Source organism: Tessaracoccus sp. MC1679, assembly GCF_014164775.1.
Taxonomy (GTDB): domain Bacteria; phylum Actinomycetota; class Actinomycetes; order Propionibacteriales; family Propionibacteriaceae; genus Arachnia.
The window spans coordinates 1-53,630 of sequence record NZ_JACJGB010000013.1 but is presented as its reverse complement, the minus strand read 5'-3'; the positions used below and the strand labels follow the sequence as shown (position 1 = coordinate 53,630).

Sequence of the window (53,630 nt, the reverse complement as noted above, 5' to 3'; positions counted from 1 at the left end):
CTCGCGCGTGGACGCCGTGACATACCGAGCCGCCCACGAGCTCGACCGGCTCGTCGCCGCCCACGATCCCCAGCCCGGCTCCCGACCGGTCAGGGGCGGCGAGGTCGGCCAGCGGGTTGCTGGCGCGGAGGGTGACGGCCGCGGGGTGACGTCGAGGGTTAGCGTCACCGGAACCCCGGGGGCGTGCTTGCGTGCGTTGCACCGGATGGCACCGAGACTGCGACATCCGGATCTGCCGCGAGGCGCAGCAGCACTGGGCACTCTTCTACCGCGCGCTCATGGCGGAGAGCGGCGGGGACCTTCCGCGGCCGCGCCGCGTGGGCGCGTAGTGGTCCCGCGCTGGCCCGGCGATCGTTGACTGGTGGGGCTTCCAGGGCCACTGTGGGCCTGTGTGTTGGATCGATTGACTGTTGCGGAAGCATGGGGGTGAGCGGGGTGGCCGAGGTGGATCCGATGGATGACACGATCTGGCGATGGGTCATTCATCACTACCGCTTCGACCCGGAGAGGCGGCAGCGTCGAGACGTCGTGGTGGCTGCCTTCGACACCGCGGCTGAGTTGGAGGCGGCGGTGAACCAGTACCACCTGGAGATCCAGGTCGGCATTGACGGCGGTGTCCGTGACGACCGTGAGCGTGTCACTGGCGTGGTGTGGCACCCGGGCTATCACAGTGAGCGGGCGCGGGAGCGGACCCTGAGTCAGGCTGCGGCGCATGGGGGTCCGCGAAGTGTGCCGCTGGATGGTCCGCTGCCTTCGAACATCGTCTTCTTCGGCTTGGACTCGGACGGTACTGCTTGGTCGCTCGGGGGCGGCGAACCGCCGTCTCCGCCCCGAGTTGATCCAGGACGCCCGAAGGACCTGTCCCCTCTTGGTGCCGTGCGTGCGTGCCTTCGAAGGCTCGCGTCCTGAGTCCGGCAGGGGTTGAGGGGGCGTCGGGGGACGGCTGGCGGAACTACGACGAGTCACGGGGATTGCCTGGGTCTTGCCTGCCACCAGGTCGGGGGCATATCGTTTTGCGATACATAGGTATTGAATCTCAATGGGGGGTTGTGGTGGTGCGGGAGGTGATGACGGCGCTTCGGGCGCTGTTGGTGGTGATCGTGGCGGGTGGCCTGGTGGCGCAGGCGTGGTTCTTCCCGGCGCTCGCGGGGGAGCTGGCGGAGGCCTATCCCGAGTTGGCGTGGCTCCGGTGGCCGATCCTGGGAGCGGTGGTGGTGATCATTGTGGGGGTCCAGGTCGCCGTGGTTGCCCTGTGGCGACTGTTGTCGATGGTCGACAGCGACAGCGTGTTCTCCCCGGATGCCTTCAAGTGGGTGAACGTGGTGATCGGTGCTGCGATCCTGGATACGGCGCTGGTGCTGGGGATCTGGGCGTTGTTGTCGTTCGGGGCGCGGGCGAACCCGCCGGGGCTGATGCTCGCCGAACTCGCTCTGGTGGTGTGTGGGGCGGTCTTCGCGCTGCTGATGGCCGTGATGAAGGGGCTGTTGCGGAAGGCGTCGATGCTGACCGTCGAGCTGAGTGAGGTGATCTAGTGGCCATCGTGGTGAGCCTCGACCTCGAATTAGTGCGTCGAAGGATGACGCTGACCGAGCTGGCCGAGCGGGTCGGGATCACGCCGGTGAATCTGTCGATCCTGAAGAACAATCGTGCGAAGGCGATCCGGTTCTCCACCCTGGACGCGATCTGTCGTGAGTTGGCCTGCCAACCTGCCGACATCTTGTCCTATGTCCCGGACCCCACCGACGGGGCCCCGGCACCTGACACCGAGGCTGGCTGACCTCCCATGCACACGGGCGGTGGGCACCCGATGAAGAGCGGGCGACCGTGGGTCCGGCTCGTGGCCCTGACCGTCGCGACCGTGCTGGCAGCCGGCGGATGGCTGGCCACCTGCTGGCTGGCACGAATAGACCAGCTGCCCGGCGTCATCATCGTCGCGGGACACACCAGCCTCTGGTGGGCCGTCTGGTGTCTCCTGCTCACCTCTGCGGTCAGCCTGGTCGCCGCCGGGTTGCTGATCAGCGTCGCGATGACCCCGATACGCAAGCCTCTCCTGCGGGCAGCGGTCGGTGTGATCGGTTCGCTCGCCTGGGCGGTTGGCGCCTTCGCGCTCTTGGTCATCTGCTGGTTCAGCCTGTTCTGCCTCGGGCTCGAGGGCAGTCAGACCTTCGTCACCGCCGACGACGGGACAGCCGTGATGATCACCCAGGACGGGTTCGACGGCGACATGGTCGACTTCTACGACCCTGGCCCGGGACGGTGGTGGATCAGGCGAGACGATACGGCCCGGATCGATCCTCGTGACGGCCACTGCACCCTCACCACCACCAGCGCAACGCTCACCGTCACATGCGGCCACAGAAGGCAGACGATTCCCCGGAACTGACATCGCCGAGCGCCACTCGGGTTCGTCTCCGGCGGTCAACCGCAGTTGGCCGAAGACTTCCACTAAGGGCGGTGTGCGGGGGCGCCTTGGCTTCGGTTCTCAGACCCTGCCGTCCACCTCGGCCGCTAAGAGGCGCCTGCCTGGAGTCCGTTCGTGGCGCTGCCACGCAGTGGATGCTGGAAAAGGCGGCGTCGAGTGAGGCCGGGGAACCACCCCGAAAGCCGACTACTCAGTGAGGCGCAGTCGCTTGGGACGACAACCTTGTCTACGCCATGAGCGTCGCCGAGTGGCGGACACGTCCCGCTTGGGTGTGACAGCCTCGAGTCCCAACGCGCGCTTCTGCCGCCGATCGAGCGGACGTTTCGCACGTTTGCTTGTCCAGCGTCGCTCCGCCTTGAGAAGTCTGATTCGGTCGGGTTCGCGCGATCGTGATCCTGGGCCTGAGTCGGCGGGTCTTCGGCGACGGCGAGCTCGTGGGCCTGCGATTGATGCTGCGTCTACGCCGTGGCGATAAGTGTCGCGATTCCGAGCGCGATGATCGCAACCACCAACACAATGATGATCAGCCAACGCAGGCGCTGGGTCCGCGTGGCCAGCGTCTCTCCAGCGGTGGAGCCGGGGGTGGGTGGCCTGTCGTGCTCGGAGAGTTCAGGCGGGATCTCGCCGACGACGGTCACGGGAGCGTCGCCGGCTGGGTCAACCCAGGTCCGGGCGGGATCGGGAAGTGGAGCGTTGATCCACCGCCCGGTGATCGGGTCGAACCGCTCTTCCGCGGGCGCCAGTACGCGTTCCATGGACCCAGTCTGACAGCGGGCCAGCCCTCTCGGACCCTTGCAGCTGGGAACACCCCGCCCGTCGGAGTGGATCCATGCCGCGAAACCAGATCGGGCTCAGGAGCCAAACGACCCGATGTCTGCCGAAACCGCTTCCCACGCGGTGAGGCTCGGACCTGAGGAACTGAGTGCGCTCATGGCCCGACGGAGGGCTGTAAAGCCAAGTACGCCAACCACCCAGTGACAGCGACCAGCGAAACCAGACCTGGGGCCACCGTGGGCCACAGTCGCTTGGCGCCATGATCCCGAAGCCAGGCGAGCACGGGCAGCAGGGTGATGATCGCGCCGATGCCCACGGCGATCCCCGTCCCGAGGGCTGCGACGCTGAACTCTTGGCCGACGGTAGACATCGCGAGGAGGAACGCTGTGAAAACAATGAGCACCAGCCCCCACAGCCCGACCAATGCCACCAGGATCACCTGCCAACCTGGGCGGCGGGCTTGATGCATGACTGCACGCTATCGCAGGTCCCCCTGGCAGACTCACGCACAGAACTGCCGCGTCTGGAGCGGATGGCTCCTCCGCGGTGGCGCGTGCTCACTCCAGGCCGAAGTAGCCGGGGTCGGCGAGGAACCGGCGGTACAGCGCCACGGTCATCAGGTCCTTCCAAGCACGGGTGTGGAGTCCGTCGTCGTCCAGTTCGACGATCCGGGCACCTGGGGTGGCGGTGAGGATCGGGGAGTGAGTGGCCATCAGCACCTGGATGCCGTCGTCGCGCAGTTCCGCCAGGAGGTTGGCCAGTTTGATCTGGGTCATGAACGAGAGCCCGGCCTCGGGCTCGTCGAGCACCAGGAACCCGCCCCTGCGGGACAGGTGTACCAGCTTGGTGTCGAGGAGCTCGGTGAAGGCCTGGCCGTGCGAGCGCTCGTGGTAGCGACCGTCGGCTCCCGGGTTCTGCTCGAGGAAAGTGAGCAGTCCGTGCATGGTCTCGGCGCGCAGGAAGTATCCCCAGCGGGAACGGGACAGGCCGCGCACCAGTCGGATCCGTTCGTGCAGCGGCGACTCGGTGGGGCGCGCCGAGGGCCTTAGGTGTGTGCTGCCGCCCTCGGGGCTCAGGCCGTATGCCATGGCGATTGCTTCGATGATGGTTGACTTCCCGACCCCGTTCTCGCCGACCAGGATCGTCAGCTCGGACAGCTCCAGTCCGTCGCGCAGCAGTTGCCTGACTGCGCCCATGGTGAATGGCCAGCCGTGATCATCCTCCCCGGGGTCACCGACCACCTCGCGGACGGGCAATGAACTGAAAGCGGTCACAGTCTCAGGCTAGAGCGCGACCGTGACACCTCTGCGAAGGGGTAATACCGACATCCGGATTGGCCGCTAGCGGAGAGATTGATTACGGCCATGACGAGGGTGAGGGCCACCCCGACGGCGAGCCCTCACAAAGTGTTCGTTAGCCTTGATGTAAGGCTCGCCTCACCGGCAAATGAGATCGCCCGCTGGGTTGATCGTGTCGTCAAAGCCGACTTCGCAGTCCAGCACGTCCGCGGCGTCCCGAACCTCCTCGGGAACCGTGTCGACCACTAGGCGCTCGTAGGTGACCTTGCGCTCACTCTGCACGCCCTGGAAGCCGACCAGCTGCCCGGCTTCCGGGTCGATCATCAGCATCTCAGTGACTTCACCGCCTTCAAGGGTGAACAGAGCGACCTCGCGACCGTCGACGACCATTTCGTCGGCAACCGAAATGCCTGGCACGTCCTTGAGTACCTCGAACATGGCGGAGCGAAGGTCGGCCGGGGGGGCTCCGTAGGTCAGCGCGTAGTCAATCAGGACGAACACGCCGGCGTCGGTGGAGGACGCCGCTACCCCCTCTGCGTCTGCGTAGAGCCGCGAGCGCAGTTGCTCTACGTCGCGCGGGAGCGAAGCGAGAAACGCGGGGCTCGGCCAACGCCAGCTGTCGACCATGGCGTTGGGGCTCTTGGGCAGGGTCCACATCCGGTCCTCGCCCAGCGGCGGGCAGCCAGGTGCGGTGTCGTAGCTCTCGACATACCAGCTAGGCCGGTTCCCATCCACCGCGAGGTAGCGCGTTTCGGTGAAGCTCTCACCGCACACCTCTCCGGTGCCATAGTCGCCCGTCCCGGTCATCTTCCAGTATTGGTCCGCCGTCGCTGGCGGGTCGACTGCGTTGATGGCAGCCTCGGTCAGGATCTGATCCGCGCGCGCCGTGGCGCCGGTTCCGACCAAGTTGCTCACGCCGACGGCGGTCACCATCACCATGGCCGAAGCCACCGCGCCGATCCGCCACCCCGCATGCCGCTTGGGCGGCGTCGTGGGCGCGATCGCCCTGACCAGGATGTGGCGGCACTCGGCGTCGCTGTAGTCAGGGACACCGGCAGCAGGGTCAGCAGCCCTCAGCAGGGTGTCAATGTCGGTCATGACGGTTCTCCTTGAAGGTGGGGGGTGACGACGGCGAGTCTGAGAGCTGGATCGGAGTCATTGAGCAGTTGCTGGGCGCGCTGCCTCGCACGCTTGAGTCGAGTACGAGCGGCTGCATCGCTGAGGTCGAGAACCACGGCGATCTCTCTTGGAGTCAGCCCCTCCCAGGCCGTCAGCCGGAGGATTTCGGCATCTGTCGAGGAGAGCTCGCTGAGCACACTGTCTGCCAGGACCCGGCTGGAGGCGTCGGCTCCAGCCTTGGGCGTGTCTGGCAGCGCCCCCGCGATTGCGTCTCGGAGATTGAGGCGCCGAGCCAGTCCCCGGCGTTCGTGGGACACGACGTGATGGGCAGTGCGCAGCAGCCAGGGAAGAGCCGGCTCGGGGACATTGGGGCGACGCTTCCAGGCGATGCCGAACACCTCCGAGACCACATCGTCGGCCGCATCCGGGCCCACGCGTCGGATCGCAAAGGCCCTGACTCGTTTCGAGTAAAGCTTGAATAGGCTCTCAAGCCATTCCAGATCTTGCGGCAGGGGAAGCTGTCTCATGCTCAGTAGTTCCCGCTCCTCGCTGCATCGTGACAGCTCATTCTGCCGACTGTCCTGGACACCGCCGAACACGGGAGCGTCGTGTGGCCCTCGTTATGGCCCTCCCGCCCCAACGGTGAAGTGCATTTCACACTCGAGTCCGCCCGAGAGGGGACACTGCTGCGCTCCGGCTGATGTTCCCTGATCGGGCCCCGAATGCCAGCAAGACAGGCCACCTGAGGCGGCGCCTCAAACACCTACACTTCGCCGACCTGCGATTCCCATACGTCCAATAGGCGGCGCCAGACATGCGCCCTCAATTGCCGCATTGGGTGCTCGCCGGTGGCGACGGCGCTGCCTCCATGACCCGCACGTCTCTTGATCCTTTGATCAGGGTCAGCTCCTCCAGCACTGCAGGTTCACCTGGGGCCTGACCCCCAAGGCCTCTAGGGTTCTGTCATGGAGTCGCGGTCGAAGTCGATGGTTGCCGAGCAAGCCAAGACGGTGGTTTCTCCGCGCAACTTGGGCGTGGTGGCCGCCTCTTGTGGCGTTGCGGCGATCGCCACATGGGCGGCCAGGACTCTGCTTCAGGGTGGACCCGGCTGGGCTCTGACGGACGCCGTCCTACACGCCGTCTTCTGGATCTTGCTCGCGGGTGCGGCGGTGTTCAGCGCCGGCGCCCTGGGGTTCTGGCCAGGACCCGTGGCCAGAGCACATCGTCGTGGCCTTGTTCTGGGTGGGCTGTTGGGGTTCTTCGCTGTGATCGGGACCGCCGTCCCGTCCTGGTTCGTCTTCACCACGGCCCCCACACTGTCGCAGCCGTTGCAGTTCCTGTCGTTGGTCTGGGGCGGGACTCTCGACTTCATTGCTCTGGTGGGCTCTTTTCTGATCGCTGTGTCGGTCATCGGGCTACTGACCCGCGGCGGTTCAGCTCCAGGCGATCACTGACCTCCTGGGTCACCAGCTCACGCTCCGACGCCGCCCGCTTGACCCTTCCCGAAGGCTTGCTGGCGCCGCCATCCAGCTGCGCGCCGAGCGCGATAACGGCGGCCGCCATGCCAGTGCAGAGTTGCTCAGGCGAACGCACTGATGTCTGCCGCGATGGGTGGTGCTCGCGTGTTCAAGGTGTTCGTCGGCGTGCCCCCCATCGCCAAGATGCGAGTAGGACCGCTGCTGTAGCGAGCAGCGACCAGAGTTCGTCCATCCCAGGTTGGTCGGCCCAGGGGCCGAGGTAGAACATCGTGGCCATGACGGCCGCGGTGACGATCGCCGCGACGGAGAGTCCGGTGAGTAGTTCGAGGATGAATCGCACCACTCCTGGCCTCCCTCGCCTGCGCGCCGTGCGCAGTCAGGGTACCTGCGCAGCAGCCTTCGTTCAGCGCCGACTGTTGTGGCATCGGGTTCCTCGTCACCATGTCTCTTGCTGATGCCATGTGTGTCGTTGTTGCGGGTTCACCTCGCTGCTGCTGATGTCCACGGGGAGCTCTGTGCGCTGGGCCCTTGGCGCGCGGGAGGTGCCGTGGTCGTCTCCCATGTCGTTCTTCCCGGGGGCCGGTACCCCTCTTCTGTGGGGTGTGCTGCCGGTCCACTTGGAGCGTCGCGGAAGTATTTTGGTGTGCACAGTCATATCGGGTGGGTGAGGAACGTATACAGGATGTGAATGCTCCAGGGGACGAGGTTTTCCGGCGGTTGTATGACGGCACCTCGCGTCGTGTCTACGCGTATCTGCGGCGGCATGCCGATCCGGATGTGGCCGAGTCGGTGTTGGCTGAGGTCTACGTCCAGGCGTGGCGTCACTTGGCGTCTCTTGACGCCGACCCGATGGGTTGGCTGATTGTCACGGCCAAGCGGATGCTGGTGGACCAGCATCGCGGGCAGCAGCGCCGTGACCGGCTCGCCGACGAGCTGTTTGCTGGATCTCGTGGCAGGAGTCACGAGTCCATGGCCAGCCTGGTGGTGAACCGGCAGGTCCTCCTCGATGCTCTGCGTCGCCTCAGCGACGAGGAGCGCGAGGCGCTCCTCCTGGTCGGCTGGGACGGTTTGGACCACACCCGTGCCGCCGTGGTGGCGGGATGTTCAACGCCGGCGTTCACGAAGAGGCTCTCACGGGCCCGCCAACGGCTCACCGAGCTGATGGAACCATCCACGGCCGCCGCACCCGTGCTGCGGCCTGTCCCGGGAAAGGTATGACTGACATGCGAGACGTTGAGTCCATTCGGCCCACCGATGAGGCCATCGATGCCGAGTTCGATGCCCAGCGGCGGGAATCGGTGTTCCAACAGGTGCAGGCCCGCACACGTGTGGTGCCGATCCGCCGCAGCCGGCGCCGCTGGCCCTCGGCGGTCGCCGCCGCGGTAGCGGGCCTGGCTGTCCTGGGGCTTGCGACCCAAGCGCTGGTGACCCTCAACGAGCAATCCGTTGCCGACCCGCCAGTGGCTGGGGTGACTGCCGCCAGTTCCGCAGCGCCGGCCTCACCACCCGACGAGCCGTCACCTCGATACGTCTCGGCCGTTGCCATGCTGGGACCGGTGGCGGTCGCGGCCGCGGCTGCGCCCGTGGGAGAGCCTGACGCGTTCCTGCACGTGGTCAGGGTGGAGGAGCAACACAGCGTCGCCGGCCAGGGCTCATCACAGGAGCCGATGCCAGTCGACTCGGGCGTCACCTACTTCGATGACTACATCGACCGTGACGGCTGGCTGTGGAGCCGGAGCACCGGTGACCAGCAGTTCTGGTTGCTCACCGGACAAGACCAATCAACGATCACGTCCCTGCCCACGGACCCGGACGCCCTGGATGCCGCACTCAGATCAGGCACCGGCAACAACAGCGCAGATGAGCGGGTATTCAAGGGGATCCACGAGATCCTCCTCACAGAGACCGCGCCCCCGCAGCTGCGTGCAGCCGCGATCACCGTCCTGCAGCGCATCGCGGAACACCCCCAGGCCGCAGAGACCACCAAGGACGGACAGACAGCCACCCCCACCATGACCGTGACCGAGGTCGACCTTGATGGCGTCACCGGCTACCGGGCCGCGATGACCGATCCGACGTCTCGTCCAGGCGTGGAACGCTGGCTGGTCCTCGACGCCACCGGCCAGATCATGGAGTCGGGAACCCTCACCCCGGAATTCTCCTTCAGCAGCACGATCACCACCCGGGAATGGGCCGATGCACTCCCCTCCGACTTCGTCGAGGTCCTGGGAACCGATCACGTCGAACGCGACATCAACGGCTGAAGCCCGAGGATCAGGGACCTGATCACATCGGAGACAGTCACCCCGGCGTCTCCCTGCCCCAGCGGCGAACGGTAGATGGTCGCTCTGCCCGGTGGTCAACGGTTCAACGGGTCGGGTTCAGGGTATTCGAGGTCGAGACATTCGAAGCCCTTCGCGACGGCGGCGTGGAGGCGCTCGTGGCCGGCAGCGTCCCACTTCACGTGGGGGAAGTACTGCCAGTAGAAGGAGTCGTTGGAGGCCATGCCTTCGCCGGTGGAGGCCTGCCAGCCGGATGCGATCAGCCATTCCGCGTCCGCAGGGTCATCCAGGCTGTCGGCGTTGGTGAGCCGGGCGCGGCCCGTGACGCCGTCGGGGGTTGCCACGACGACCCACCAGTTGATTCCCGCGGTCAGTCCTTCACCCACTGCGATCTGCACGGCCTCGTCCCAGTCCACAGGCCCCCACCGTGATTCATGGCTCAGACGCGTCGCGCGGGTGATCGGCTCGCATACCATCTGAGCAGCCAGCGCCGCGTCGGGAACAGGCTCGGACCGACCGGGCTCAGCGGTCGCTCCGGATGACTCAGTTGGCTCCACCGGGACAACGACGATGGGCGTGTCTTCGGGGCTTGTCTCGGCCGGGGTGGCCGACTGCGGTGAGCTCGCTGCGACTGAGGCCGATGACGTGGCGCCCCCAGGCTCGTCCACTGTGCAGGCGCTCAACACCAGCACACTCACCGCACCCACCCAGGCCAGCTGCTTCACCAGCCATCGACCAGAGGACGCGGACGCGTGCGGCGCCTGCGGGTCACCATCGAACCGATCGCGAGAGGGACCCGCCGACGGGCGGACGTGCGGCAGCTGGTGTCTCAATGGTGCTTCCCCCCGGTCAGCGGTGCTTGTGTTCGTGTCGAGCACAACTGTCCCACGGGTGCCGGTTCACGCCGACGGTCGACGTCCCGTGTCCTTCCATGCCGTCAAGGGCTCGGTGTCTCAGGGGGAGGAGCCGACTCGCGGAGCCGGCTCCGTGAACATCCGCAGGCTCGCCACGGACGACGCCCCGAACATCCGGATCTGCCGCCCTCAGTGCGCTGCGATTGGATTCGCACTGTAGGTAGGGGGCTTGGCGGCGCAGAATCTGGCCATGACCAGTCCTGACCCTGTGCTGTTTCCTGTGCTCATCGACGCGCCACTGATCCGCTCGTCAGGGCGGTGGCCGCGTACTTGGCTCGGTACCGTGGGCAGACCCGAGTCCATACTGAGTCGGACCTTCGCGCGTATCTGGTGTGGTGCTGCGAGCGGGGCCTGGAGCCGTTGGAGGCTAGTCGGGCGCAGATCGAGTTGTATGTGCGCTGGATGCAGGAAGTGCGACACTTCCAGCCCTCGACCGTGAGCCGTCGGGTCACGGTGATGGCAGGCTTCTCTATCGCACCTGCGTTATCGACCAAGTCCTCGCGGCCTCGCCCGCTGACTACGTCAGGCGCCCCAACGTGCCGCCGGAGTCCCCGACTCTGGGCCTTTCGCACCTTCAGTTCGAGGCCATGCTCAGCGCCTCACGGCTGTCGGCTAACGTCAACGATTTCGCCTTGGTGGTGATGCTGGGACTGCTCGGACTCCGGATCTTCGAAGCATGCGGTGCCAACATCCAAGACCTCGGTGAGGAGCATGGTCACCGCGTACTGAAGGTTCACGGCAAGGGTGGCAAGGTTCGTCGCGGGACGAGCGGAGGGGCCGATTCTGCTCAACCGTCGCGGCTCTCAGATCGCCGCCCGACACGCAGACCCCAGAACCACCATGCGCTACGACCGCGCCCGCAAGAACCTCGACAGGCATCCCAACTACATCCTCGCCGCCTACATGGCCTCCGGCACCTGACATGCCACGAACCCGGTTCGTACTACATTGTCCGACGCAAGGTACACTGGGCGACGTGGGAGAGGAACTCAACTGGGACGACGAGTCCGCGGCGTACATCCGAAATCGCGGCGACCGTTACCCCGGCGGGGGTGGCGTCGAACCGAACTGGGCGCAGGAGGTGATGGATGACCCCGACCTCGCGGCGTTCGAACCGGACCCGAAGTCACGGATGGGTGCTTCTCGATTCATCGGCTACTCCACGGTTGCCGGCAGAGTGCTGGTGGTCATCGCGTTCCGAGACGCTGATGGAGATCTGCACGGGATCAATGCGTGGCCGGCAACCGGTGCCGATCTGAGGTTCTATCGAGAGGGAACGAGACATGGCAAAGACAATTGATCCTGCGCTGGCGGCTCGGCTGCGAGATGACTCTGAGAGAACCCGCGAGAACGACTACCCGGAGGGTGCGCGACCGTCCCGCCCGAACCGGACGAAGGTGTACTCGATCCGGCTCAGCGAAGACGAGCAGGCCCGGGTGCAGCAGGCCGCCGATGCCCAGCACCTTCCACCGTCGACCCTGGTGCGTTCCTGGATCCTCGACCGACTCAACCAGGACAAGACCGCCTGAAGCCATCCGGATCTGCCGCAGCCAGCGCGTTCGATCCTGCCGAGATGAGCTAGTTGTTCTCCTGCTTATGTCTTCGGCCCGGCCAAGCACCTCAGCAGCGTCCCTGTTGCGGGCGTTCACCTGCTCAGCTAGCGCTGTAGTAGTCGCACTGAGCGGTGAGAGGGCAGTCGCCGCACCTGGGGGTGCGCGCGACGCAGACCTTCATGCCGTGCTGGATCAGCCACTCGTGGGCATGCTGGCGGTAGCACACGGGGGTGGCCTCGGTGAGTGGGTCGACGGTCTGCTCCGCGGACAAGCTGGCGTCGACGAGGCCGAGGCGTTGCACGAGGCGCTTGACGTGGGTGTCGACGGCGATGGTGGGTGCGGCATGCAGGGTGTTCATCAGAATGTCGGTGCACTTGCGGCCGATGCCGGGAAGCGCCATCAGCTCCTCGCGGGTCGCGGGGACCTCACCGCCGTGTTCGTCGAGGATCTGTCGGGCCATCGCCTTCAAAGTCTTGGTCTTGCGGTTGTAGTGCGCGACCGAGCGGATCGTCTCGCGCAGGTCGTCGTCGTCCATCGCGGCCAGCCCGGCGAACGAGTCAACCTTCTTGTAAAGGGCGACGGCGGCCTTGATGCAGCGCGGCGAGCTGGTCATGGTCGACAGCGACCGACACGGTGCTGCGGAACGAGTTGTCGGACAGCCCGTTCGTCATCCACTCGTCGTCGGACTCGGCGTAGGTGGGATAGGTCCCGGACAAGATCTCGTAGATCTTCTCGACGGTGCCGGGCTGTTTCACGAGGGCCTCCAAGCTGGAAGAGGTTGGGATGCCCGCTCGAGGCAAAACACGGGAGCCGTATCGAGGGATGTCGACACCGCTTTTTGGTGTGCCTCTGGACACTACCCGGCTGGGGCAGGGCTCCACCAGCCGGCTCGCGTGCGAGGCCGGGCGTGGAGAAGCACTGGATCCCAGGGTCCGCGGAGGCGGGACGCCAGTGCCGCCTCCCACGCTCAGGAGGCAGACCAGTGGGTGCCACTGTGGGCACGGTTCCGCGCCCTCGGCTTCGGCACCTGGCGGTGGCGTGTGGCCCTGTCCGCGGAGGCGTGCCCCGATGCTCGGATGTTCCGCGAAGGCGCGACGCCCTGGTTGTTAGGTGCGTCCATGGCAGTCGGCGGCGACTATTCGGCAGGTCTGATGTCGCAGTCGGTACCAGACCTACCGCTTGGTCCCTTCGCCGGTGAGACCAGGGGCCGTCCCGCTTGCTGAGGTGCCGCGGAGCGCGGCCCGGAAGCCCCAGGAACGTGACATCGTCAATTCGCGTTTCCGAGGCTCGTGTCTGCGCTCCTCGACCTCAGGCAACGGAAAGTGGCCTGGGTCAGGCGATCCTGCGCCTCACAGCCAGCGAGCCGTTCGAGCTAGCATGCCGGGCATGCCTGGAAAGTAGATCTTCGCTCGACAGCTCACACCTCGACGTGCATGGCAACGGTGTGACGGCCGCCCGCCGGGATCGACACCGCGTCTCCCTGCACGCAGCCGTACTCAACGCAGACGAACTCGGACCACTGGTCGCCGGAGACCTGCGAGCCGCCGGGGCCTGGGTTCCAGACGATCACGTTGGACGCTCCGTCGGCTGAGAGCCGCATGCTGCCCGCCGGGTCACTGAGCGTCACCGCCGGCGCGCCGGCATACACGCGATCCACGTGCCGCCCCAGCGCGATCGGCGCATGTTCTGAGGTGGGCCTGGCGTCGGCCGCGAAGTCCCGGAACGGCACCCCCTCCAGCCCTTCAACCGAGGCGCGCCGGGCGTCGACGGCGAAGTACGGGTGCAGTGCCACATCCACCACCACGTCGCGCGTCGGGCTGGAGACCTCCAGGGCGGCTGTGAGCCTGTGGCGGTCCATGTGGACGTCCAGCCGGTAGCCGAGGTCCGGAGGATAGAGCTCCGCGCCCGGCAGGTGCTCGATCGCCGCGGGCTCCACCGTGAGGACAGCGCGGGCGCCGTCGTCGCTCTGCTCCAGCAGATCCAGCACCCAAGGCGCGCGGGCGACGAGCCCATGCGGGTAGGGCACGGGGAACTCGCCCCGGCCGGTGCCGAACCACGGCGCGCACACAGGGATGCCGCCGTGCCACATCCACCCGATCCGTGGCTGCGCCTCCTCTGCCATCCACAGCACCTCGCCTCGGCCCGACGGTGCCCACGACAGCACGCAGCCGCCCACCGTTGTGAGGCTCCCGCGTCCCCACGCCCCGTGCACCTGGTGGATGGTCATGCCGGCCACGCTACCCTCGCGGGACCCGCCCGTGAGCCCATACGATGTGGCTCATGCCGACGATCCGTCCCGCCCAGCCCCGAGACCTGCCGGCCATCACCGACATCTACAACGAGGCCGGCGTCGGGACCACCGCCTCCTACGCACTCGATCCCGTCAGCCTCGACGACCGCCGCGCCTGGTGGGAGCGCCTGACCGCCTCCGGATATCCGGTGTTGGTCCTGGAGGACGGCGACGAGGTGTTCGGGTATGCCAGCTATGCGCAGTTCCGCCCGCTGGCCGGCTACGCCCACACGGTCGAGCACAGCGTCTACATCCGTTCGGGCCGTCGCGCCGCGGGGGCCGGCCGGATGCTGATGCTGGCCCTGATCGACTACGCCCGTGGGCGGGGGGTGCACGTCATGGTGGGCGTGGTCGATGGCGCCAATGAGGAGTCCCTCACGTTCCACCGCAAGCTCGGGTTCACCGAGTCGGGGCGACTGCCGCAGGTGGGCCGCAAGTTCGACCGCTGGCTGGACGTGGTCTTCGTCACCTTGGTGCTCGGCGAGGCGCACCCCTGAGCCTCCCGTGGATGCGCAGGGGCCCCGTTAGCATGGACGCCATGGCCTACCACGCAGACGCGACCAACCTCGCCCACAAGGAGATCCTCACCTGGGAGGGCTTCGGCGCCGCCCAGCGTGAGCTCGCCGGCATGGTGGCCGACTCCGGGTTCCAGCCCTCGATCATCGTGGCCGTGGCGCGTGGGGGCATGCCGGTGGCCGGCGGCCTCACCTACGCACTCGGCGTGAAGCTCACCGACGTGATCAACGTGGAGTTCTATACCGACGTGGACCAGACACTCCCTGACCCCATCCTGCTGGCGCCCATGCTGGACACCGCCTCGATCGCGGGCAAGCGGATCCTTGTGGTCGACGACGTGGCGGACTCCGGCCGCACGCTCGGCCTGGTCATCAAGCTGCTGCGCGGCTTCGGGGCGGACGTGCGCAGCGCGGTGCTGTACGCGAAGTCCGGGACACTCCTCGAGCCGGACCACGTGTGGAAGCACACCGACGAGTGGATCGTGTTCCCCTGGTCCGCCGAGCCGCCGGTCATCGGCGAGGGCCCGCGCTGAGCATCTGCCCAACCTTTCCTGCGCGCCACGGCAACAGGTGGGAACCCTGGCAGCCCGCGCGACCGCGCAGGATAGTCTGGTCACGCACATTCGCGCGGCGCCTTGCTCGGTCGTCGCAGATCAGTTAGGAACCGAAAAACGTGACTCTTGAGTGGACCGAACAGGACACACGGGCCGTCGACACCGCCCGCATCCTCGCAGCCGACGCCGTAGAGAAGGTCGGCAACGGACACCCCGGCACCCCGATCTCGCTGGCACCGGTGGCCTACCTGCTCTACCAGAAGGTCATGAACACGGACCCCTCCGACGACCTGTGGCTCGGCCGCGACCGTTTCGTCCTGTCCGCCGGGCACGCGTCGCTGACGCAGTACACGCAGCTGTACCTGGGCGGCCTCGGCCTCGAGCTCGAGGACCTCAAGTCCCTGCGCACCTGGGGCTCCAAGACCCCCGGCCACCCGGAGTACCACCACACCAAGTTCGTCGAGTGCACCACCGGCCCCCTCGGCGCCGGTATCTCCAACGCCGTCGGGATGGCCATGGCCGCCCGCCGCGAGCGAGGTCTCTTCGATCCGGAGGCGCCCCAGGGTGAGTCCGTGTTCGACCGCCAGATCTACGTCATCGCCGGCGACGGCTGCCTCCAGGAGGGCCTCTCGTCCGAGGCTTCGTCCCTGGCCGGCACCCAGAACCTGGGCAACCTCACCCTCATCTACGACGACAACCGGATCACCATCGAGGGTGAGACCGACATCTCGTTCACCGAGGACGTCAACGCCCGCTACGAGGCGTACGGCTGGCACGTGCAGAGCGTGGACTGGACCAACGGCGGCACCGAGTACGTCGAGGACATGGACGCCCTGTATGCGGCCATCGAGGCGGCCAAGGCCGTCACCGACAAGCCGAGCTTCATCAAGCTGACCACCGTCATCGGATGGCCGCTGCCCAACAAGCAGGGCATGCACGCCGTGCACGGCTCGAAGATCGGCGGCGACGAGATCGCAGCCCTGAAGGACGCGCTGAAGTTCGAGCAGGAGCCGTTCGCGGTCGACCAGTCGATCGTGGACTACGCCCGCGCCAACGCAGCCGAGCGGGGCCGTGCGGCCCGCGCTGCCTGGGACGAGAAGTTCGCGGCCTGGTCCGCGGCCAACCCGGAGCGCGTGGCGCTGCTGGAGCGCGCCGCTGCCCGCAAGCTGCCGGAGGACCTGAGCCTTCCGGTGTTCGAGGAGGGCAAGAAATCCACCCGCGCCGCCTCCGGCGAGGTGCTCTCGGCCCTGGCGCCCCAGCTGCCCGAGCTGTGGGGCGGCTCCGCCGACCTCGCGGGCTCGAACAACACGACGATGAAGGGCGAGCCCAGCTTCCTGCCCGAGGAGCGCGCCACGCACGACTGGCCCGGCCACAAGTACGGCCGGACGCTTCACTTCGGCATCCGCGAGCACGCCATGGGCGGCATCCTCAACGGCATCAACCTCTCGGGCCTCACCCGCGCCTACGGCGGCACCTTCCTGGTGTTCGCGGACTACATGCGGCCGGCCGTGCGTCTCGCCGCCATCATGCAGGTCCCGACGATCTTCGTCTGGAGCCACGATTCGGTCGGGGTCGGCGAAGACGGCCCCACCCACCAGCCCATCGAGCACCTCGCCTCGCTGCGCGCCATCCCCGGTCTCGACGTCGTTCGTCCCTCGGACGCCAACGAGACCGCCGTTGCGTGGGGCGAGGTGCTGCGCCGCGCCGACCGCCCTGCCGGCATCATCCTGTCCCGCCAGGACCTCCGCACCATCCCGCGCGGCGAGAAGTTCGCCTCCGCGGAGGGCGTCGCCAACGGCGCCTACGTGGTGAGCGAAGCCGACGGGGAGGCAGCCGTCATCCTGCTGGCCTCCGGCTCCGAGGTGGAACTGGCGCTGGCCTCGCAGGACGCGCTGCAGGCTGAAGGCATCGCCACCCGCGTGGTGTCCGTGCCCTGCCAGGAATGGTTCGACGAGCAGACGCCCGAGTACAAGGAGTCCGTCCTGCCCGCCGCCGTCACCGCGCGGGTCAGCATCGAGGCCGGCATCGCCATGGGGTGGTCGAAGTACCTGGGCGCCAAGGGCGCCTCGGTCAGCATCGAGCACTTCGGGGCCTCGGCCTCGGGCAGCAAGTGCTTCGAGGAGTTCGGCTTCACCGTCGCCAACGTGGTAGCCACCGCCAAGTCGGTCCTCTGACGAGGACACCTGCACCTCCCGCCGGCGGCGCTCCCTCACCCGAGGGGGCGCCGCCGGCGGCGTCTATGCTGGGCGGCATGGGCATCAAGGACGTTGTGGGCAAGGTCATCGGCGACAAGACGATCGTGCTGGAACTCGACATGGCCCGCGGCGTGTTGGTGACCAGGCCCACCAACCCGATGCAGGCCATCCAACTCATCAACAGCGCCACGCTCGGGGCGCTGCGCCAACACCTCGCGGACGCTGCTGAGGACCCCCGGGTCGTGGGCCTCATCGTCCATGCGGTCCCCTCCCAGACCCTCCTCGCCCACGTCGAGGAGATCGCGGGCCTGGTGGAGGCCTTCGGCGAGAAGAAGCCGACGGTGGCCTGGGCCGAGTCCTTCGGCGAACTCAGCGGCGGCCTCGCCGCCTACCGGCTCGCCGTCGCCGCCGACGAGATCTGGGTGCAGCCCACCGGCATGCTCAGCATCCACGGCGTGGAGCTCACCATCACGCTCATGCGCGGGTTGTTGGAGAAAGTGGGCGTGGAGCCGCAGTTCGGGCAGCGCCACGAGTACAAGACCGCCGCGGACAGCTACGCGGCAGACCACGTCACCGAGGCCAACCGCGAGATGGTGCAGCGGCTCGGGCAGTCGCTGGTCGACGAGATCGTCGCCGCGGTGGCCCGCCGTCGCGGGCTGAGCGCTGAACAGGTCTGGGAGGGCGTCAACGGAGCCCCAGTGACGCCGGAACGGGCCCTCGAGCTCGGCCTCATCGATCGGATCGGCTACCGGGACGAGGCCTACGCAGCGACGCTGGGCGCCTGGGGAGCGGAGCCGGAGCACCTCCTGTTCGCCCACCGCTACACCTCGAAGGCGGCGCTCAAGCGGAAGCTCCGGATGGGCCAGCCCAAGGTGGCGGTGGTCACCCTCCGCGGCGCCATCGTGACCGGCCGCGGCCAGCGCAGCCCCCTGGGCGGCGAGCAGGCCGGGGCGGACGTGATCGACGAGCACCTCCGTGCCGCCCTGCGCGACGATGACGTCAAGGCGGTGATCTTCGACGTCGAATCGCCCGGCGGTTCGGCGGTGGCGTCTGACTTCATCCGGCGGTCAGTCCTCCGGCTCCGTGAGGCGGGCAAGCCGGTGGTGGCCCAGATGGGCCACTTCGCCGCCTCCGGGGGGTACTACGTGTCGATGCCCGCCGACGAGATCGTCGCGCACGCCTCAACACTGACCGGCTCCATCGGCGTCCTGGGCGGCAAGATGGTGACTCAAGGCCTTTACGACAAGCTCGGATTGATCCGGGAGGCGCTCCCGATCGGCGAAAGCGCCGGCTTCCTCTCAGGCGCCTCCCGCTTCTCCGACGCGGACTGGGAGCGCCTCAACGCCTGGCTCGACCGCGTCTACCTGGACTTCACCACCTTCGCGGCGCAGGACCGGGGCATGGAGTATGCCCAGCTCGAGTCGCTCGCCCGCGGGCGGGTCTGGACCGGGGCAGACGCCAAGGAGCGGGGCCTGGTGGACCACATCGGCGGTAGGGCGCTCGCGGTGGAGCGGGCCTGCGCGTTGGCGGGCCTCGATCGCGACGGGATCAAGCTCACGCACCTGGGGGAGTCCGGGGTGCTCGCGCTGATCAAGCCGGCCACCTCCAGCGAGGCCGCGGCCGGCGGTATGGGTCTTCCTGACGCGGAGGGCATCCTCGCCGGGCTGGCCGCGCAGGCCGGTCTGCACGGTCACGGGGCACTCAGCCTCCCCTGGGCCCTGCGCGTGCGGTAGCGGCATTTGGGGCTGCCGTCGGCGGTTTCGTACCATGGTGTACTGCGCGGCGTTTATGCCGCCACTGAGGGGTGGATGTGAAGAGAGCGACAAAGATCGCCATCGGTGTCGGGACCGGGGCCGTGGTGGTGTTGGGTGGCGTCTACGTCGCGTCCTACTTCGTCGCGGGAAACCAGGTGCCCGTCAGGGCGTCGGTGGAGGGCGTGGCCATCGGCGGCATGTCTCCGGAGCAGGCGGCCGAGACGCTCCGCAGCGAGCTCGGCCCGGCGGTCGAGGCGCCCATAGCGCTCACCGCCGGCGACGTGTCAGTCCCCCTGGAGCCGGCCTCGATCGGGCTCTCGGCAGATTTCGAGGCCACCGTCCGCGAGGCGGGCGGCGGGTTCAGCTGGAACCCGGCCGAGATCCTGGCCACCCTGGCCGGCGGTGAAGAGATCGCGCTGGTGCGTGTCGTCGATGAGGAGGCGCTGACCGACGGTGTCGCTGCGGTCGCCGACCGCTTCGCCGTCGACGGTGTGGACGCCACACTCGCCTTCGCGGACGGCGAAGTGGCGCGCACCGAGGCGGTCGAGGGGCAGCAACTCGACGTGGACGCCACGGCCGACGCCGTCGAGGGCGCCTTCCTGGCCAGCCAGGACACCGCCGAGGCGGCCACCGCCGCACAGCCCCCGGCCGTCACCGACGCCATGGTCGACGAGGCCGTCACCGCCTACGCCGAGCCCATCCTCAGTGGGCCCGTCACGGTGACCCACAAGACCGCTTCGATGGAGATCGCGCCCGCCGCAATCGCCGGCGTGACCACGTTCACCGTCACGGACGGAAAACTGGTGCCGGTGATCGACGGCGAGGCCCTCTCTGCTGTGGCGGAGGGCGCGGAGAAGGCGCTGGGCCTGAACACAGCCAAGGACGCCGGGTACCGGTTCACCACCGGCGCGCCAGTCGTGGTGCCCGCGGTGACGGGGGAGACCCTGGAGTTGGACGCGTTCGTCGAGGCCGTCAAGACGGCGGCCACGGCAACCGGGGAGGCCCGCACCTTCGCGGCCACCGTCACCGTCGAAGAGCCCGAGTTCACCACCGCCGAGGCGGAGGCTTTGGCGCCGACGGAGGTGATCGGCGAATACTCCACCCGGTTCCCCTACGCGGAATACCGCAACACCAACCTCAGCCAGGCCGCAAACTCCGTCAACGGCACTGTGGTTCTCCCCGGCGAGATCTTCTCGCTCAACGACACGCTCGGACCGCGCACCGCGGCCAACGGCTACGTCGATGGCTACGTCATCAACGGTGGGCGGCTGGTCAAGGAGGCCGGCGGCGGCATCTCGCAGGCCGCCACCACCTTGTACAACGCCGGCTTCTTCGCCGGGTACGAGGATGTGGAGCACAAGCCCCACAGCCTCTACTTCGACCGGTACCCGGCAGGCCGTGAGGCCACCATCTACTACGGCGTCCTGGACATGAGGTTCCGGAACGACACCAAGTACCCGGCAATCATCCAGGGCAGCGTGACGAAGGCGAGCTCGGGAAGCCGTGGCACCATCACCTTCAGAATCTGGTCCCAGCGCACCTACACCAAGGTGGAGTCCACCGAACTGGTGAAGTCCGGCTTCTACACCGGCGCCGAGCGAGTGGTCACCGAGACCCCGTGTGAGCCGCAGGCCCCGATTCAGGGCTTCACCGTCACCTGGCAGCGCCTGTTCTACCAGGGCTCAGAGGTGGTCAAGCGGGAGAACTACTCGTGGAAGTACAGCGCCGGGGACCGGATCACCTGCGGCTGAGGGATCGGTACGAGCCATCCGCCCCCCGGCGCGGCACGCTAAGCTGTCCACGTCCGCCCTTGAAGGAGTGAAACGTGACGTACATCATCGGTCTGCCCTGTGTCGATCTGAAGGACCGCGCCTGCGTTGAGGAGTGCCCGGTGGACTGTATCTACGAGGGCAATCGCATGCTCTACATCCACCCTGAAGAGTGCGTGGACTGCGGCGCCTGCGAGCCTGTATGCCCAGTCGAGGCCATCTACTACGAGGACGACGTGCCGGAGGATCAGGCGCAGTTCTACGACGTCAACGTGCAGTTCTTCGACGAGATCGGCTCGCCTGGCGGCGCCGCCAAGCTCGGCGTGATCCCCAAGGACCACCCCATCGTCGAGGCGCTCCCGCACCAGGGCGAGTGATGGCCCTCGGGGCCCGGCTTCCGGACTTCCCCTGGGACACGCTGAGTGACGCCAAACGGGCCGCATCTGCGCACCCCGACGGCCTCGTCGACCTGTCCGTCGGCACCCCCGTGGACCCCACGCCCCACCTGGCGCGGGAGGCCTTGGCGAGTGCGTCTGACGCGCCGGGCTACCCCGCCGTGTGGGGCGCGCCGGCCACACGCCGAGCCATCCTTGACTACCTGGAGCGCCGTTGGGCGGCCGTCGCGCTGCCCGTTGAGGGCGTGTTGCCCGTCATCGGCACGAAGGAGCTGGTGGGGTGGCTTCCGACGCTGCTGGACCTCGGCCCATCCCACGCGGTGGTGTTCCCCGAATGCGCCTACCCCACCTACGAGGTGGGCGCGTTGACCGCAGGGTCGCGGGCGGTGCCGCTGGACGACCCCTCGCGCATCCCCGAGGACTCCAGGCTGATCTGGATCAACTCCCCAGCCAACCCCACTGGCCGCATCCTGTCGCTCGACGAGATGCGGGCCTTCGTGGCGGCTGCGCGGGAGCGCGGCGCGGTGCTCGCCAGCGACGAGTGCTACGGCGAGTTCGCGTGGGACGCGGAGCCGTTCTCGGTGCTGGACCCGCGCGTCAACGACGGCGATGTCACCGGCCTGCTCGCGGTGGGCTCGCTGTCCAAGCGGTCCAACGCCGCCGGCTACCGCGCGGGCTTCGTCGCGGGTGACCCCGCTGTGGTGCAGCAACTGGTGGCCGCCCGCAAGCACCTCGGGATGATCGTTCCCGCGCCCATCCAGGCCGCGATGGTCGCCATGCTGGGGGACCAGGCCCACGTCGAGGAGCAGCGCGCCCGCTATCTGGCCCGCCGCGCGGCGCTCAAGCCGGCGCTGGAGGCGGCCGGTTTCCGGATCGAGCACTCCGAGGGATCCCTGTACCTGTGGGCGACCCGGGACGAGGACTCCCGCGCGAGCGTGGCCTGGCTCGCCGAGCGGGGCATCCTGGTTGCGCCAGGAGACTTTTACGGCGTCGCGGCGGCCAGGCATGTGCGCGTCGCTCTGACGGGAACGGACGAGAGGGTCGCGGCGGCAGCCGCGCGCCTGGGGGCCTCTCGGGATTGACACGGACGGGCGATGTCCTTACTGTTTCCCTGTTGTCGACACGGAGGAGGTGCTGCAGATGTTGATCCACTCTGCGGTTCTCGGTCGGCCGCGCGCGTACTTCGCCCGCTGACCTGACCCCGCCGGGGCACAAGCCCCTCGTGACGCACTGGCGTCCCCACCTCCATCCAACAACCTTGCCGCGTCGTTGATCGACGCACGTCAGGACCCCCTTCATGCATGCATCGCCGCGCGGGCGCTTCGATTTTCCGCCCGCCATCCCTGCCGACCCGCGCCCGGACGTGCGCTCTCCCAGTCGGTTCCTGTTCTGGCTGATCCGCTCTTACGGCTGGGTGGTGCCTGCCATGACGTTGGCCGCATCGTCGTGGATGGTGCCGGCGGCACTGACCCCCTGGCTGCTGGGCCGTGCCATCGACGCCGGCGTGGTCGGCGGCGACAGCTCCGCCACCCTCGGCTGGGTCGCGTTGCTGCTGGGCGTCATCGCGGTCGGCGTCGTCGGTGGCATCATGTTCCACACCTTCGCCGTGCGGATGTGGTTGCTCGGCATCTACGGCATCCAGCGTCGAGTGTCGCGGCAGTCCGTGCACCTCGGGCACGTCCTCAACCGCCGCGTCCCGACCGGAGAGGTGCTGAGCGTGGCCTCCTCGGACAGCGACCAGTTCGGCGCCACCATCGACTCCTTCGGGCATGTTATCGCGGCGGCGGTCAGTTTCCTGCTGGCCTCAGCGCTCATGCTGACGACCTCTCCGACGCTGGGAGCCGTCGTGCTCGTCGCCACCCCGGTGCTTCTGCTCGCCTCGACCCCGGTGCTGCGCCCCCTCACCAGGGCCCAGAGCGCCGAGCGGACCGAGAGCTCGTCGCTGACCACGATGGCCACGGACATCGCCACAGGCCTGCGGATCCTCCGCGGGATCGGCGGGGAGCGCACCTTCGCCCGCAACTACGAGCGCCAGTCCCAGAAGGTGCGTGCGCTGGGGGTCCGGCTCGGCACGTGGCAGGCGGTTGTCGAGGCGATCAGCATCCTGCTCTCGGGCCTCCTCCTGGTGGCGCTGGTCTACCTGGGCTCACGCCAGATGCTGGAGGGGGCGCTCAGCGTCGGTCAGCTGATCAGCTTCTTCGGGTACGCACTCTTCCTCACCTCTCCCATGCAGACCTTCTTCGATTTTGCGCAAAAGTGGGCTCAAGGCCTGGTCGCCGCGCAGAAGACGTTGTCGTTCCTGGGGGCCGATGTGCCTTGGCGCGCCTCGGGTCAGGAGCTGACCGGTATCCCGGTGCTCCGGGACGAGGAATCCGGTGTGGTCGTGCATCCCGGGCGGATGCTCGGGGTGGTCTCGGCCGACCCGGACGCCTCCGCCGCGCTCGCGGACCGGCTCGGCCGCTACCTGCCCGAGGCCGCCGTCGAGAAGTCGGAGGACGAGGACCTCACCGGACGGGCGCTCAAGGCGTCGCGGCGCGAGCGGCTCGCAGCCAGGGCGCGGCGCGCGGAGGCCGACGCCGAGCTGGCTGCCCGACCATGGGGCGTCACCGCCGACGGAGTGGATTACACGGACCTCGACATGGCCGCGCTGCGCAGGCTCGTCGTCGTGTCCCACACCGGCGCAGGCCTGTTCGCGGGCACCCTTCAGACCGCCGTCGACCCGTGGGGCACCCACAGCCGCCAGCAGGCGGAGCGGGCCCTGATCGTCGCCTCCGCGGAGGACATCTACGACGCCATGCCGGGGGGCTGGCAGGGCCGGATCGACGAGAAGGGTCGCGGTCTGTCCGGAGGGCAGCGGCAACGTGTCGTCCTTGCGCGCGCGCTGGTGCTTGACCCGGAGGTCCTCATCCTCGTCGAGCCCACGTCTGCGGTGGACGCACACACGGAGGCGCGGATCGCCGAGCGGTTGGCCGAGCATCGTCGCGGGCGCACCACCATGGTGGTCACCGCCTCCCCGCTGATGCTGCGCCACTGCGACGAGATCGCTGTGCTCGCAGGAGGCCGCGAGGTCGCCCGGGGTAGCCACGATCAGCTCCGGACCCACCCTGACTACCACCGCGTCATCGCACGCGGCATGGAGGATGACGATGAGTGAACACCTGTTGGCGGAGTCCTCCGCCTCCACCTGGCGCAGCGAGCCGTCGGGGCCGCGCCTCCAGGAAGGCCTGGACGTACCCCGCGGCACCGGCCTGCGCGCCAGGATGGCCGCGCTGGCCAGGCGACACCACATCCGCACCAGCACCGCACTGGCCGTGTTCGCCGATGCCCGCAACCCCGAGCACGGGTTCCCGGTGGCCACCTCGGGCCAGGCCGTGGGGTTCCTCGGCCGGATGCTGAAGGGCCGCCGGGCCAGGCTCGGCTGGGCGATCGGGTTCAACGGCGCCGCGGCCGCTGCGGGGTTGGTTGCGCCCTTCATGCTCGGCCGCCTGATCGATCAGGTCACGGGCGGGCGGCTCGACGTGCCGGGGCTCACCGCACTGGTGATGATCATCGCGGGAGTGATCGTGGCACAGGCCCTGCTGACCTTCGCGGCGCGATGGGCGTCCGCGGTCCTGGGCTACGACCTCCTCGCGGCTGCCCGCGAGGAGGTGGTGCGCATCGTGCTGCGGCTGCCGCTCGGGCACGTGGAGTCCTCCGGATCGGGCGACCTGCTCACCCGCATCACCTCGGACGTGTCGAAGATGGCCACCGCCGCGCGATGGGCGTTGCCGACGCTCATCGTGTCGGTGGTCCTCATCGGCGCCACCCTCGTCGCGATGCTGCTGAACTCCTGGCTCCTGACCATGCCCATGCTGCTCACGGCAGTGGTGATGTGGGTGGGGGGACGCTACTACCTCTCGCGGGCCACCGCCGGTTACATCACCGAGTCCCGGTCCTACTCCGTCATCAACGCCACGACCACCGAGACGGTCGAGGGCGCCCGCACCGTCGAGGCGCTGGCGCTGGGGGACCTGCGCGTGGCACAGCTGGACCAGGACACTGAGGTGTCGGCCCAGGCCGAGCGCTACACCATGACGCTGCGCAACATGCTCTTCGCCATGGTGGACTCATCGTTCCAGCTTCCGCTCGTGGGCGTGGTGCTGCTCGGCACCTGGGGCCACGCGAACGGCTGGGTGACGATCGGCCAGATCACGACGGCCGCGCTGTACGTGGCACAGCTCCAGGGGCCGCTCGACCGGGTGATCATGGTGCTCGACCACCTCCAGCTCGGCCTCGTCTCCACCGCCCGCCTCATCGGCGTCGCCCAGGTGGAGGACGACCGGACCCCCGGCGATGGCCAGCCCGACGGCGCCAAGCTCACCGGCAGCGGTCTCCGGTTCGGCTATCGGGCCGGCTTCGATGTCCTGCACGGCGTCGACGTCGATCTCCGGCCCGGGGAGCGACTGGCGATCGTCGGGCCCTCCGGCTCGGGCAAGTCCACCCTGGGACGACTGGTGGCGGGCATCAACCGGCCGCGCTTGGGCGAGGTGACCGTCGGCGGAGTCGACGTCATGGACCTCCCGCTGGACCGGTTGCGCACCGAGGTGGCCCTGGTCACGCAGGAGCACCACGTGTTCGTCGGGTCCGTCCGCGACAATGTGGTGCTGGCGCGCGAGACCACCGCCTCCGACGGCGAGGTGGAGCAGGCGCTGCGAGCCGTCGACGCGTGGGGGTGGGTCTCCAAGCTGCCCGGCGGTCTGCACGCCGAGCTGGGTCACGGCAAGACGCCCCTCAGCCCCGCCCAGGCGCAGCAGGTGGCGCTGGCCCGGCTCATCGTCGCCGATCCCCACACCCTGGTGCTGGACGAGGCCACCTCGCTCATCGACCCCTCGTCGGCCAGGCATCTGGAGGGCTCGATGGCGGCGCTGCTCGACGGGAGGGCGGTCATCGCGATCGCCCACCGCCTGCACACCGCCCACGACGCTGACCGGATCGCGGTGGTCGACGGCGGGCGCATCGTCGAGATCGGCTCCCACCACGAGCTCCTCGAGCTCGATGGGCAGTACGCAGACCTGTGGCGGACCTGGCGTAACTGATCGCTAGCCGAGGGTGAGGACGGCGGTGCCCGGGGCGGCGGGCTCGGCGGCGTCTCGCCAGGCGCCCTCGCCGGCGACCCACTCGCGGTCGGCGACGACCACGGAGGTGAGGCCCCCGGCGTAGCTGTTGGCGATGGCGAGCTGCGCCGCCGCCCAGAGCGACGTCTCGTCTGCGGCCGTGACCGTGAGCGTGCCGCCCTCCGCCGCGACACTCACGCCGCCGCCGAGCGCCGCGAGCACGCGCTCGAACGCCGTCGGGTCCGGGGTGGGGGAGTCCTCGAAGCTCAGGCAGGCGATGGATTCCTGCCGCGACCCCCGCAGGGCGCCAGCCACCCCCGTCGCCTTCTCCACATGCTGGCGGTAGGCCTCGGGGAAGCCGCTGCGCTGCACCTGTTGGGCCACGTCGTTGATGTCTCCGGTTTCCCAGCCGTCGAACTTGACCAGCTCCTCGTAGAACCGGGCCGACGAATACCAGGGATCCAGGATCTCCTCCTCGGTGCCCCACCCGTAGGAGGGCCGCTGCTGGAAGAGGCCCAGGGAGTCCCGATCCCCGTAGTCCAGGTTGCGCAGGTCCGATTCCTGGTAGGCCGTGGCCAGCGCGATCACCGCCGCCCGCTCGGGCAGGCCACGCTCGACTGAGACCGCGACGATGATCGACGCGTTGCGCGCCTGCTCCGCCGTCAGCACGGTGCTGCCGCCGTCGAAGAAGACGGTGCACTGCTGCGGAGTGAGGCGCTTCTGCACGTAGCGGTAGGCCGACCATCCCCCGAAGGCGAGGCCCGCAAGCAGGGCCACGGTGAGGAGGGTCGCGATGAGGCTTCTGCGCATCAGTTGTCGTGCAGGTCTGAGTTCAGCGAGACCTTGGAGCCACGACGGTGCCGCGCGCGCACCGCGCCGGTCACCGAGTCCCGCAGGAACAGCAGGTCGTCCTGGCCGGACAGCTCGCGTGCCTTGACGACGGTGCCGTCCTCGAGGGTGACCTTGGTGCCGGCCGTGAGGTAGAGGCCCGCCTCCACCACGCAGTCATGGCCCAGCGAGATACCCACACCGGAGTTGGCGCCCAGCAGGCACCGCTCCCCGAGGCTGATCACCTGCTGGCCGCCCCCGGACAGGGTGCCCATGATGGAGGCGCCGCCGCCCACGTCCGTGCCGTCGGCCACAACGACGCCCGACGAGATCCTGCCCTCCACCATCGAGGTGCCCAAGGTGCCCGCGTTGAAGTTGACGAAGCCCTCGTGCATCACGGTGGTGCCCTCCGCGAGGTGGGCGCCGAGACGGACCCGGTCCGCGTCCGCGATCCGCACCCCCAGCGGGGTGACGTAGTCCACCATGCGGGGGAACTTGTCCACGCCGTAGACGGTGAGCTGCTCGCCGCGGGCATGCAGCAGCATGCGCACGCGGTTGACGTCGGCCACCCGGACCGGTCCGCGCGTGGTCCACGCGTTGTTCGGCAGCACCCCGAAGATGCCGGTGAGGTTGAGCCCGTGCGGGGCGACGAGGCGGGCGCTGAGCAGGTGAAGCCGCAGAAACGCGTCCTCGACCGTCTCCGGCGGGTCGTCGAGTTTGATCTCGACCCGGACCACCTTGGATTCCACCTGACGGATCTCGTCGACCTGCTGCGCCTCGGCCAGCAGCGACGGTGGCTCGTCGGTGACGGCCGAGCCCAACCGAGGTTCGGGGTACCAGGCGTCGAGGACGGCCCCGGTGGTGTGGACGGTGGCCAGGCCCCAGGCCCAGGCGGTGCGGGTCTCGTTGGTCATGCCGGCAAGTCTAGTGGCGCACCACGTCACGGGTCGGCTGCGATTCTGGGCCCGCTGAGCGTCCGTCAGCGAACAGGTAGGTAAGGGTTGTGTGACAGATGCCCATCCGGCGTGCCCTGAGGCCTGCGCCCCACTAACCTGTGCCCATGACTGCGCTGTTCGACGATTACCCGCCGGGGGAGGCCTTCGACGAGATGGTCGGCGCCGACGGCATCCGCGCCGCCGCGCAGACCATCGCCCAAGGTCTGGACCGGCTCGGCATCGAAGAGGTCAGGGCCAGGGCCGAGTACCTGCGCACCATCTACATCGACCAGGGCGTGACTTTCGACATCGGCGGTGAGGAGCGACCCTTCCCGCTGGACATCGTCCCCCGGATCCTGCAGGCCGACGAGTTCGCCCACGTCGAAGCGGGCAGCAAGCAACGGGTCCGCGCGATGGACGCCTTCCTCGACGACGTGTACTCGGAGGGTCGCTGTTTCGTGGAGGGGGTGATCCCGCGACACGTGGTGGCCTCCTCCCCGCACTTCCACCGCGCCATGGCCGGGGTCACCACGCCCAACGGGGTGCGGGTCCACATCGCCGGGATCGACCTGGTGCGCGGCCGCGACGGCATCTTCCGCGTCCTGGAGGACAACGTGCGCAGCCCATCGGGCGTGTCCTACGTGATGACCAACCGCCGCGCCGTGCACGCCGCGCTCCCGGAGATCGCCGCCAAGCACCGGATCCGGGCGGTGGACGACTACCCGTCGCAGCTTCTCACCGCCCTGCGCGCCGCCGCGCCGTCGAGCATCGCGGACCCCACCGTCGTGGTCCTGACGCCCGGGGTGCACAACTCCGCCTACTTCGAGCACGCCATGCTGGCCCGCATGATGGGCGTCGAGCTGGTCGAGGGCCGGGACCTGGTGGCCCACGGTGGCCACGTGTCGCTGCGCACCACCCGGGGGCTCCGCCCGGTGCACGTCATCTACCGGCGCATCGACGACGAGTTCCTGGACCCGGCGGTGTTCCGGGCGGACTCCCTCATCGGGTGCGCCGGGCTGCTCAACGCCGCTCGAGCAGGCAACGTGACCATCGCCAACGCCGTCGGCAACGGTGTGGCCGACGACAAGCTCGTCTACACCTATGTGCCGGACCTCATCCGCTTCTACCTCGGTGAGGAGCCCATCCTGGCCAGCGTGGACACGTGGCGGCTCGAGGACCCTGCCGCCCGCGAGGAGGTGCTGGACCGGCTGGCGGAGCTGGTGGTCAAGCCGGTGGACGGCTCGGGCGGCAAGGGCATCGTGATCGGCCCCCGCGCAACGCAGGAGGAGCTGGACAAGCTGCGGCGCCAGATCCTCAAGGACGCCCGCGGCTGGATCGCGCAACCGGTGGTGCAGCTGTCCACGGTGCCCACCATGATCGACGGGGAACTCAAGCCCCGGCACGTTGACCTGCGCCCGTTCGTCGTCAACTCCGGCGGAGACAACATCTTCGTGCTGCCCGGCGGCCTCACCCGCGTGGCGCTGCCCGAGGGGGAGCTGATCGTCAACTCGTCGCAAGGGGGCGGGTCGAAGGACACGTGGGTGCTGACCTCCGGCCGCCCGGTGGCCCCGCCGCTCGCGCCGGCACCGCCGCGCAGGCCGTCGTCGGTGCCGATGTCCGAGCCGGTGCTCAACAGGGTGATCCGACACCAACACGAACAGCAGCAGCAGAGCGGGAAGGTGGCCCCATGCTGAGCCGGATCGCCGATTCCCTGTTCTGGATCGGGCGTTACCTGGAGCGGGCGGAGGACACCTGCCGCATCGTCGAGGTGCACCTGCACCAGCGCCTCGACGATCCCGGCGTCTACCCAGCGCAGGCGGCCCGGGACCTGCTGCTCCTCATGGGCCAGGAACCCAAGGACGACGAGCCGGACGTGCTGCAGGAGCTGTGCTACGACGAGAACTCGCCCATCAGCTTCCTCGCCGCGCTGGGCAGCGCACGCGAGTCCGCCCGCCGGGCCCGCGAAACGGTCTCGACGGAGGTGTGGGAGTCCATCAACACCACCTGGCTGGCCGTCCGCGGGGGCAGGCTGCAGCGGATGCGGCCGGCCTCCATGGTGAAGTTCGTCCGGGAGCGCTGCGCCGTCATCGCGGGGCTGGCCGACGGCACCATGAGCCACGACGAGGGCTGGCTGTTCCTGACTCTGGGCCGGAGCATTGAGCGCATCGACATGACGGCCCGGCTCCTTGCCACGCCGTCGCTGGTGGGTAACTCCCCGCGCGCCTGGGACCACGTGCTCAGCGGCTGCGGGGCCCACCACGCGTTCGTGCAGCGCTACGGGGCGCTGGCCTCGGACCGCGACGCCGCCGAGTTCCTCATCCTCGACCGCCTGTTCCCCCGCTCCCTGATCTATACCCTCAACACGGCGGTGGACTCGCTGTCGCAGCTGGGCCCCGGCAATCAGCGGATCCGGCCCGACGACCCGGCCACGCGCCTGCTCGGCGCCGCCCGCGCCAACCTGGAGTTCCTTCCCGCTGAGGAGATCCTCCTCGATCTGACCGAGCAGATGGCCAGGCTGCAGGTGGTCTGCTCGCAGGCCACGCAAGCGGTGTCTGCGCGGTATTTCGAGGGCTCGGCCGCGGCCGAGTGGGTCGGAGGAGCCTGGTGATCGACGTGCGAAGGAGCCTCCTGTGAGTCAGTACCGGATCGTGCACACCACGGGCTACAACTACGGCGGCGGTGCCTCCGACTCGTTCAACGAGGCCAGGATGACACCCCTGACGAGCCGGCGGCAGCTGGTCCTCTCGTCCCGGCTCGACATCACCCCGGTGGCCTGGACGCATGCCTACCGCGACTACTGGCGCACCTCTGTGGTGGCGTTCGAGATCCACGAGCGCCACTCGGACCTGAAGGTGGTGGCCACGTCCACCGTCGAGATCCACGATGTCGCTCCCGACGCCGAGCCGGTGGGCTGGGCAGGGCTCGAGGACCCGAACCTGCAGGACCGCTACGTGGAGGTGCTCACCCAGACCCGCTCCGTGCGGCCGCACCGCGAGGTGCTGCGCATCGCTCAGCAGGTGCGCAGCACCTCGGCCACCCCCGGCGAGGCCGTGGTGGAGCTCGCCCGCAGGCTGCGCGAGCACGTGGACTACGTGCCCGGCGTCACCCAGGTGCACACGCTCGCCAGCGAGGTGTGGGACCACAGGGCAGGGGTGTGCCAGGACATCGCGCACCTCACCCTGGGGGCCCTGCGCTCGATCGGTATCCCCGCCCGCTACGTCTCCGGCTACGTCGTGCAACTCGAGGATCCCCAGATCGGGGTGCCCATGGTGGGGGAGTCGCACGCCTGGATCCAGTACTACGACGGCGAGTGGCTGGGATTCGATCCCACCAACCAGACCGTGCCCCGCGGGTCCCACGTGGAGGTGGGATTCGGGCGTGACTACACGGACGTGGCCCCGCTCAAGGGCATCTACACCGGCTCCGGCGGATCCGAGATGTTCGTCTCCGTGGAAATGACCCGGCTCACCTGAGCCCGCCTCGACCCGGACCTACTAGGCTCGCGGCATGGACCCTTTGGTGGAGTTGCTGCAGGAGATCATGGACATCGAGTCCGTCTCGGGCAACGAGCGCCGCCTCGCGGACTGGGTGGAGGCCCGGCTTGCCGCCCTCCCGCACCTCGAACTGCACCGGGACGGTGACTGCATCGTGGCCCGCACCAGTCTCGGCAGGGCTGAGCGGGTGGTCATCGCCGGGCACCTGGACACCGTGCCGGTGGCAGGCAACCTCCCCTCGCGCCTCGTCGAGCACCCGGAGGGCCCACGGGTCTGGGGTCGCGGGGCCTCCGACATGAAGGGCGGGGTGGCCGTGATGCTCACGCTCGCAGAGGAGCTGGCGGCGCCGTCGCGAGACATCACGTGGATCTTCTACGACCACGAGGAGGTGGAGGCGGCGCGCAACGGCCTCGGCCGGCTGAGCCGCGCCAGGCCGGACCTCGTGCGCGCTGACTTCGCGGTGCTGATGGAGCCCACCAACGCCCAGATCGAGGGCGGCTGCCAGGGCACCATCCGGATCGACCTCACGACGACGGGGATCGCGGCCCACAGCGCCCGCGCCTGGATGGGACACAACGCCATCCACGACCTTGCCCCCGTGCTGTCCACCCTGGCCGCATACCGGTCCGAGGAGATCGAGGTCGAGGGGCTGGTCTACCGCGAGGGCCTCAACGCGGTGGCGGTCACCGGCGGCATGGCCGGCAACGTGATCCCGCCGTCGGCCACGGTGCAGATCAATTACCGCTTCGCTCCGGACAAGACGGTCGAGCAGGCGCTCGAACGGCTACGCGGCTGGTTCCAGGGGTACGACTTCGTGGTCGCGGACGCATCGCCGGCGGCCCGGCCGGGGCTGGACAGGCCCGCCGCCGAGCAGTTCGTGGCGGCGATCGGGGAGCCGGCGCGCCCCAAATACGGGTGGACAGACGTGGCGCGCTTCAGCGAGCTGGGAATCCCCGCGGTCAACTACGGGCCCGCGGATCCCTCCGTCGCCCACCGGGACGACGAGTACTGTCGCGTCTCAGACCTCGACAAGTGCGCCGCCGGCCTGCGTCGGTGGCTCACCCCAGAAGGAGCACGTCCATGACCCAGCCCAAGCGTCGCTCTGGCGCAGTCGAGCTCGGCGGTGAGGAGCGCACCCGCCAACCCATGGCGGACGAGGCGCTCCTGCAGCACACCCGGATGCCCTGGAGCCACCTGGATCCCTGGCGCGTCCTGCGGATCCAGTCCGAGTTCGTGGAGGGCTTCGACGCGCTCAAGGAGCTGCCCCCGGCCGTGAGCGTGTTCGGTTCCGCCCGCACCTCCTCTGACCACCCCATGTACGAGGCGGCCGTCGAGCTCGGCCGGGGCCTCGTGCACCGGGGGTTCGCGGTCATCACCGGGGGCGGCCCCGGCATCATGGAGGCCGCCAACAAGGGGGCGACCGAGGCCGGGGGACTGTCGGTGGGCCTGGGCATCGAGCTGCCGCACGAACAGGGGATGAACGAGCACATCAGTCTCGGCGTCAACTTCCGCTACTTCTTCGCCCGCAAGACCATGTTCCTCAAATACAGCCAGGGCTTCATCACGATGCCCGGTGGTTTCGGCACTCTGGACGAGCTGTTCGAGGCGCTCACCCTGATCCAGACCGGCAAGGTGAAGAACTTTCCGATGGTGCTGTTCGGAACCGCGCACTGGAATCCCCTGATGGACTGGGTCCGAGACACCATGGCGGAACACGGCTTCATCTCCCGCGCCGATCTGAGGCTGGTCACCGTGACCGACGACGTCGAGGAGGCCCTCGACGCGATGGGCACTCCCGGTCAGTTCGAGACCTGAGCCATGTGGATCGCGATCGTCGGCGCGGCCATCGTCACCCTCGGGCTGGCGGCCTTCGCGGGCCTTGGCCGACTGGGTGAGATGCCCGCCGACGCAGTCAACGACCGTCCCCGCGGACGGGTGCCGGCCGGCCCCGTGACGCCCGAATTCCTCGCGGCAGCCATCCTGCCGACGGCGTGGTCCGGCTATCGCCGTGACCAGGTGGACCGCTATCTCGCCGAGCTGGCCGATGGCACCGCCGTCCCGGAAGCGGAGGTGGTCTTCGACGTGGTCCGTCGCGGATACGACATGCAGGTCATCGACGAGCTGCTGCTGCGCGGAGCCTACGAGCGGCCCAAGGCGGCGGAAACGTTCACTGAGGAGCCCACCCAGGAAGGCTGATCCGGCCGGTTTGGGCACCGTGCGGGCGGCTGCTTGCCCTGATGCGGAATAATAGAGCCTGTCCACAGTTCGAGCACAGAGAATGAGAGTGGCAGATGGCAGCGATGAAGCCCCGCACGGGTGACGGTCCGATGGAGGTCACAAAGGAGGGTCGCGGCATCGTGATGCGCGTTCCCGTCGACGGCGGCGGACGCCTAGTCGTCGAGATGAACGCCACCGAGGCCACCGACCTCCTCAATGCATTGAAGGGCATCGTCGGCTGAGAACCACTTGAGCATGCCAAGGGCCGCCCCCGTGGGGAGCGGCCCTTGTCCGTGTCTAGCCTCGGGAACCGATAGCAGCTTCGTAGACCGCCACCGTCTCCTCGGCGATCTTGGTCCATGAGAACTCGTCGATGCAGCGCTGGCGCCCAGCCTTGCCGAACTCGTCGGCGAGCTGCGGATCGCGGGTCAGGCGGTTGACCTGCGTCGCGAAGTCGGACTCGAAGCCCTTGACGAAAGCAGGGTCCCCCGCCTGTGCCGGATCGTAGGCCACCAGCAGTCCGGTCTCGCCGTCGTTGACCACCTCCGGGATCCCTCCCACTGCGCTCGCCACCACAGGCGTCTCGCAGGCCATGGCCTCCAGGTTGACGATCCCCAGCGGCTCGTAGACCGAGGGGCAGGCGAACACGGTGGCGTGGGTGAGGACCTGGCGAACCGACGCGCGCGGCAGCATCTCCTGCACCCAGATCACGGGAGCGGTGCGGCGTGCCTTGAGCTCGGCGAAGGCCACCTCGAACTCGGCCGCGATCTCCGGGGTGTCCGGCGCCCCGGCCAACAGGACGAGCTGGGTATCGGGATCGAACTCGGCCGCCGCGCGCACCAGGTGAACCAGGCCCTTCTGGCGCGTGATGCGCCCCACGAAGACCACCGACGGGCGGTCCAGGTCCACGCCCAGCCCCCTGACGACGTCGGTGTTGGTGTCCGGGCGGAACTCGTCCGGGTCGATTCCGTTCTTGACCACATGGACCTTGGCGGGATCCAGGTTCGGGTAGCTCTCGAGGACGTCCCTGCGCATGCCTGCGCTGACTGAGATCACTGCGTCCGCCGCCTCGTAGGCCGTCTTCTCCGCCCACGACGAGACCCGGTAGCCGCCCGCCAGCTGCTCGGCCTTCCACGGGCGGTGTGGCTCCAGCGAATGGGACGTCACCACGTGCGGAACGTCGCGCATGAGGCCCGCGAGGTGACCGGCCATATTGGCGTACCACGTGTGCGAGTGGATGATGTCGACTTCGCCGACGGCGGCCGCCATCGACAGGTCGGCGCCCAGGACCCGCAGGGCGGCGTTCGCGCCCGGCGGGAAGTCCTCCGCGTGCGCCGTCGCGCCGTCGCGCGGCTCGCCCATGCAGTGCACCTCAACATCGATCAGCCTGCGCAGCTGGGGCACCAACTGGGCCACGTGGACACCGGCGCCACCGTAGATCGTCGGCGGGTATTCGCGGGTCAGCAAAGACAGTTTCATCGTCATGACGGCATCGTGTCACACCGGGTTGAGCCCGGGGGAGGTCATTTGGTGGATTTCCTTGTCGGAGGCCTCCATTTGGCAATAGGTTCAAGGCATGTCCGCTCGTCCGAAAACCTTGTCCATTGTCCTCGCCGGCGGTGAGGGCAAGCGGCTGATGCCGCTCACCGCAGACCGGGCCAAGCCTGCTGTCCCGTTCGGGGGCACGTACCGGCTGATCGACTTCGTCCTGTCGAACCTTGCCAACTCGAACCTTCGTCAAATCGCCGTCCTCACCCAGTACAAATCACACTCGCTGGACCGCCACATCGCCAAGACGTGGCGCTTCTCCACGATGCTGGGCAACTACGTGGCCCCGGTGCCCGCTCAGCAGCGGCTGGGCCCCCGCTGGTACCAGGGCAGCGCGGACGCCATCTACCAGTCGCTGAACCTCATCCGGGACGCCGATCCGGACTACGTCGTCGTGTTCGGCGCGGACAACATCTACCGGATGGACATCGAGCAGATGATCGATGCCCACATCGATTCAGGGCTCGGTGCCACAGTGGCCGGCATCCGGGTGCCGCGCAGCGAGGCGTCGGCCTTCGGGATCATCGACTCCGCTCCGGACAAGAAGATCAAGAGCTTCCTGGAGAAGCCCGCCGATCCCCCCGGCCTGCCAGACTCGCCGGAGGAGTCCTTCGCCTCGATGGGCAACTACGTGTTCAGCCGGCAGGCGCTGGTCGAGGCCCTGCGCGCGGACGCTGAGGACCCGACGGCCCGCCACGACATGGGCGGCGACATCATCCCCTGGTTCACGGCGCAGGGCGAGTCCCAGGTCTACGACTTCAAGGACAACGTGGTGCCGGGCGCCACCGAGAAGGACATCAACTACTGGCGGGATGTGGGCACCATCGACGCGTTCCACGAGGCCCACATGGACCTGGTCAGCGTCGAGCCCGAGTTCAACCTGTACAACTACGACTGGCCGATCTGGACGGATCTGGTGCAGGCGCCCGGGGCCAAGTTCGTGATCCGCGGGCGGGCAGAGGACTCGATCGTCAACGCCGGGTGCATCATCTCCGGCGGCGAGGTGGACCGCACAGTCCTCAGCCCCAACGTCCAGGTGGACAAGTGGGCGCAGGTGTCCGAGTCGGTGCTCATGGATTCTGTGCAGATCGGCAAGAACGCTGTGGTGCGCCGCGCGATCCTGGACAAGCACGCGGTGGTCCCCGACGGCGTGCAGATCGGCGTGGACCAGGAGCATGACCGCGCACGCGGGCTCGCGGTGTCGGAATCGGGCATCACCGTGGTGGGCAAGGACGTCGTCGTCCCCCGCGACTGAGGCGGTGGCCTCCTGGTCAGTCCTTGACGGCGACCAGGAGGCCGTTGCCCACCGGCAGCAGGGCCTGGGTGTAGGCCTCCGAGGCTGTCACGGCGTCCAGCGCCTCCCGGATGATGATGGACTCGTCCGATTCGTTCGCGTCGTCGGCGACCTGGTTGTTCCACAGGGCGTCGTGGACGATCAGCATTCCGCCCGAACGCAGCAGCCGAAGCGAGCCCGCGACGTACTCGACGTACTCGAGCTTGTCACCGTTGATGAAGACGACGTCGTAGGCGCTGTCGCGAAGCTTGGGCATGATCTCGATGGGCGAACCGGCGATCAGCCGGAATCGTGAGGACGGGAAGCCGGCAGCCGTGAAGAATTTGCGCGCGGGCAGCTGATTGTCCGCCTCCACGTCAATGGAGGTGAGGATGCCGTCGGTGCCCATGGCACCGAGGAAGGCCAGGCCGGAGCTGCCCATCATGGTGCCGACCTCGACCACGGCCTTGGCGCCGATGGCGCGCGTCAGGACCCTGAGGGTGGCCACCACGCCGAGCGACACGGGCGTCAGCCCCGCGATGGTGGCCTCGTCGCGCGCCTCGGAGATCTCCGCCGTGGGGGGCACGTGGTCCTCGGCGAATTCCCAACTGGCGGGGGTGGGCGGTTCCAAGTGGCTGGCAGGCGTGTTCACGCGCCCAGCCTAGTGGCCAGTAGGATGACGCGCATGAGTCACGTCGTCAATGCCGAGATCGCCGCAACGGTGCTCTCAGTCTCAGTGGAAGCCGGCCAGAAGGTCCAGGCGGAGGACGCGGTCGTCGTGCTTGAGACCCTCAAGATGGAGATCCCGGTGCTGGCCGGGGTGTCCGGAACCGTCACGGAGGTGGTCGTGCGGGCAGGCGACGTGGTCCACGACGACGACCCGCTCTTCATCATCGCGGAGGACTGATGACCGACGAAGACATGCAGCCCCTGTTCGGACGCGTCCTGACCGCGATGGTCACGCCGTTCACAGCTGACGGATCGGAGGTGGACTATGCACAGGTGGCACGCCTGGCGGCTCATCTCGTCGACGATCTGGGCAACGACGGGCTCGTGATCAACGGCACGACGGGGGAGTCCCCTACCACCACGGACAAGGAGAAGCGTGCGGTGCTGGACGCCGTGGTGACGGCGGTGGGGGACCGGGCCAGCGTCATCGCGGGCGTAGGCACCTTCTCCACCGATCACTCCGTCGAGCTCGCCAGGCAGGCGGCCTCGGTGGGGGTCGACGGGCTGCTGGTGGTCACCCCGTACTACTCGCGGCCACCTGAGGACGCGCTCGAGGACCACTTCGTGACGGTCGCGGACGCCACGGACCTCCCTGTGATGCTCTACGACATCCCGCACCGATCGGGGCTGCCCATCCCCGAAGACATGCTGATCCGGCTGGACGCGCACCCGCAGATCCGGGCAGTGAAGGACGCCAAGGGCGCCATCGTCTCCTCCGCGACAGTCCTGTCGCGCACCAACCTCGCCTACTACGCCGGCGACGACGCGTTCCTCCTGCCGTTGCTCGCGGTGGGCGGAGTGGGCGTGGTGGGCACCTCGTCGCACTTCACGGCGCTGGCCATGCGCGAGATCATCGAGCACTTCCTCGCCGGCCGCGTGGAGGAGGCTATCCAAGCCAACCGGTACGCGCTGCCCGCCTTCCAGGGCGTGTTCGCGACTCAGGGCTGCATGATGGTCAAGGCGGCGCTCGCCGCCCGAGGCTTCGACGCCGGACCCTGCCGGGCGCCCATGGGGCGCGTGGCCGACGACATGCTTGGCCGGTACACGACGCTGCTGACGGACCTCGGATTCGAGGCGTAGGGAACAAACCGCGCCCGTTGAGCGTTGACTCCTAGAGTCGCACCGGTCGGCAGCCACACTCACAGGCTGCGCACAGGTGGAGCTGTCACCCTAGAGGTATGGAGAGGCGAGCGATGTTCAAAGGCACACGGTCGGCGAAGGCCGGCCAGGAGCCTGCCTGGACCGCGCCCACCTGGCAGGAACTCGTCAGAGATCATTCGGCGCAGGTGTATCGGCTCGCGTATCGTCTCACCGGCAACCAGCACGATGCCGAGGACCTCACCCAGGACGTGTTCGTCCGCGTGTTCAAGTCCATCCACACGTTCCAGCCGGGCACCCTCGAGGGCTGGCTGCACCGGATCACCACCAACCTCTTCTTGGACCAGGCGCGCAGGCGCCAACGGATCAGGATGGACGCGCTGAGCGTGGCCCCCGAGCATGTCTGGGGCGCGGCCACAGGGCCGGCAGAACTGCATGACGACGCTCAGCTGGACGCGGACGTCGCCGCGGCCCTGCGCTCACTGAACCCGGAGCAGAGGGTAGCCGTGGTCTTGTGCGACATCGAGGGCTTGAGCTACGAGGAGATTGCAAAGGTGCTCGACGTCAAGCTCGGCACTGTCCGCAGCCGTATCGCCCGCGGGCGCGCCGCGCTGCGGGACTCCCTCGCACACCGCGCCCCCAGCGAAGGGCGCAGCCGGTATCTCGGAGTCTCCTGAGTTCAGTGCACCGATGTGAGCGCTTCCGCCCCGACCTGTCGGCCTTCGCCGACGGGACGTTGGCGCCCAAGCGGTGGGAACAGGTCAGCTACCACCTGGCGGGCTGTGCCTCCTGCCGCGACGAGGTGGCGGCCATCTCCACGCTGTGCACAACCCTCAGTGGCTGCAGCCGCTCGGCGGCGCCGGACTCCCTGACCGCCAAGCTTGAGTCGATCGCCGGTGAGCACGCCGAGGCTCCCCTGTACATGGCCGCGGGGATGGGCGACCTTCCCTCCCTCCGACGCCGCCGCACCCGCCTCGCGGTCCGATCCGGCGCCGCGCTGCTGGCCGTCATGGTCTCCGTCATGGTGTTGGCGGTGCTCGTGGCTCCAGACCCGGCCCGGTTGACCGACCCCGTGAAGTCCGCCCGTGAGCAGTACTCCATGTCGAGCTCCGCGATCAGCGTCACCGAGGCGGTGGGCGCCGTGCTGCTCGCCTACGAGCGTGGGGCGGACCTCGGCGAGTCCTCCAGCTACGCGCGCAGGGCCTCGCCCCACGGGGGCGCAGAGCTCAGCGCCGAACAGGCCGCCGCCCTGCTCCGGGCCTCCACGGAGGCCGACCTCACCCTCACCGGCGTTCAGCGGGTCTGGATCTCCAACGGAGAGGGCCGCTACCGCACCGCGGACGTGCACACCACCAAGGTGGAGGGCCAGGGGGCCCAGCTTGAGGTGATGGACGCGCGGGGTGACCGGTTCAGCTCGAGTTTCCTTCCCGAGTTCTCCGCCCGCCCAGTGGCCGCCCCAGAGCGCTGGAGCTTCACCCAGGGCGTGCTGCCCGAGCAGGTAGCCGGCCGGGCCGCAGTGCGGCTGGTGGCCTCAGACGGCGGGGGCGCCGTCGCCAGCTGGTGGGTGGACGCGACCAATGGTCTGCTGCTGTGGGGCGAGAGATATGACCCCACGGGGGCGGTGAGCCTCGCCGTCGGGTACACGCAGCTCAGTCTCGGCACAGCCCAGTTCCACGAGGACTCCCTCACCCAGCTGATCGCCCTCCAGCCGGCCACCGCCAGCGGCGCCGCCGGATGGTGCGTGGGACTCCCCACCTGTCCTCAGGAGATCGGCGGGTTGCCGCTGGTGGCCTACTCGTCCTCGGAGCGGCACGGCGCGACGTCGATGAATCTCGTCTACTCGGACGGCATCGAGACCGCCGTCGTCGGCTGGGCGGAGGGCGTTCTGGGAGACCAGGTGACCTCCCGCACCGATCTGGCCTCGGGGCTCCCAACCGTGAGCCTCTGGCAGTCCGGGCCGGCCGTGGTGTCGGTGACCACGAACGGTTCCCCCGCGTTGCTCGCAGCCATCTCGGGCCAGCTTCCCGGCGAGGAGCCGTTCGCGCCGACGCTGCTGGATCGGGCCGCCGTCGGGTTCAAACGCCTGACCGGCGTGCGCTGAGGGTCGAAGTCGAGACTGTACCCTAGGGGACGTGTTCGGCATCGACGCGATAGACCTCGTCCTCATTCTCGTGCTGGGCGTCGTCATGTTCGGCCCCGAGCGGCTTCCTGAGTATTCCCGGAAGGCGGCGCGGGTGTTCATCTACCTCCGCGGGATCGCCAACAACGCCACCAGCACCCTGCGCACCGAACTCGGCGCGGACTACTCGGACCTTGAGCTCCGCGACCTGAACCCCAAGACGTTCATCGCCAAGCACATGCGCGAGGAGGTCGCCGCACTCGACGAGGCCCGCCGCGAGCTTCAGGCCGCCGAAGCCTCACTCAAGCAGACCACACGGGAGGCGGAAAAGGAGGCCGGCGCCGCCGTCGAGGCCACCCGGACGACGACGCCCGCGCTCCCGGCGCCGGTGGTCAACTCCCCGTTCGACCCCGACGCCACCTAGGACACCCGCCTGTCAGGTGGACAGGGGCAGGCGCGTTCCCAGCAGGCCGCGCTTCCTCGCCGCGACTTCGCCGGCCAGCGACACCATGGCCTGCGCGGCCGGATGCTCCGGATGGGTCTCGACGATCGGGCGGCCCGTGTCGCCGCCGCTGAGCAGCGTCTCGTCGAACGGGATCTGCGCCAGCAGCGGAACCTCGTAGACGAACCGCTCAGTGAGCGCCTCGGCCACCAGGGTGCCGCCCCCCGAGCCGAACAGCTCCAGCCGGTGCGGCTCGGAGCAGTGCGGGCACACCGTCTCCATCCAGCTCATGTTCTCCACCACGCCGATGACCCGCTGCTCCAGAATGTGCGCCATGGTGCCCGCCCTTTCCGCGATCTCCGAGGCCGCGGACTGGGGAGTCGTCACCACGATGACCTCCGAGCCCGGGATCTTCTGGCCCAGGGACATCGCGACATCCCCGGTGCCGGGTGGCAGGTCGAGCAGGAGATAATCCAGGTCCCCCCAGTAGACGTCCGCGAGCAACTGTGTGAGCGCGCGGTCCAGGATGGGGCCGCGCCAGGCCACCACCTGATCCCGCGACGGCTTGAGCATGCCGATCGAAATCACCTTGAGGCCACCGAGGGCGGGCACGGGCAGGATCATGTCGTCGACGACGGTGGGCCGCGCGTCTCCCAGCCCGAGGAGGTCAGGGATGGAGTGGCCGTAGATGTCGGCGTCGAGGATGCCCACCGAGCGGCCCTGCGCAGCCAGGGCGAGGGCGAGGTTCACGGTGACGGAGGACTTGCCGACGCCTCCCTTGCCGGAGGCGATGGCCAGGACCCGGGTGAGGTTGCCGGGCTGGGCGAACGGGATGACGCGCTGCTTCTCGCCGCCGCGCAGCATGGTGCGCATCGCCTCGCGCTGCTCGTCGCTCATCACCCCCAGCTCCACCGCGACCGTCGAGACGCCGGCGACGGCGGAGACCGCCGTAGAGACGCGGGTGATGATCTCGGAGCGCATCGGGCAGCCGACCACCGTGAGGAGGATCCGCACCTGCACGGCGCCGTCGTCCGAGACCGCGACGTCGTCGACCATGCCGAGGTCCGTGATCGGACGCCGGATCTCGGGGTCCTCCACTCCGTGGAGGGCTGTGCGGATGTGGGGGAGCAGGGGGTGTTCGGTCACGATGTCCTTCAGGGTGCAGGGGTGGGCTGGCGAGGCAAGTCTAGGGGCGCTCATTGAGGGCATCGCCGAGGAGGACGACGCTGGTGGCCATCAGGGCGGGCAGCCACAGCCCGGACAGGCTGCCGAGCACCACGACTGCGGGGCCGACGACCAGCGCCACTGTGAGCCTCTCACGGTAGTTCAGCCTCTGCCGGGTGCCGGGCGCCAGAAGCTGCTTCCACAGCGCCAGGTAACCGAGCATGAACAGCGCGGCGACGGCGGCGCCCACCCACCAGCCGCCGGCGATCCGCCACAGCGCGACCCCGCCCAGCACCGTCAGGGCCAGATGGCCAACGAGCAGGACGACACCGAACCACCGGATCTCGGGCCGGGCGCTCAACTGACCGCCTCGGGATCCGAGGGGGCCCGTCCCGACGCCGTCCGGTCGAGGTGCTCGGCCAGCTCGCGGAGCTCCGTGCGGAGCTCACCGCGCACGAAGTCGCGGGTGGCGAGCTCCCCCAGGTGCATGCGGATGGAGGCGATCTCGCGGGCCAGGAAGTCCATGTCCGCCCGCGACTGTGCAGCGATCCGCCGGTCCTCGTCCAGGCTCAACTTGTCGCGCACCTCCTGCCGGTTCTGTGCCAGCAGGATCAGTGGCGCCGAGTACGACGCCTGGGTGGAGAAGAACAGGTTGAGCAGGATGAACGGGTACGGGTCCCACTTGAGGCCGAAGAGCCCCACCAGGTTGATGGTCACCCAGATGATGACGAAGACCGTCATGTAGACGAGGAACTTGGCCGTGCCCATGAAGCGGGCGAAGCTTTCCGCGAAGCTGCCGAACGTCTCCGAGTCCACCGCGACCTTCGGCAGCCAGCTGCGCTCGCCCGGCTGGGACAGGGGGTTGCGCTCAGCCATGGCTCACCTCGGCGCCGGAGAGGTCCGAGGCCTCCACCTCGTCCATCTGGTCGCCGCGCCAGTCATCCGGCAGCATGTGGTCCAGCACGTCGTCGACGGTGACGGCACCCACCAGCAGCCCGGCGGCGTTGACGACGGGCGCCACCACCAGGTTGTAGGTGGCGAAGAAGCGGCTGACCTGCGCCAGCGGATCCGCCGGGGACAGGGGGTCGAGGTCCTGATCCAGCAGTGTGGCCACCAGCGTGGTCGGCGGCTCCCGCAGCAGCCGTTGCAGGTGCGCCGCGCCGACGTAGCGTCCGGTGGGGGTCTCGAGAGGGGGCCGGGTGACGAACACCATCGACGCCAGCGCCGGCGTCAGGGCGTCCATCCGGGCGAACGCCAGCGCCTGGGCCACGGTGGCGTCGGTGTCCAGCACGATCGGTTCGGGCGTCATCATGCCGCCGGCGGTGAACTCCTCGTAGACCAGCAGGCGGCGCACATCGGCCGAATCCTCCGGCTCCATCCGCTGGAGCAGTTCCTCGGCGATGTCCGGGGGGAGGTCGCGGAGGAGGTCCGCCGCGTCGTCGGGGTCCATCTCTCCGAGCACGTCCGCGGCCCGCTCGGTTCCGAGCGCGGAGATGATGTCGATCTGTTCGTCCTCGGGGAGTTCCTCGATGGCCTCCGCCAGCGACTCGTCGTCGAGGGCGTCCACGACGGCTGCCAGCGATTCGGGCTCGAGGTCGTGGAGTTCCTTGGCGACGTCGGCCGGCTTCATCTCGGAGAACTCGGCGATGAGATGGGCCGCGGTGCGGCCGCTGGCCAGGATCAGGTCCGGGATCTCGCGCCACGACACCAGCTGGGGTGCGCTGCGGCTCCCGAAGCCGAACCGCCCCGCGCCGCCGCTCGCGCGCAGCGCCACCGTGTCCAGCTCCCATTCCCGGTTGCGCACCATGTGCATGGACACGTCGAGGATCCGGGTGGGCCGCGCCCGCTCGATGCTCCTGTCGAACAGGTCGCCGGCCACCAGGAGCTCCGCCTCGCGTCGCTGGAAGCGCCGGGCGTCCACCTGCCCGGTGATGGCCACCTGGTTGGGGGTGATGTCGTGCACGCGGATCATGGGCACGAAGATCCGCACCCGGGCGAACAGCTCCGCCACGAGACCCTTCACGCGCGGAGCACGTCCCTCGGTGCGCAGGTAGCACACCACATCCTTGACGCGACCCACCTGGTCACCGGCGGAGTCGACGAGGGGGAGACCGATGACCCGCGAGATGAAAACCTGCGTATCTTTGGCGGTCATAGGGCAAATCTAGCCGCAAGGACCCGACGATGAACCAACGCCCCGCACGAGCCCGCCGCACCGTGCTGTCCATCCCGGCCTCCAGCGAACGCTTCCTGGACAAGTCGGTGGGGCTCGACGTGGACCAGGTCTTCCTGGATCTGGAGGACGGAGTGGCTGCGGCGGCCAAGGACGAGGCGCGTTCGCGCGCCGTGGAGACCCTGCGCGCCCGCACCTGGCTGGCGCCCACGGTGTCGGTGCGGGTCAACGGCTGGGCCACCCCCTGGACGTACCGCGATGTGATCGACGTGGTGGCTGGGGCCGGCGACCGCCTAGACACGGTGTTCCTTCCGAAGGTCACCTCGCCGGGCCAGGTGGAGGCGCTCGACCTGCTGCTGACCCAGCTGGAGCGCGCCCACGGGCTCGCCGTGGGCCGCATTGGGATCGAGGTCCTCCTCGAGGACGCCGTCGCCTTGACAAGGGCCGACGACATCGCCTCGGCCAGCCCCCGCCTGGAGGCGCTGCACATGGGCCCTGGTGACCTGATGGCCTCGCTCGGCCTTCCGTCGCTGCTGGTGGGAGGACTCAGCGGCGGATATCCCGGGGACCCACTGCACCACGCCTATGCCCGGATCCTGGTGGCCGCGCGGGCCCGGGGGCTGCAGGCCGTGGACGGTCCCTACGTCGCGGTCCATGACGCGGCCGGATTCCGCGCCTCGGCCGGACGCGCCGCCGCCCTCGGCTACGACGGCAAGTGGGTGCTCCATCCGGCCCAGATCGCGGCCGGGGCCGAGGCGTTCACCCCATCGCCGGAGGCCCTGGCGCGCGCGGAGGCGATGGTCGCGGCGGCCGCACGCGGAGCGGCCTCGGGGATCGGCGCCGTCCTTCTCGGCGACGAGATGGTTGATGAGGCGGGCGTAAGCTTGGCTCAGGCCACCTTGGCGCGCGGACGGAGGAGCACATGACCGAGCCGGCGAACCGGAAGCTGATGCAGCTGAACTACCCTCAGCACATCGCACAATTCGGCACCTACGACGAGGCACAGTCGGCGGTGGACTTCCTGGCAGACGAGAAGTTCCCCGTCCAGAACCTTCTCATCGTGGGCACCGACCTCAAGCTGCTCGAGCGGGTGACGGGGCGCCGCACCTGGGCCACCGTGCTCGGCGAGGGCGCCCTGTCCGGACTCAGTACCGGCCTGTTCGTCGGCGTGATGCTGATGCTCTTCGTGGGTAACGGCAACTTCGCCATGCTCTACGTCGGCCTCGCGATGGGCGTGGTCTTCGGTGTCCTGTTCCGCGCCCTGGCACACTCCCTCACCGGGGGTAAGCGCGACTTCAACTCCGCCCGGATCACGGTTGCCACGAGCTACGAGGTGCTCGCTGAGCACAAGGTGGCGCAGCAGGCCCGCGACATGCTGACGGCTCGGCCCGGCTCCCGCGCGGCCCTGTTCGAGTAAGTGCCCCGGGCTGCCGAGGAGCGGATCCCCCTCGGGTAAGTTGTCCCTCACCACCACTGTCCAAGGAGCACGTCGATGGATCTGAACTGGACCACCTACAACCCCGGCACCCCCGCGGAGCGCGTGCTGCTCGTCGGGCCCAGCCTCGGGGGCAACGCCGCCCATCAGTGGACCCCCGTGGCGGCCCAGCTGATCGACGATGCCCGTGTGGTCTTCGTCGATCTCCCGGGTACCGGGCTGGGGACGGTCTGGGACGACGCCGACGAGCCCACCCTGGACGCGGTGGCCGCAGGCATCGCGCAGGTCGCGGCCGAGGTGCGCGAGGAGGTGGGGGCAGAGGTGCCCGTCTACTTCGCCGGGCTGTCCATCTCCGGGGCAACCGCGCTGCACGTGGCGCGCGACTATGACAAGACCTTCTCGGGTGTCGTGGTGGTGGCGTCGGCCGCCACCGTCGGCGAGCCGGCCCGCTGGCTGGACCGCGCGGATCAGGTGGAGGCCACCGGCACCCAGCAGTTGGTGGAGGAGACCACGAAGCGGTGGTTCACTCCGATGTTCCGCGCCCAGCAGCCCGCCGTTGTGGACGCCGTGATGGAGGGGCTGTCCGCCGCGGACGACCACTCCTATGCCCAGCTCTGCCGGGCGCTGGCCGCCCACGACGTCCGGGACGACCTGCCCTACATCACTCTTCCCGTGGTGATGGTGGCGGGGGAGCGGGACACCTCCACCCCGATCGCCAACGTCGAGCTGGTGGCCGAGACGGTGCAGCGCGGCGAGCTGCACGTGGTGCCGGAAGCTGCGCACCAGGTGACGGTGGCGCGCCCCGCAGACGTGGCCCGCGTGATCCGGGGGCTCCTCACCCGCGGCCAGACCTCCACCGTGGTCTCGGAGTCCGAGGACTGAGCCTCAGCCGCGGCTCCGGGCCAGCCAACGCTCCACGTCGTCGGCGGTGCGGGGCAGCGCCTCGGACAGGTTCACCGGATCCGAGTCCGTGATGAGGATGTCGTCCTCGATGCGCACCCCGATGCCGCGGTACTCCTCAGGCACGAGCAGGTCCGTGGACTTGAAGTAGACACCGGGCTCCACCGTGATGACCATCCCGGAGCGCAGCGTGCCGAGGCGGTACTCCTCCGCTCGGGCGTGGGCGCAGTCGTGCACGTCGAGGCCGAGGTGGTGGGAGGTGCCGTGCACCATCCAGCGGCGGTGCTGGCCGCCGTCGGCCGACATCGACTGGGCGGCGCTGACGGGCAGGATGCCGAGCTCCTCGAAGAAGCCCGCCAGCACGGTGATGGCTGCCCGGTGCACATCAGCGAAGGCGGCCCCGTCGCGGCAGGCCGCGATGCCCGCGGTCTGCGCCGCGAGGACGGCCTCGTAGACCCGCCGCTGGGGCGGGGTGAAACGGCCGCTGACCGGGAGCGTGCGCGTGATGTCGGCCGTGTACAGGGTGTTGACCTCCACCCCGGCATCAAGCAGGAGCAGATCTCCGTCGCTGAGGTCCCCGTCGTTCCTGATCCAGTGCAGGGTGTTGGCGTGATCCCCGCCGGCGGCGATGGTGTCGTAGCCGATGGCGTTGCCGAGGTGCCGTGCGTGCAGCTCGAAGATGCCCTCGACCCACCGCTCGCCGCGGCCCTGCTCCACGGCGCGCGGCAGCTCGCGGGCAACGGCCTCGAAGCCGACGGCGGTGGCGGCGCAGGCACGCTGCAGCTCGGTCACCTCGAACTCGTCCTTGACGAAGCGGGCCTCCGAGGAGGCTCGCTCCAGTTCGGCGTCTCTCGAGAGGTCTTCGTCGGTGCGTGCACCGTCGACGAGGGCGGTGACCGCCGGGTCCGCCTCGCGGATGACGGCCAGCGGCCCCGACGCGTGGCCGATGACGTCCTCCAGTTCGCGGATGTCGCGGCAGGGGAGTCCGACAGCGGCCGCCATCTCCTCCAGCGAGTCGCGCCGGCCCACCCACATCTCGCCGTAGCGGGCGTCGGCGTAGAACTCCCGGTCCGTGCGCGGGGCGCGCGGGCGGAAGAACAGCGTGGCGTCGTCGTCCTGGATGAGGAGCACAGCGTCCGGCTCCCTGTCCTCGCCGAGGCCTGTGTAGTAGGCGAACGCGCTATGGGGCCGGAACCGGTAGTCGGTGTCGTTGGAGCGGGGCTTCAGCGGACCGGCCGGTACAACGAGGGTGGTGCCGGCGAACTCCTGCGCGAGCTGCACCCGCCTGGCGGCCGCGTAGCGCGCGGCGGGCAGCCGATCGGGCAGTGCGTGGTGGTCCGGAGCCCATCCACTGACGATGAAGGTCTTGAACTCCTCGGAGTAGGGGTCGCGGCGGTTCCCGGAGCGGTCGTCGGTCATGCGCCCCACTGTACGCGGGCGCCCTTCCCTGTACGATTGCCGATCGACCCCACGAAGGAGTGCCGGTGACCGGACCGTACGTCACGCTCGAACGCCACGCGTGGGCGGCGTTGGCCGACGCGACGCAGATCGATCTCGATGAGGTCACCCTCGACAGACTCCGCGGCATCGGGGATCCCACCTCCCACCGGGACCTCGTGGAGGTCTACCGCCCGCTGACGCAGCTGCTCCACCTTTACATGGAGAACACCGGGAGGCTCTACTCGCAGAGCCATGACTTCCTGGGACTGGATGTGGACCGCACGCCGTTCGTCATCGCGGTGGCCGGGTCCGTGGCGGTGGGCAAATCCACGGTCTCGCGCCTGCTGCAGGAGCTGCTCCGCCGGGCGCCGGGGCAGCCGCGGGTGGACCTCATCACCACCGACGGCTTCCTCTACCCCAACGCCGAGCTGGAGCGTCGCGGTCTCCTGGAGCGCAAAGGATTCCCCGAGTCCTACAACCGGCGGGCGCTGCTGGACTTCGTCATCGACGTGAAGTCCGGCGTGCCGAGCGTGTTCGCACCCGTGTACAGCCACATGGTCTACGACATCGTTGCGGGCGAGCACATCGCTGTGGAGCGCCCGGACATTCTCATCATCGAGGGCCTGAACGTGCTGCAGCCAGCCCGAGTAGAGGCGGACGGGAAGCCGGGGCTGGCGGTGAGCGACTTCTTCGACTTCTCCGTGTTCGTCGACGCTCCCGAGTCGCACATCAAGCAGTGGTTCCTAGAGCGCTTCCTCACCCTGCGGCGGACCGCGTTCACCGACGAGCGGAGCTTCTTCAGGCGTTACGCGGAGCTGTCCGAAGCCGACGCCGTCGCGTTCGGCGCCCGGGTCTGGGAAGAGATCAACGGCCTCAACCTCCGCCTCAACATCGAGCCCACCAGGGATCGGGCCACGGCCATCCTCGTGAAGCGCGAGTCGCACGCAGTCGACTCGATCCTCATCCGCAAGGTGTAACCGCAGCGGAGCCCTCACAGGCGCGGATGTCAAGAAACGCGCATTCATCATGTACGGTTTTTCGCGTGTGTGGAATCGTGGGATATCTCGGACAACGTGACGGACTCGATGTGGTACTGAGCGGGCTTCGCCGGCTCGAGTATCGCGGCTACGACTCAGCGGGTGTCGCCCTGCCGAGCGGGGGGCGCATCGAGTGGCGCAAGAAGGCAGGCAAGATCGTCAACCTTGAGGCCGCCATCGCCGCGGATCCGCTTCCCACCGGGCACGTGGCCATCGGCCACACCCGCTGGGCCACCCATGGAGCGCCGACGGACCAGAACTCGCACCCGCACGTCTCGGAGCGCGTGGCCATCGTCCACAACGGCATCATCGAGAACCATGGCCAGCTCCGCGCCGAGCTGCCGGGCGTCGAGTTCTCCTCCGAGACCGATTCCGAGGTGGCCGCGCACCTGCTGCGACGCGAGCTGGAGGCGGGCCTGGACCTCCTCGCCGCGATGCGCGCCGTCGTCTCGCGCCTGGAAGGCGCCTTCACGCTGGTGGCCGTCGACGCCCAGGACCCGGACCGGATCGTCGCCGCGCGGCGCAACTCGCCGCTGGTGGTCGGCGTGGGGGAGGGCGAATGGTTCCTCGCCTCGGACGTGGCCGCGTTCATCGCGTACACCCGGGACGCCATCGAGCTCGGCCAGGACCAGATCGTCGAGCTCACCCCCGCCGGGGTCAGCGTGACCACCTTCGACGGCGCGCCGGCGCCGACCAAGGAGTTCCACGTCGACTGGGATCTGGAGGCCGCGCAGAAGCAGGGCTACGACTGGTTCATGCGCAAGGAGATCTTCGAACAACCCCGCGCCGTGGCCGACACGCTGCTCGGCCGCCTCAACGAGCGCGGCGAACTTGTCCTCGACGAGATCCGCATCTCCCCCGAGATCCTGCGCCGGATCAACAAGATCGTCATCGTCGCCTGCGGCACGGCCTTCTACGCGGGCCTGGTGGCGAAGTACGCCATCGAGCACTGGACCCGCATCCCCTGCGAGGTGGAGGTGGCCTCCGAGTTCCGCTACCGGGACCCGATCATCGACCCGATGACGCTGGTGGTGACCATCTCCCAGTCCGGCGAGACCGCCGACACGCTGATGGCCATCCGGCACGCCCGGGAGCAGGGCGCCAAGGTGATCGCCATCTGCAACACCAACGGCGCCACCATCCCGCGCGAATCCGACGCCGTCATCTACACCCACGCCGGCCCCGAAATCGGGGTGGCCTCCACCAAGGGTTTCACCACCCAGCTGGTGGCCTGCTACCTGCTCGGCCTCTACCTGGCGCAGGTGCGTGGCATGAAGTACGGAGACGAGATCGGGGCACTCCTGGCCGAGTTGGAGCGGATGCCCGATGCCATCCAGGGCATGCTCGACAACCAGCAGCAGGTCCTGGACCTGGCGCGCGAGTTCGTCAACGAGCCCTCCGTGCTGTTCCTCGGCCGCCACGTGGGCTACCCCGTCGCGCTGGAGGGGGCGCTCAAACTCAAGGAACTGGCCTATATCCACGCGGAGGGCTTCGCGGCCGGGGAGCTCAAGCACGGCCCCATCGCGCTGATCCGCAAGGACCTGCCGGTGTTCGTCGTGGTGCCGCCCCGCGGCCGGGACCAGCTTCGGGACAAGGTGGTGTCCAACATCGCCGAGGTCCGGGCCCGTGGCGCGAAGACGATCGTCCTGGCCGAGGCCGACGACGAGGAGGCGCGTGCCGCGGCGGCGGTGTTCATCGAGCTGCCGAAGCTCTCCACGCTGCTGCAGCCGGTGGCCGCCATCATCCCGCTCCAGCTCTTCGCCTGCGAGTTGGCCACCCTGCAGGGCCACGACGTCGATCAGCCACGGAATCTGGCCAAGTCGGTCACCGTCGAGTAGGGGTTCAGCCCTAGAGTGGCGCCATGATCGTGGGTATCGGCACGGACCTGTGTGTCATCGAGCGTTTCCGGGACATGCTGGAGCGTCGCCCCGGCCTGGATGAGCGCCTTCTCACCCCGGCCGAGCGTGCTCTCTCCATCGAGTCCCAGGCCGCCCGGTTCGCCGCGAAGGAGGCGTTCGCCAAGGCGCTCGGCTCGCCGGGCGGCATGCGATGGCTGGACTGCGAGGTGGTCAAGAACGCCGACGGCGACCCGGCCTTCCGCAACGCCGGGTCCGTCGCGGCCAGGGTGGAGGCGCTGGGCATCCGCCACATCCATCTGTCCATCAGCCACGACGGTGGCTTCGCCACGGCGATGGTGGTGTGCGAAGCATGAGGCCCGTGGTGACCGCGGCCGGGATGCGCGCGGCCGAGGCGAGGGTCTTCGCCGCCGAGCCAGGCGTGGACCTCATGGGACGAGCCGCGGCCGAGGTGGCCCGGGTGGCCACCTCCGTCGCCCCGGAGGGCCCGGTGCTGGTGGTGGCCGGGCCCGGCAACAACGGGGGAGACGGACTGTTCGCCGCCGCCCAGCTCGCCCAGCGCCGCGCCGTCGCTGTCTGGTGCGTGGCCGGCAGCGCGCACGAGGGTGGCCTCGCCGCGGCGCGGGCGGCCGGCTGCCAGGTGGTGGAGGCGACGGCCGCCGTCGAGGCCCTCGCGGAGTGCGCCCTGGTGATCGACGCGTTCACCGGCCTGGGATCGCGGCCCGGGCTGCCGCCTGTGGTCGAGACCATGGCCGACGCGTGCGCGGACCTGGGTGTGCCCGTGCTGTCGGTAGATCTGCCCAGCGGCCTCGACGCGGACTCCGGGGCGACGCATCCGAGTTTTCGCGCCGCCCACACCGTCACGTTCGCCGCACTGAAGCCCTGCCACGTGCAGGAGCCAGCCGCCTCGCGCTGCGGCCAGGTGCACGTCGCCGACATCGGCGTGGAGGCAGATGCTCCGCTGCTGCAGCAGGCCGAGGTGGCCGACGTGGCGCGGTGGTGGCCCGCGCCGGTGCCCACGTCGGACAAGTACACCCGCGGAGTGGTGATGATCGACACCGGCTCCGACCAGTACCAGGGCGCCGCGATCCTCGGCGTCTCGGGTGCCCTGCATGCCGGGGCCGGCATGGTGCGCTACACCGGTCGCGTGGCCTCCGGACTGATCCTGTCGCGGTTCCCCAGCGTGGTGATCGGCGAGGGGCGCGCCCAGGCGATGGTGGTGGGTTCCGGGTGGGGCGACGGTGAGGGCACCGAGGGGCGCGTGGCGAACGCGGGACTCCACGAGGTGCCTACCGTCGTCGACGCCGACGCGCTCACCTCGCTGCCCGCGGGGCGACTCGACGGGTGGCTGCTCACCCCGCACGCCGGCGAACTGGCCCGGATACTGGGCTGCACCCGTGCCCACGTCGAGGCGCATCCGCTGGTGTGCGTGCGGGAGGTGTCGCGGCAGACGGGCGCGGCGGTGCTCCTCAAGGGGGCCACGCAATACGTGGCTGAGCCGTCGGGGCGCGTGACCATGGCGGTGAGGGGGCCCGCCTGGACCGCCCAGGCCGGATCCGGTGACGTGCTGGCGGGGATCTGCGGAGCCCTGCTGGCTGCGGGACTCCCGGCGTGGCGGGCGGGCGTGTTGGGTGCCAGCGTCCAGGCCATCGCCGCCGAGCGGAACCCCGGCCCGTACCCGCCAGACGCGCTGGCGGCGAGGCTGCCCGCCGTGATCGCTGAACTGGCAGGACGGTAGCTCCTGAGGAGGGTCGCCCGCGGAGCGTTGCCTGTCCCTTCGCTCCCTGAGGAGGGCCACCCCCTCGCTCCCTGAGGAGGGCCGCCCGCGGAGCGGCGTGGCCTGTCCCCTTCGCTCCCTGAGGAGGGCCGCCCGCGGAGCGGCGTGGCCTGTCCCCTTCGCTCCCTGAGGAGGGCCGCCCGCGGAGCGGCGTGGCCCTGTCTCGAAGGGTCGTGACTTCCACATTCATGCTGATCTCGTGGTCGGGTGCGGGGAGTCGGGAGTCGATGCCCGGGCGGCCGTTGTCCAGGGTCTTGTTGTCGGGTGCTGGTCTGGTCGGTGGCTGGGTTGTTGAGGCCGCCCGGCCCTCGTCTCCCGTCTCCCCGCACTCGTTCCTCCTGTGGCGTGGTCTGGTCCGGGGTGTGGGCCGGCAGGGCGGCGTTGGGGGTGGGTGTGCTTGGGCGGGGTGCCGGTTGGGTGATCCTCGGGTTGGGCACCGCTGCGCAGTGCCGCCCTGCCGTCCCCCACCCTCGCTCCCGGTCGCGGGACCCTCATGGAAGGAACTTCCGTCAGGGGCACCCCTTCCATCACCGCGTCTGCCGCGCTCTGCTTGGCTTCGTGGGGCAGGTGGGTCCCAGGTCCGCGGAGGCGGGGCGCCAGTGCGGGGCTCCACGCTCAGGGGGCTGACTAGAGGGGAGGGTGTCAGATGGTTTGTGTAAGGGGTTGCTCCTGACACGAAAGCAGAATGATGACCGTGATAGACAAACTCGACCGTGAAGACCGGCGACGTGCGCAGCGCGACGGCGTGGCCGCGTTGGAG

59 protein-coding genes are annotated in these 53,630 nt (G+C 68.9%); 39 read left to right on the top strand and 20 right to left on the bottom strand.

The features are described 5' to 3' along the window. The coding region (locus H5398_RS16955) for a hypothetical protein (RefSeq protein WP_220489619.1) at nt 1-202 on the bottom strand (202 nt) is incomplete at its 3' end. Nucleotides 203-426: 224 nt separating this feature from the next. On the opposite strand from H5398_RS16955, the gene H5398_RS16410 reads away from it, so the two are divergent. From H5398_RS16410 to H5398_RS16395, 4 genes are all read left to right on the top strand, one after another. After that, on the top strand, nt 427-909 hold the full coding sequence (locus H5398_RS16410; protein WP_182800824.1) for a hypothetical protein: 483 nt from the start codon (nt 427-429) through the stop codon (nt 907-909). Nucleotides 910-1,052: 143 nt separating this feature from the next. Beyond that, a complete protein-coding gene (locus H5398_RS16405; protein ID WP_182800823.1) occupies nt 1,053-1,532 on the top strand; it encodes a DUF2975 domain-containing protein in 480 nt (159 codons plus the stop codon). Further along, on the top strand, nt 1,532-1,777 hold the full coding sequence (locus H5398_RS16400) for a helix-turn-helix transcriptional regulator (RefSeq protein ID WP_182800822.1): 246 nt from the start codon (nt 1,532-1,534) through the stop codon (nt 1,775-1,777). The genes H5398_RS16405 and H5398_RS16400 overlap by 1 nt, the downstream gene beginning before the upstream one ends. A 30-nt stretch (nt 1,778-1,807) precedes the next feature. Continuing rightward, on the top strand, nt 1,808-2,383 hold the full coding sequence (locus tag H5398_RS16395) for a hypothetical protein (protein ID WP_182800821.1): 576 nt from the start codon (nt 1,808-1,810) through the stop codon (nt 2,381-2,383). A 497-nt stretch (nt 2,384-2,880) separates the two neighbouring features. On the opposite strand, the gene H5398_RS16390 is transcribed toward H5398_RS16395, so the two are convergent. From H5398_RS16390 to H5398_RS16370, 5 genes are all read right to left on the bottom strand, one after another. Beyond that, complete coding sequence (locus tag H5398_RS16390) at nt 2,881-3,177, bottom strand: hypothetical protein (protein WP_182800820.1); 297 nt, start codon at nt 3,175-3,177, stop codon at nt 2,881-2,883. 173 nt (nt 3,178-3,350) lie between these two features. Next, nucleotides 3,351-3,665 carry a hypothetical protein gene (locus H5398_RS16385; protein ID WP_182800819.1) on the bottom strand — a complete coding sequence of 105 codons (315 nt, stop codon included), beginning with the start codon at nt 3,663-3,665 and terminating at the stop codon, nt 3,351-3,353. An 88-nt stretch (nt 3,666-3,753) separates the two neighbouring features. Next, a complete protein-coding gene (locus tag H5398_RS16380) occupies nt 3,754-4,470 on the bottom strand; it encodes an AAA family ATPase (protein ID WP_182800818.1) in 717 nt (238 codons plus the stop codon). Between the two features lie 162 nt (nt 4,471-4,632). Then, on the bottom strand, nt 4,633-5,592 hold the full coding sequence (locus tag H5398_RS16375) for a hypothetical protein (protein ID WP_182800817.1): 960 nt from the start codon (nt 5,590-5,592) through the stop codon (nt 4,633-4,635). Further along, a complete protein-coding gene (locus H5398_RS16370; RefSeq protein ID WP_182800816.1) occupies nt 5,589-6,212 on the bottom strand; it encodes a sigma-70 family RNA polymerase sigma factor in 624 nt (207 codons plus the stop codon). Before H5398_RS16370 ends, H5398_RS16375 begins: the two co-directional genes overlap by 4 nt. Nucleotides 6,213-6,578: 366 nt before the next feature. Between H5398_RS16370 and H5398_RS16365 the strand changes: the two genes are divergently transcribed. Continuing rightward, nucleotides 6,579-7,067, top strand: a complete 489-nt coding sequence (locus H5398_RS16365) for a hypothetical protein (RefSeq protein ID WP_182800815.1) — start codon at nt 6,579-6,581, stop codon at nt 7,065-7,067. Nucleotides 7,068-7,239: 172 nt separating this feature from the next. On the opposite strand, the gene H5398_RS16360 is transcribed toward H5398_RS16365, so the two are convergent. Further along, nucleotides 7,240-7,434: a hypothetical protein gene (locus tag H5398_RS16360; RefSeq protein WP_182800814.1), complete on the bottom strand. Its 195-nt coding sequence runs from the start codon at nt 7,432-7,434 to the stop codon at nt 7,240-7,242. Between the two features lie 374 nt (nt 7,435-7,808). On the opposite strand from H5398_RS16360, the gene H5398_RS16355 reads away from it, so the two are divergent. After that, nucleotides 7,809-8,309: an RNA polymerase sigma factor gene (locus H5398_RS16355; protein WP_182800813.1), complete on the top strand. Its 501-nt coding sequence runs from the start codon at nt 7,809-7,811 to the stop codon at nt 8,307-8,309. A 5-nt stretch (nt 8,310-8,314) separates the two neighbouring features. Next, entirely contained in the window at nt 8,315-9,355 is a 1,041-nt protein-coding gene (locus H5398_RS16350; RefSeq protein WP_182800812.1) for a hypothetical protein, read from the top strand. A 95-nt stretch (nt 9,356-9,450) separates the two neighbouring features. Here the strand turns inward: H5398_RS16350 and H5398_RS16345 are convergent, their stop codons facing one another. Then, complete coding sequence (locus tag H5398_RS16345) at nt 9,451-9,771, bottom strand: hypothetical protein (RefSeq protein WP_182800811.1); 321 nt, start codon at nt 9,769-9,771, stop codon at nt 9,451-9,453. Nucleotides 9,772-11,031: 1,260 nt separating this feature from the next. Here H5398_RS16345 and H5398_RS16950 point away from each other — a divergent pair. From H5398_RS16950 to H5398_RS16330, 3 genes are read left to right on the top strand one after another with little or no spacing between them, the layout of a single operon-like run. After that, nucleotides 11,032-11,208, top strand: a complete 177-nt coding sequence (locus tag H5398_RS16950) for a hypothetical protein (RefSeq protein WP_220489617.1) — start codon at nt 11,032-11,034, stop codon at nt 11,206-11,208. Between the two features lie 55 nt (nt 11,209-11,263). Continuing rightward, a complete protein-coding gene (locus H5398_RS16335) occupies nt 11,264-11,587 on the top strand; it encodes a hypothetical protein (RefSeq protein ID WP_182800810.1) in 324 nt (107 codons plus the stop codon). Next, on the top strand, nt 11,571-11,816 hold the full coding sequence (locus tag H5398_RS16330; RefSeq protein ID WP_182784575.1) for a CopG family transcriptional regulator: 246 nt from the start codon (nt 11,571-11,573) through the stop codon (nt 11,814-11,816). Before H5398_RS16335 ends, H5398_RS16330 begins: the two co-directional genes overlap by 17 nt. A 124-nt stretch (nt 11,817-11,940) precedes the next feature. Here H5398_RS16330 and nth read toward each other — a convergent pair whose 3' ends face one another. From nth to H5398_RS16315, 3 genes are all read right to left on the bottom strand, one after another. Further along, nucleotides 11,941-12,453 (bottom strand): endonuclease III, encoded by a 513-nt coding sequence (nth, locus tag H5398_RS16325; protein WP_182800809.1) that lies wholly within the window; start codon nt 12,451-12,453, stop codon nt 11,941-11,943. Beyond that, nucleotides 12,398-12,595 (bottom strand): hypothetical protein, encoded by a 198-nt coding sequence (locus H5398_RS16320; RefSeq protein ID WP_182800808.1) that lies wholly within the window; start codon nt 12,593-12,595, stop codon nt 12,398-12,400. The genes nth and H5398_RS16320 overlap by 56 nt, the downstream gene beginning before the upstream one ends. A gap of 662 nt (nt 12,596-13,257) precedes the next feature. Next, entirely contained in the window at nt 13,258-14,067 is an 810-nt protein-coding gene (locus H5398_RS16315) for a hypothetical protein (protein ID WP_182800807.1), read from the bottom strand. 53 nt (nt 14,068-14,120) lie between these two features. Between H5398_RS16315 and H5398_RS16310 the strand changes: the two genes are divergently transcribed. The 9 genes from H5398_RS16310 (at nt 14,121) to H5398_RS16270 (ending at nt 26,387) form a co-directional block, all read left to right on the top strand. Next, complete coding sequence (locus tag H5398_RS16310; RefSeq protein WP_220489615.1) at nt 14,121-14,627, top strand: GNAT family N-acetyltransferase; 507 nt, start codon at nt 14,121-14,123, stop codon at nt 14,625-14,627. Between the two features lie 41 nt (nt 14,628-14,668). Beyond that, on the top strand, nt 14,669-15,178 hold the full coding sequence (locus H5398_RS16305) for a phosphoribosyltransferase (protein WP_182784561.1): 510 nt from the start codon (nt 14,669-14,671) through the stop codon (nt 15,176-15,178). Nucleotides 15,179-15,318: 140 nt separating this feature from the next. Next, complete coding sequence (gene tkt / locus H5398_RS16300) at nt 15,319-17,373, top strand: transketolase (RefSeq protein ID WP_182784559.1); 2,055 nt, start codon at nt 15,319-15,321, stop codon at nt 17,371-17,373. A gap of 77 nt (nt 17,374-17,450) precedes the next feature. Further along, nucleotides 17,451-19,127, top strand: coding sequence for a S49 family peptidase (locus H5398_RS16295; protein ID WP_182800805.1), 1,677 nt, complete (start codon nt 17,451-17,453; stop codon nt 19,125-19,127). A gap of 77 nt (nt 19,128-19,204) precedes the next feature. Beyond that, nucleotides 19,205-20,899, top strand: a complete 1,695-nt coding sequence (locus tag H5398_RS16290; RefSeq protein ID WP_182800804.1) for a VanW family protein — start codon at nt 19,205-19,207, stop codon at nt 20,897-20,899. Nucleotides 20,900-20,973: 74 nt separating this feature from the next. Beyond that, entirely contained in the window at nt 20,974-21,294 is a 321-nt protein-coding gene (fdxA, locus tag H5398_RS16285; RefSeq protein ID WP_182784552.1) for a ferredoxin, read from the top strand. Continuing rightward, a complete protein-coding gene (gene dapC, locus H5398_RS16280) occupies nt 21,294-22,394 on the top strand; it encodes a succinyldiaminopimelate transaminase (RefSeq protein WP_182800803.1) in 1,101 nt (366 codons plus the stop codon). Before fdxA ends, dapC begins: the two co-directional genes overlap by 1 nt. Nucleotides 22,395-22,609: 215 nt before the next feature. Further along, complete coding sequence (locus H5398_RS16275; protein WP_182800802.1) at nt 22,610-24,466, top strand: ABC transporter ATP-binding protein; 1,857 nt, start codon at nt 22,610-22,612, stop codon at nt 24,464-24,466. After that, nucleotides 24,459-26,387 (top strand): ABC transporter ATP-binding protein, encoded by a 1,929-nt coding sequence (locus H5398_RS16270; protein WP_182800801.1) that lies wholly within the window; start codon nt 24,459-24,461, stop codon nt 26,385-26,387. The genes H5398_RS16275 and H5398_RS16270 overlap by 8 nt, the downstream gene beginning before the upstream one ends. 3 nt (nt 26,388-26,390) lie before the next feature. Here the strand turns inward: H5398_RS16270 and H5398_RS16265 are convergent, their stop codons facing one another. After that, a complete protein-coding gene (locus H5398_RS16265) occupies nt 26,391-27,215 on the bottom strand; it encodes a hypothetical protein (protein WP_182800800.1) in 825 nt (274 codons plus the stop codon). Continuing rightward, nucleotides 27,215-28,147 (bottom strand): 2,3,4,5-tetrahydropyridine-2,6-dicarboxylate N-succinyltransferase, encoded by a 933-nt coding sequence (dapD, locus tag H5398_RS16260; protein ID WP_182784543.1) that lies wholly within the window; start codon nt 28,145-28,147, stop codon nt 27,215-27,217. Before dapD ends, H5398_RS16265 begins: the two co-directional genes overlap by 1 nt. Before the next feature lie 146 nt (nt 28,148-28,293). On the opposite strand from dapD, the gene H5398_RS16255 reads away from it, so the two are divergent. The 7 genes from H5398_RS16255 to H5398_RS16225 all read left to right on the top strand — a co-directional run bounded on the left by H5398_RS16255 (nt 28,294) and on the right by H5398_RS16225 (nt 34,121). Then, entirely contained in the window at nt 28,294-29,862 is a 1,569-nt protein-coding gene (locus H5398_RS16255; protein ID WP_182784541.1) for a circularly permuted type 2 ATP-grasp protein, read from the top strand. Beyond that, nucleotides 29,856-30,776 (top strand): alpha-E domain-containing protein, encoded by a 921-nt coding sequence (locus tag H5398_RS16250; protein WP_182800799.1) that lies wholly within the window; start codon nt 29,856-29,858, stop codon nt 30,774-30,776. The genes H5398_RS16255 and H5398_RS16250 overlap by 7 nt, the downstream gene beginning before the upstream one ends. A 22-nt stretch (nt 30,777-30,798) precedes the next feature. Then, nucleotides 30,799-31,641 carry a transglutaminase family protein gene (locus H5398_RS16245; protein ID WP_220489613.1) on the top strand — a complete coding sequence of 281 codons (843 nt, stop codon included), beginning with the start codon at nt 30,799-30,801 and terminating at the stop codon, nt 31,639-31,641. A 34-nt stretch (nt 31,642-31,675) separates the two neighbouring features. Further along, on the top strand, nt 31,676-32,746 hold the full coding sequence (gene dapE / locus H5398_RS16240; protein ID WP_182800798.1) for a succinyl-diaminopimelate desuccinylase: 1,071 nt from the start codon (nt 31,676-31,678) through the stop codon (nt 32,744-32,746). Then, on the top strand, nt 32,743-33,477 hold the full coding sequence (locus tag H5398_RS16235) for a TIGR00730 family Rossman fold protein (protein WP_182784535.1): 735 nt from the start codon (nt 32,743-32,745) through the stop codon (nt 33,475-33,477). Before dapE ends, H5398_RS16235 begins: the two co-directional genes overlap by 4 nt. Before the next feature lie 3 nt (nt 33,478-33,480). Next, nucleotides 33,481-33,858, top strand: a complete 378-nt coding sequence (locus tag H5398_RS16230) for a hypothetical protein (protein WP_182800797.1) — start codon at nt 33,481-33,483, stop codon at nt 33,856-33,858. 95 nt (nt 33,859-33,953) lie between these two features. Then, on the top strand, nt 33,954-34,121 hold the full coding sequence (locus tag H5398_RS16225; protein WP_182784531.1) for a DUF3117 domain-containing protein: 168 nt from the start codon (nt 33,954-33,956) through the stop codon (nt 34,119-34,121). A gap of 55 nt (nt 34,122-34,176) precedes the next feature. Here H5398_RS16225 and glgA read toward each other — a convergent pair whose 3' ends face one another. Further along, nucleotides 34,177-35,358 (bottom strand): glycogen synthase, encoded by a 1,182-nt coding sequence (glgA, locus tag H5398_RS16220; protein ID WP_182800825.1) that lies wholly within the window; start codon nt 35,356-35,358, stop codon nt 34,177-34,179. A 97-nt stretch (nt 35,359-35,455) separates the two neighbouring features. Here glgA and glgC point away from each other — a divergent pair, with 97 nt between their 5' ends. Then, nucleotides 35,456-36,682, top strand: a complete 1,227-nt coding sequence (glgC, locus tag H5398_RS16215) for a glucose-1-phosphate adenylyltransferase (protein WP_182784529.1) — start codon at nt 35,456-35,458, stop codon at nt 36,680-36,682. Nucleotides 36,683-36,698: 16 nt separating this feature from the next. Here glgC and H5398_RS16210 read toward each other — a convergent pair whose 3' ends face one another. Continuing rightward, nucleotides 36,699-37,352, bottom strand: coding sequence for a class I SAM-dependent methyltransferase (locus H5398_RS16210; protein ID WP_182800796.1), 654 nt, complete (start codon nt 37,350-37,352; stop codon nt 36,699-36,701). A gap of 33 nt (nt 37,353-37,385) precedes the next feature. Between H5398_RS16210 and H5398_RS16205 the strand changes: the two genes are divergently transcribed. The 5 genes from H5398_RS16205 to H5398_RS16185 all read left to right on the top strand — a co-directional run bounded on the left by H5398_RS16205 (nt 37,386) and on the right by H5398_RS16185 (nt 41,070). Further along, nucleotides 37,386-37,607 (top strand): acetyl-CoA carboxylase biotin carboxyl carrier protein subunit, encoded by a 222-nt coding sequence (locus H5398_RS16205; protein ID WP_182784525.1) that lies wholly within the window; start codon nt 37,386-37,388, stop codon nt 37,605-37,607. Next, a complete protein-coding gene (dapA, locus tag H5398_RS16200; RefSeq protein WP_255422401.1) occupies nt 37,607-38,509 on the top strand; it encodes a 4-hydroxy-tetrahydrodipicolinate synthase in 903 nt (300 codons plus the stop codon). Before H5398_RS16205 ends, dapA begins: the two co-directional genes overlap by 1 nt. A gap of 113 nt (nt 38,510-38,622) precedes the next feature. Next, nucleotides 38,623-39,204 carry an RNA polymerase sigma factor SigE gene (gene sigE / locus H5398_RS16195; protein WP_220489611.1) on the top strand — a complete coding sequence of 194 codons (582 nt, stop codon included), beginning with the start codon at nt 38,623-38,625 and terminating at the stop codon, nt 39,202-39,204. A gap of 5 nt (nt 39,205-39,209) precedes the next feature. Then, nucleotides 39,210-40,628 carry a zf-HC2 domain-containing protein gene (locus tag H5398_RS16190; protein ID WP_182800795.1) on the top strand — a complete coding sequence of 473 codons (1,419 nt, stop codon included), beginning with the start codon at nt 39,210-39,212 and terminating at the stop codon, nt 40,626-40,628. A gap of 31 nt (nt 40,629-40,659) precedes the next feature. After that, on the top strand, nt 40,660-41,070 hold the full coding sequence (locus H5398_RS16185) for a sec-independent translocase (RefSeq protein WP_182784519.1): 411 nt from the start codon (nt 40,660-40,662) through the stop codon (nt 41,068-41,070). A 12-nt stretch (nt 41,071-41,082) separates the two neighbouring features. Here H5398_RS16185 and H5398_RS16180 read toward each other — a convergent pair whose 3' ends face one another. From H5398_RS16180 to H5398_RS16165, 4 genes are read right to left on the bottom strand one after another with little or no spacing between them, the layout of a single operon-like run. Continuing rightward, on the bottom strand, nt 41,083-42,288 hold the full coding sequence (locus H5398_RS16180; RefSeq protein WP_220489609.1) for an Mrp/NBP35 family ATP-binding protein: 1,206 nt from the start codon (nt 42,286-42,288) through the stop codon (nt 41,083-41,085). Then, nucleotides 42,275-42,613: a hypothetical protein gene (locus H5398_RS16175; protein WP_182784517.1), complete on the bottom strand. Its 339-nt coding sequence runs from the start codon at nt 42,611-42,613 to the stop codon at nt 42,275-42,277. Before H5398_RS16175 ends, H5398_RS16180 begins: the two co-directional genes overlap by 14 nt. Further along, nucleotides 42,610-43,128, bottom strand: a complete 519-nt coding sequence (locus tag H5398_RS16170; protein ID WP_182800794.1) for a DUF1003 domain-containing protein — start codon at nt 43,126-43,128, stop codon at nt 42,610-42,612. Before H5398_RS16170 ends, H5398_RS16175 begins: the two co-directional genes overlap by 4 nt. Continuing rightward, nucleotides 43,121-44,407 (bottom strand): magnesium transporter, encoded by a 1,287-nt coding sequence (locus tag H5398_RS16165; RefSeq protein WP_182784512.1) that lies wholly within the window; start codon nt 44,405-44,407, stop codon nt 43,121-43,123. The genes H5398_RS16170 and H5398_RS16165 overlap by 8 nt, the downstream gene beginning before the upstream one ends. A gap of 29 nt (nt 44,408-44,436) precedes the next feature. Between H5398_RS16165 and H5398_RS16160 the strand changes: the two genes are divergently transcribed. The 3 genes from H5398_RS16160 to H5398_RS16150 all read left to right on the top strand — a co-directional run bounded on the left by H5398_RS16160 (nt 44,437) and on the right by H5398_RS16150 (nt 46,742). After that, nucleotides 44,437-45,351, top strand: a complete 915-nt coding sequence (locus tag H5398_RS16160) for a CoA ester lyase (protein ID WP_182800793.1) — start codon at nt 44,437-44,439, stop codon at nt 45,349-45,351. After that, a complete protein-coding gene (locus H5398_RS16155; protein WP_182784509.1) occupies nt 45,348-45,842 on the top strand; it encodes a general stress protein in 495 nt (164 codons plus the stop codon). Before H5398_RS16160 ends, H5398_RS16155 begins: the two co-directional genes overlap by 4 nt. A 75-nt stretch (nt 45,843-45,917) precedes the next feature. Further along, the gene (locus tag H5398_RS16150) at nt 45,918-46,742 is read left to right on the top strand and encodes an alpha/beta fold hydrolase (RefSeq protein WP_182800792.1); all 825 of its coding nucleotides are present in this window, start codon (nt 45,918-45,920) and stop codon (nt 46,740-46,742) included. A gap of 3 nt (nt 46,743-46,745) precedes the next feature. On the opposite strand, the gene H5398_RS16145 is transcribed toward H5398_RS16150, so the two are convergent. After that, entirely contained in the window at nt 46,746-48,179 is a 1,434-nt protein-coding gene (locus tag H5398_RS16145) for an aminopeptidase P family protein (protein WP_182800791.1), read from the bottom strand. A 35-nt stretch (nt 48,180-48,214) separates the two neighbouring features. On the opposite strand from H5398_RS16145, the gene coaA reads away from it, so the two are divergent. The 4 genes from coaA to H5398_RS16125 all read left to right on the top strand — a co-directional run bounded on the left by coaA (nt 48,215) and on the right by H5398_RS16125 (nt 52,831). Next, nucleotides 48,215-49,177, top strand: coding sequence for a type I pantothenate kinase (gene coaA / locus H5398_RS16140; RefSeq protein WP_370585816.1), 963 nt, complete (start codon nt 48,215-48,217; stop codon nt 49,175-49,177). Nucleotides 49,178-49,242: 65 nt separating this feature from the next. Beyond that, nucleotides 49,243-51,075 (top strand): glutamine--fructose-6-phosphate transaminase (isomerizing), encoded by a 1,833-nt coding sequence (gene glmS, locus H5398_RS16135; protein ID WP_182800790.1) that lies wholly within the window; start codon nt 49,243-49,245, stop codon nt 51,073-51,075. A gap of 23 nt (nt 51,076-51,098) precedes the next feature. Then, nucleotides 51,099-51,449, top strand: a complete 351-nt coding sequence (locus H5398_RS16130) for a holo-ACP synthase (RefSeq protein WP_182784499.1) — start codon at nt 51,099-51,101, stop codon at nt 51,447-51,449. Next, entirely contained in the window at nt 51,446-52,831 is a 1,386-nt protein-coding gene (locus tag H5398_RS16125) for an NAD(P)H-hydrate epimerase (RefSeq protein ID WP_182784497.1), read from the top strand. The genes H5398_RS16130 and H5398_RS16125 overlap by 4 nt, the downstream gene beginning before the upstream one ends. The last annotated feature ends 799 nt before the right edge of the window (nt 52,832-53,630 follow it).

Coding starts and splice junctions, on each gene's coding strand:
- H5398_RS16385 (WP_182800819.1), bottom strand. CDS start 3,665: ATGCATCAAGCCCGCCGCCCAGGTTGGCAGGTGATCCTGGTGGCATTG.
- H5398_RS16375 (WP_182800817.1), bottom strand. CDS start 5,592: ATGACCGACATTGACACCCTGCTGAGGGCTGCTGACCCTGCTGCCGGT.
- H5398_RS16390 (WP_182800820.1), bottom strand. CDS start 3,177: ATGGAACGCGTACTGGCGCCCGCGGAAGAGCGGTTCGACCCGATCACC.
- dapD (WP_182784543.1), bottom strand. CDS start 28,147: ATGACCAACGAGACCCGCACCGCCTGGGCCTGGGGCCTGGCCACCGTC.
- H5398_RS16130 (WP_182784499.1), top strand. CDS start 51,099: ATGATCGTGGGTATCGGCACGGACCTGTGTGTCATCGAGCGTTTCCGG.
- H5398_RS16125 (WP_182784497.1), top strand. CDS start 51,446: ATGAGGCCCGTGGTGACCGCGGCCGGGATGCGCGCGGCCGAGGCGAGG.
- dapE (WP_182800798.1), top strand. CDS start 31,676: ATGGACCCTTTGGTGGAGTTGCTGCAGGAGATCATGGACATCGAGTCC.
- H5398_RS16275 (WP_182800802.1), top strand. CDS start 22,610: ATGCATGCATCGCCGCGCGGGCGCTTCGATTTTCCGCCCGCCATCCCT.
- H5398_RS16305 (WP_182784561.1), top strand. CDS start 14,669: ATGGCCTACCACGCAGACGCGACCAACCTCGCCCACAAGGAGATCCTC.
- dapC (WP_182800803.1), top strand. CDS start 21,294: ATGGCCCTCGGGGCCCGGCTTCCGGACTTCCCCTGGGACACGCTGAGT.
- H5398_RS16330 (WP_182784575.1), top strand. CDS start 11,571: ATGGCAAAGACAATTGATCCTGCGCTGGCGGCTCGGCTGCGAGATGAC.
- dapA (WP_255422401.1), top strand. CDS start 37,607: ATGACCGACGAAGACATGCAGCCCCTGTTCGGACGCGTCCTGACCGCG.
- H5398_RS16165 (WP_182784512.1), bottom strand. CDS start 44,407: ATGACCGCCAAAGATACGCAGGTTTTCATCTCGCGGGTCATCGGTCTC.
- H5398_RS16270 (WP_182800801.1), top strand. CDS start 24,459: ATGAGTGAACACCTGTTGGCGGAGTCCTCCGCCTCCACCTGGCGCAGC.
- H5398_RS16235 (WP_182784535.1), top strand. CDS start 32,743: ATGACCCAGCCCAAGCGTCGCTCTGGCGCAGTCGAGCTCGGCGGTGAG.
- H5398_RS16230 (WP_182800797.1), top strand. CDS start 33,481: ATGTGGATCGCGATCGTCGGCGCGGCCATCGTCACCCTCGGGCTGGCG.
- H5398_RS16150 (WP_182800792.1), top strand. CDS start 45,918: ATGGATCTGAACTGGACCACCTACAACCCCGGCACCCCCGCGGAGCGC.
- H5398_RS16295 (WP_182800805.1), top strand. CDS start 17,451: ATGGGCATCAAGGACGTTGTGGGCAAGGTCATCGGCGACAAGACGATC.
- H5398_RS16225 (WP_182784531.1), top strand. CDS start 33,954: ATGGCAGCGATGAAGCCCCGCACGGGTGACGGTCCGATGGAGGTCACA.
- H5398_RS16170 (WP_182800794.1), bottom strand. CDS start 43,128: ATGGCTGAGCGCAACCCCCTGTCCCAGCCGGGCGAGCGCAGCTGGCTG.
- H5398_RS16205 (WP_182784525.1), top strand. CDS start 37,386: ATGAGTCACGTCGTCAATGCCGAGATCGCCGCAACGGTGCTCTCAGTC.
- glgC (WP_182784529.1), top strand. CDS start 35,456: ATGTCCGCTCGTCCGAAAACCTTGTCCATTGTCCTCGCCGGCGGTGAG.
- glgA (WP_182800825.1), bottom strand. CDS start 35,358: ATGAAACTGTCTTTGCTGACCCGCGAATACCCGCCGACGATCTACGGT.
- H5398_RS16315 (WP_182800807.1), bottom strand. CDS start 14,067: ATGACCATCCACCAGGTGCACGGGGCGTGGGGACGCGGGAGCCTCACA.
- nth (WP_182800809.1), bottom strand. CDS start 12,453: ATGACCAGCTCGCCGCGCTGCATCAAGGCCGCCGTCGCCCTTTACAAG.
- H5398_RS16155 (WP_182784509.1), top strand. CDS start 45,348: ATGACCGAGCCGGCGAACCGGAAGCTGATGCAGCTGAACTACCCTCAG.
- H5398_RS16265 (WP_182800800.1), bottom strand. CDS start 27,215: ATGCGCAGAAGCCTCATCGCGACCCTCCTCACCGTGGCCCTGCTTGCG.
- sigE (WP_220489611.1), top strand. CDS start 38,623: ATGTTCAAAGGCACACGGTCGGCGAAGGCCGGCCAGGAGCCTGCCTGG.
- H5398_RS16180 (WP_220489609.1), bottom strand. CDS start 42,288: ATGAGCGCCCCTAGACTTGCCTCGCCAGCCCACCCCTGCACCCTGAAG.
- H5398_RS16250 (WP_182800799.1), top strand. CDS start 29,856: ATGCTGAGCCGGATCGCCGATTCCCTGTTCTGGATCGGGCGTTACCTG.
- H5398_RS16310 (WP_220489615.1), top strand. CDS start 14,121: ATGCCGACGATCCGTCCCGCCCAGCCCCGAGACCTGCCGGCCATCACC.
- H5398_RS16160 (WP_182800793.1), top strand. CDS start 44,437: ATGAACCAACGCCCCGCACGAGCCCGCCGCACCGTGCTGTCCATCCCG.
- H5398_RS16365 (WP_182800815.1), top strand. CDS start 6,579: ATGGAGTCGCGGTCGAAGTCGATGGTTGCCGAGCAAGCCAAGACGGTG.
- H5398_RS16395 (WP_182800821.1), top strand. CDS start 1,808: ATGAAGAGCGGGCGACCGTGGGTCCGGCTCGTGGCCCTGACCGTCGCG.
- H5398_RS16145 (WP_182800791.1), bottom strand. CDS start 48,179: ATGACCGACGACCGCTCCGGGAACCGCCGCGACCCCTACTCCGAGGAG.
- H5398_RS16350 (WP_182800812.1), top strand. CDS start 8,315: ATGCGAGACGTTGAGTCCATTCGGCCCACCGATGAGGCCATCGATGCC.
- H5398_RS16255 (WP_182784541.1), top strand. CDS start 28,294: ATGACTGCGCTGTTCGACGATTACCCGCCGGGGGAGGCCTTCGACGAG.